Annotated in this window: 50 protein-coding genes (1 of these 50 cut by a window edge); 28 read left to right on the top strand and 22 right to left on the bottom strand. The window is 74.3% G+C overall.

Translation table 11 applies throughout. The features are described 5' to 3' along the window. Nucleotides 1-39: 39 nt before the first annotated feature. From AC1WTP_RS12570 to AC1WTP_RS12615, 10 genes are all read left to right on the top strand, one after another. Nucleotides 40-786 (top strand): pyrimidine reductase family protein, encoded by a 747-nt coding sequence (locus AC1WTP_RS12570; RefSeq protein ID WP_481649406.1) that lies wholly within the window; start codon nt 40-42, stop codon nt 784-786. 520 nt (nt 787-1306) lie between these two features. Continuing rightward, the gene (locus AC1WTP_RS12575; protein ID WP_481649407.1) at nt 1307-3058 is read left to right on the top strand and encodes an ATP-binding protein; all 1752 of its coding nucleotides are present in this window, start codon (nt 1307-1309) and stop codon (nt 3056-3058) included. Between the two features lie 12 nt (nt 3059-3070). Continuing rightward, complete coding sequence (locus tag AC1WTP_RS12580; RefSeq protein WP_447135402.1) at nt 3071-4219, top strand: exonuclease SbcCD subunit D; 1149 nt, start codon at nt 3071-3073, stop codon at nt 4217-4219. Continuing rightward, nucleotides 4219-6693: an AAA family ATPase gene (locus AC1WTP_RS12585; protein WP_481649408.1), complete on the top strand. Its 2475-nt coding sequence runs from the start codon at nt 4219-4221 to the stop codon at nt 6691-6693. Before AC1WTP_RS12580 ends, AC1WTP_RS12585 begins: the two co-directional genes overlap by 1 nt. Nucleotides 6694-6757: 64 nt before the next feature. Further along, nucleotides 6758-7723 (top strand): hypothetical protein, encoded by a 966-nt coding sequence (locus tag AC1WTP_RS12590; protein WP_447135404.1) that lies wholly within the window; start codon nt 6758-6760, stop codon nt 7721-7723. 64 nt (nt 7724-7787) lie between these two features. Continuing rightward, nucleotides 7788-8645: a spermidine synthase gene (locus tag AC1WTP_RS12595; protein ID WP_481649409.1), complete on the top strand. Its 858-nt coding sequence runs from the start codon at nt 7788-7790 to the stop codon at nt 8643-8645. A gap of 83 nt (nt 8646-8728) precedes the next feature. Further along, a complete protein-coding gene (locus AC1WTP_RS12600) occupies nt 8729-9421 on the top strand; it encodes a sigma-70 family RNA polymerase sigma factor (protein WP_481649410.1) in 693 nt (230 codons plus the stop codon). Then, complete coding sequence (locus AC1WTP_RS12605; protein WP_481649411.1) at nt 9418-10200, top strand: anti-sigma factor family protein; 783 nt, start codon at nt 9418-9420, stop codon at nt 10198-10200. The genes AC1WTP_RS12600 and AC1WTP_RS12605 overlap by 4 nt, the downstream gene beginning before the upstream one ends. Nucleotides 10201-10409: 209 nt before the next feature. Then, the gene (locus AC1WTP_RS12610) at nt 10410-11063 is read left to right on the top strand and encodes a COG4315 family predicted lipoprotein (RefSeq protein WP_481649412.1); all 654 of its coding nucleotides are present in this window, start codon (nt 10410-10412) and stop codon (nt 11061-11063) included. Nucleotides 11064-11401: 338 nt separating this feature from the next. After that, a complete protein-coding gene (locus AC1WTP_RS12615) occupies nt 11402-12388 on the top strand; it encodes an endonuclease/exonuclease/phosphatase family protein (RefSeq protein ID WP_481649413.1) in 987 nt (328 codons plus the stop codon). A gap of 105 nt (nt 12389-12493) precedes the next feature. Here the strand turns inward: AC1WTP_RS12615 and AC1WTP_RS12620 are convergent, their stop codons facing one another. Genes AC1WTP_RS12620 through AC1WTP_RS12630 form a run of 3 tightly spaced genes read right to left on the bottom strand, consistent with a single transcriptional unit; the run spans nt 12494 to nt 18924 of the window. After that, a complete protein-coding gene (locus tag AC1WTP_RS12620; protein WP_481649414.1) occupies nt 12494-14260 on the bottom strand; it encodes a stealth family protein in 1767 nt (588 codons plus the stop codon). Between the two features lie 58 nt (nt 14261-14318). Next, nucleotides 14319-17048 carry a bifunctional glycosyltransferase/CDP-glycerol:glycerophosphate glycerophosphotransferase gene (locus tag AC1WTP_RS12625; RefSeq protein ID WP_481649415.1) on the bottom strand — a complete coding sequence of 910 codons (2730 nt, stop codon included), beginning with the start codon at nt 17046-17048 and terminating at the stop codon, nt 14319-14321. Between the two features lie 58 nt (nt 17049-17106). Further along, nucleotides 17107-18924, bottom strand: a complete 1818-nt coding sequence (locus AC1WTP_RS12630) for a stealth family protein (protein ID WP_481649416.1) — start codon at nt 18922-18924, stop codon at nt 17107-17109. A gap of 508 nt (nt 18925-19432) precedes the next feature. Here AC1WTP_RS12630 and AC1WTP_RS12635 point away from each other — a divergent pair. Further along, on the top strand, nt 19433-20350 hold the full coding sequence (locus AC1WTP_RS12635; RefSeq protein ID WP_481649417.1) for a DNA-3-methyladenine glycosylase family protein: 918 nt from the start codon (nt 19433-19435) through the stop codon (nt 20348-20350). A gap of 67 nt (nt 20351-20417) precedes the next feature. Here the strand turns inward: AC1WTP_RS12635 and AC1WTP_RS12640 are convergent, their stop codons facing one another. Next, nucleotides 20418-20921, bottom strand: coding sequence for a DUF1990 family protein (locus AC1WTP_RS12640; RefSeq protein ID WP_481649418.1), 504 nt, complete (start codon nt 20919-20921; stop codon nt 20418-20420). Between the two features lie 121 nt (nt 20922-21042). Here AC1WTP_RS12640 and AC1WTP_RS12645 point away from each other — a divergent pair, with 121 nt between their 5' ends. Further along, entirely contained in the window at nt 21043-22656 is a 1614-nt protein-coding gene (locus AC1WTP_RS12645) for a hypothetical protein (RefSeq protein WP_481649419.1), read from the top strand. A 79-nt stretch (nt 22657-22735) separates the two neighbouring features. Here AC1WTP_RS12645 and AC1WTP_RS12650 read toward each other — a convergent pair whose 3' ends face one another. Next, the gene (locus AC1WTP_RS12650; RefSeq protein ID WP_447135412.1) at nt 22736-22948 is read right to left on the bottom strand and encodes a hypothetical protein; all 213 of its coding nucleotides are present in this window, start codon (nt 22946-22948) and stop codon (nt 22736-22738) included. Between the two features lie 136 nt (nt 22949-23084). Between AC1WTP_RS12650 and AC1WTP_RS12655 the strand changes: the two genes are divergently transcribed. Beyond that, a complete protein-coding gene (locus AC1WTP_RS12655) occupies nt 23085-24197 on the top strand; it encodes an ATP-dependent DNA ligase (RefSeq protein WP_481649420.1) in 1113 nt (370 codons plus the stop codon). 54 nt (nt 24198-24251) lie between these two features. Continuing rightward, the gene (locus tag AC1WTP_RS12660) at nt 24252-25814 is read left to right on the top strand and encodes an alpha/beta hydrolase (RefSeq protein ID WP_481649500.1); all 1563 of its coding nucleotides are present in this window, start codon (nt 24252-24254) and stop codon (nt 25812-25814) included. Here the strand turns inward: AC1WTP_RS12660 and AC1WTP_RS12665 are convergent. Beyond that, a complete protein-coding gene (locus tag AC1WTP_RS12665; protein WP_481649421.1) occupies nt 25741-26253 on the bottom strand; it encodes a potassium channel family protein in 513 nt (170 codons plus the stop codon). The genes AC1WTP_RS12660 and AC1WTP_RS12665 overlap by 74 nt on opposite strands. A 74-nt stretch (nt 26254-26327) precedes the next feature. Here AC1WTP_RS12665 and AC1WTP_RS12670 point away from each other — a divergent pair, with 74 nt between their 5' ends. Together AC1WTP_RS12670 and AC1WTP_RS12675 are read left to right on the top strand one after the other, a co-directional pair. Continuing rightward, nucleotides 26328-26780: an N-acetyltransferase family protein gene (locus AC1WTP_RS12670; RefSeq protein ID WP_481649422.1), complete on the top strand. Its 453-nt coding sequence runs from the start codon at nt 26328-26330 to the stop codon at nt 26778-26780. 241 nt (nt 26781-27021) lie between these two features. Beyond that, nucleotides 27022-27558, top strand: coding sequence for a hypothetical protein (locus AC1WTP_RS12675; protein WP_481649423.1), 537 nt, complete (start codon nt 27022-27024; stop codon nt 27556-27558). Between the two features lie 74 nt (nt 27559-27632). Here the strand turns inward: AC1WTP_RS12675 and AC1WTP_RS12680 are convergent, their stop codons facing one another. The 4 genes from AC1WTP_RS12680 to AC1WTP_RS12695 form a co-directional block, all read right to left on the bottom strand. Beyond that, nucleotides 27633-28367 carry an ABC transporter ATP-binding protein gene (locus AC1WTP_RS12680; RefSeq protein ID WP_481649424.1) on the bottom strand — a complete coding sequence of 245 codons (735 nt, stop codon included), beginning with the start codon at nt 28365-28367 and terminating at the stop codon, nt 27633-27635. Nucleotides 28368-28434: 67 nt separating this feature from the next. Next, complete coding sequence (locus AC1WTP_RS12685) at nt 28435-29433, bottom strand: ABC transporter ATP-binding protein (protein WP_481649425.1); 999 nt, start codon at nt 29431-29433, stop codon at nt 28435-28437. A 1-nt stretch (nt 29434) separates the two neighbouring features. Further along, entirely contained in the window at nt 29435-32209 is a 2775-nt protein-coding gene (locus AC1WTP_RS12690) for an FtsX-like permease family protein (RefSeq protein WP_481649426.1), read from the bottom strand. A gap of 43 nt (nt 32210-32252) precedes the next feature. Continuing rightward, a complete protein-coding gene (locus AC1WTP_RS12695) occupies nt 32253-35462 on the bottom strand; it encodes an FtsX-like permease family protein (protein ID WP_481649427.1) in 3210 nt (1069 codons plus the stop codon). Nucleotides 35463-35794: 332 nt separating this feature from the next. On the opposite strand from AC1WTP_RS12695, the gene AC1WTP_RS12700 reads away from it, so the two are divergent. Beyond that, a complete protein-coding gene (locus tag AC1WTP_RS12700; protein WP_481649428.1) occupies nt 35795-36088 on the top strand; it encodes a hypothetical protein in 294 nt (97 codons plus the stop codon). Between the two features lie 6 nt (nt 36089-36094). Here the strand turns inward: AC1WTP_RS12700 and AC1WTP_RS12705 are convergent, their stop codons facing one another. Further along, nucleotides 36095-36283 carry a helix-turn-helix transcriptional regulator gene (locus tag AC1WTP_RS12705; protein ID WP_481649429.1) on the bottom strand — a complete coding sequence of 63 codons (189 nt, stop codon included), beginning with the start codon at nt 36281-36283 and terminating at the stop codon, nt 36095-36097. 90 nt (nt 36284-36373) lie between these two features. On the opposite strand from AC1WTP_RS12705, the gene AC1WTP_RS12710 reads away from it, so the two are divergent. Continuing rightward, entirely contained in the window at nt 36374-36706 is a 333-nt protein-coding gene (locus AC1WTP_RS12710) for a hypothetical protein (RefSeq protein WP_481649430.1), read from the top strand. Between the two features lie 79 nt (nt 36707-36785). On the opposite strand, the gene ligD is transcribed toward AC1WTP_RS12710, so the two are convergent. Continuing rightward, on the bottom strand, nt 36786-37811 hold the full coding sequence (gene ligD / locus AC1WTP_RS12715) for a non-homologous end-joining DNA ligase (RefSeq protein ID WP_481649431.1): 1026 nt from the start codon (nt 37809-37811) through the stop codon (nt 36786-36788). A gap of 47 nt (nt 37812-37858) precedes the next feature. On the opposite strand from ligD, the gene msrB reads away from it, so the two are divergent. Further along, entirely contained in the window at nt 37859-38263 is a 405-nt protein-coding gene (msrB, locus tag AC1WTP_RS12720) for a peptide-methionine (R)-S-oxide reductase MsrB (protein ID WP_481649432.1), read from the top strand. 35 nt (nt 38264-38298) lie between these two features. Then, nucleotides 38299-38673, top strand: coding sequence for a hypothetical protein (locus tag AC1WTP_RS12725; protein ID WP_481649433.1), 375 nt, complete (start codon nt 38299-38301; stop codon nt 38671-38673). Nucleotides 38674-38837: 164 nt separating this feature from the next. Here AC1WTP_RS12725 and AC1WTP_RS12730 read toward each other — a convergent pair whose 3' ends face one another. The 3 genes from AC1WTP_RS12730 to AC1WTP_RS12740 all read right to left on the bottom strand — a co-directional run bounded on the left by AC1WTP_RS12730 (nt 38838) and on the right by AC1WTP_RS12740 (nt 40644). After that, on the bottom strand, nt 38838-39452 hold the full coding sequence (locus AC1WTP_RS12730; RefSeq protein WP_481649434.1) for a DUF305 domain-containing protein: 615 nt from the start codon (nt 39450-39452) through the stop codon (nt 38838-38840). 17 nt (nt 39453-39469) lie between these two features. Further along, complete coding sequence (locus tag AC1WTP_RS12735) at nt 39470-40219, bottom strand: lytic polysaccharide monooxygenase (protein ID WP_481649435.1); 750 nt, start codon at nt 40217-40219, stop codon at nt 39470-39472. 149 nt (nt 40220-40368) lie between these two features. Beyond that, nucleotides 40369-40644 (bottom strand): isoamylase early set domain-containing protein, encoded by a 276-nt coding sequence (locus tag AC1WTP_RS12740; protein ID WP_481649436.1) that lies wholly within the window; start codon nt 40642-40644, stop codon nt 40369-40371. Nucleotides 40645-40797: 153 nt separating this feature from the next. Here AC1WTP_RS12740 and AC1WTP_RS12745 point away from each other — a divergent pair, with 153 nt between their 5' ends. The 3 genes from AC1WTP_RS12745 (at nt 40798) to AC1WTP_RS12755 (ending at nt 42945) form a co-directional block, all read left to right on the top strand. After that, nucleotides 40798-41058 (top strand): Prokaryotic metallothionein, encoded by a 261-nt coding sequence (locus AC1WTP_RS12745; protein ID WP_481649437.1) that lies wholly within the window; start codon nt 40798-40800, stop codon nt 41056-41058. A 227-nt stretch (nt 41059-41285) separates the two neighbouring features. Then, a complete protein-coding gene (locus AC1WTP_RS12750; protein WP_481649438.1) occupies nt 41286-41741 on the top strand; it encodes a GNAT family N-acetyltransferase in 456 nt (151 codons plus the stop codon). A gap of 112 nt (nt 41742-41853) precedes the next feature. Beyond that, nucleotides 41854-42945 carry a lytic polysaccharide monooxygenase auxiliary activity family 9 protein gene (locus AC1WTP_RS12755; RefSeq protein ID WP_481649439.1) on the top strand — a complete coding sequence of 364 codons (1092 nt, stop codon included), beginning with the start codon at nt 41854-41856 and terminating at the stop codon, nt 42943-42945. A 113-nt stretch (nt 42946-43058) separates the two neighbouring features. Here the strand turns inward: AC1WTP_RS12755 and AC1WTP_RS12760 are convergent, their stop codons facing one another. The 4 genes from AC1WTP_RS12760 to hemE all read right to left on the bottom strand — a co-directional run bounded on the left by AC1WTP_RS12760 (nt 43059) and on the right by hemE (nt 47120). Then, nucleotides 43059-43775 (bottom strand): HAD family hydrolase, encoded by a 717-nt coding sequence (locus AC1WTP_RS12760; protein WP_481649440.1) that lies wholly within the window; start codon nt 43773-43775, stop codon nt 43059-43061. Nucleotides 43776-43901: 126 nt separating this feature from the next. Then, nucleotides 43902-44603, bottom strand: a complete 702-nt coding sequence (gene hemQ, locus AC1WTP_RS12765) for a hydrogen peroxide-dependent heme synthase (protein WP_481649441.1) — start codon at nt 44601-44603, stop codon at nt 43902-43904. Further along, entirely contained in the window at nt 44600-46009 is a 1410-nt protein-coding gene (hemG, locus tag AC1WTP_RS12770; protein WP_481649442.1) for a protoporphyrinogen oxidase, read from the bottom strand. The genes hemQ and hemG overlap by 4 nt, the downstream gene beginning before the upstream one ends. Before the next feature lie 4 nt (nt 46010-46013). Next, the gene (hemE, locus tag AC1WTP_RS12775; protein WP_481649443.1) at nt 46014-47120 is read right to left on the bottom strand and encodes a uroporphyrinogen decarboxylase; all 1107 of its coding nucleotides are present in this window, start codon (nt 47118-47120) and stop codon (nt 46014-46016) included. 135 nt (nt 47121-47255) lie between these two features. Between hemE and AC1WTP_RS12780 the strand changes: the two genes are divergently transcribed. Next, entirely contained in the window at nt 47256-47828 is a 573-nt protein-coding gene (locus tag AC1WTP_RS12780) for a DUF3000 domain-containing protein (RefSeq protein ID WP_447135435.1), read from the top strand. Nucleotides 47829-47919: 91 nt separating this feature from the next. Here the strand turns inward: AC1WTP_RS12780 and AC1WTP_RS12785 are convergent, their stop codons facing one another. Together AC1WTP_RS12785 and AC1WTP_RS12790 are read right to left on the bottom strand one after the other, a co-directional pair. Further along, nucleotides 47920-48702 (bottom strand): hypothetical protein, encoded by a 783-nt coding sequence (locus AC1WTP_RS12785; RefSeq protein WP_481649444.1) that lies wholly within the window; start codon nt 48700-48702, stop codon nt 47920-47922. Between the two features lie 84 nt (nt 48703-48786). Further along, on the bottom strand, nt 48787-50133 hold the full coding sequence (locus tag AC1WTP_RS12790; RefSeq protein ID WP_481649501.1) for a S1C family serine protease: 1347 nt from the start codon (nt 50131-50133) through the stop codon (nt 48787-48789). Between the two features lie 209 nt (nt 50134-50342). On the opposite strand from AC1WTP_RS12790, the gene AC1WTP_RS12795 reads away from it, so the two are divergent. From AC1WTP_RS12795 to AC1WTP_RS12810, 4 genes are all read left to right on the top strand, one after another. Next, the gene (locus tag AC1WTP_RS12795) at nt 50343-51671 is read left to right on the top strand and encodes a ribonuclease D (RefSeq protein WP_481649445.1); all 1329 of its coding nucleotides are present in this window, start codon (nt 50343-50345) and stop codon (nt 51669-51671) included. A gap of 250 nt (nt 51672-51921) precedes the next feature. Next, nucleotides 51922-53142, top strand: coding sequence for a thiolase family protein (locus AC1WTP_RS12800; protein ID WP_447135438.1), 1221 nt, complete (start codon nt 51922-51924; stop codon nt 53140-53142). Further along, complete coding sequence (locus tag AC1WTP_RS12805; protein ID WP_481649446.1) at nt 53139-55208, top strand: 3-hydroxyacyl-CoA dehydrogenase NAD-binding domain-containing protein; 2070 nt, start codon at nt 53139-53141, stop codon at nt 55206-55208. Before AC1WTP_RS12800 ends, AC1WTP_RS12805 begins: the two co-directional genes overlap by 4 nt. A gap of 112 nt (nt 55209-55320) precedes the next feature. Continuing rightward, on the top strand, nt 55321-56220 hold the full coding sequence (locus tag AC1WTP_RS12810) for a hypothetical protein (protein WP_481649447.1): 900 nt from the start codon (nt 55321-55323) through the stop codon (nt 56218-56220). Nucleotides 56221-56280: 60 nt separating this feature from the next. On the opposite strand, the gene AC1WTP_RS12815 is transcribed toward AC1WTP_RS12810, so the two are convergent. Continuing rightward, on the bottom strand, nt 56281-56671 hold the 3' portion of the coding sequence (locus AC1WTP_RS12815) for a VOC family protein (protein ID WP_481649448.1). Its footprint extends 41 nt past the window's final position; 391 of the gene's 432 nt are visible here — the last part of the coding sequence; its start codon lies off the right edge, out of view — the gene reads right to left on this strand; it ends in the stop codon at nt 56281-56283.

Below are 56671 nucleotides of genomic sequence, written 5' to 3' on the forward strand. Positions count from 1 at the left end.
CCCCCGACCCACCCCTCCGGTCACCGGTCCGGCCAGCGAATGAGCGTCGGAATCCCGATTTCCCGGCTCTGGCCCGACCCGCACCCGCAGCCCCTCGACGACGACGCGCTCGTCGCGCTCTACGCCCGCGGTGACCGCCCGCGCCTGCGGGTCAACTTCGTGGCCAGCGTCGACGGCGCGGTCAGCGTCGACGGCTACTCCGCCGGGCTCTCCGGCCAGCCGGACAAGCGGGTCTTCGGGCTGCTGCGGATGCTCTGCGACGCGCTCGTGGTGGCCGCCGGCACGCTGCGGCAGGAGGGCTACCGGGCGGTCCGGCTCAGCCCGGAGCGGCGGGCGTGGCGTCGCGCGCACGGGCTGGCCGAGTACCCGACGCTGGTGGTGGTCTCCGGCGCGCTGGACCTCGACCCGGCGCAGGCCGCGTTCGCCGACGCGCCGGTCCGCCCGGTGGTGCTCACCCATGCCGGCGCCACCGCGCCGCCGGGGTTGGCCGGGGTCGCCGACGTGGTGCCCTGCGGCGCCGACCGGGTCGACCTCGCCGCCGGCCTCGCCGAGCTGCGCCGCCGCGGGTTCGACCAGCTCCTCTGCGAGGGCGGACCGCGGCTGTTCGGCGCGCTCACCGCGGCCGACCTGGTGGACGAGGTCTGCCTCACGGTCGCCCCGCTGCTCGCCGGCCCCGGCCCCGGCCGGATCACCGCCGGCGACCCGAGCCCGGTGCGGCAGTTGCCGCTGCGGCACGTGCTCGCCGCCGACGACGGGGTGCTGCTGCTGCGTTACGCCCGGGACTGACCGCCACTGCGCCGGGCCGTACGACCGCCGGCGCAGGCTGCCCGACCGGCCGCCGGCGGGCGGGAGCGACCGGCACGGGAACGACGCGGCCGGCGCGGGCACGGCGCGACCGGCGCGGGACGCCGGCGTGGGCGCGGGCACGGCCGCCGCGGTCCGTGCCCGCACCCCGGGCCGGCCGGTGGCTCCGACCGTCCGGCGCCGCCGTCAGGGGAGGAGCGGCGACGCCACGGGCCCGCGGGCGGATCGAGACGGGCCCGCCGGTCCGGGAAACCTGCCACAGGCCCCGGACAGTGGAGGTGCTCGATGCCACCCGCTGCCCTGATGGCGTCGGGGAGCCTCCCGGCGTCACATCCACCCCGGGGCGGCGGCGGGCACGCTGCGTGCCGGGGCGGTCGCGCTGCGGCCGGCCGGCGCACCGACCGGCGTGGCGTCCGCCGCGTCGCGTGGCGACCTGTCGTACTCCTCGGGCAGGATGCAGGGCGTGCCTCCCCACCCCGATGACCAGCCGACCGGAGTTGCGATGACCGACGACGGCTTCGACGGCCCCGGCGAGGCGGTCGGCCGGGTGCTGGGCACCGCCGACGCCACTCCCCTGCAGTTCTGGACGGCGGTCTCCCCCGGCAGCTACCTGCAGCTCGACGACGTGGTGGTGACCCGGCGCGAGCTGCCCGACCGCGAGCCCGTGACCATCGCCGGGGTGGTGACCCAGGTGCGCGCCCGGCACGAGGGCGCCCAGTTCGACTCCGACGTCTTCGCCATCGCCGACGGCACCCTGCCGGCGCAGGTGCAGGAGGCGGCCGAGATCACCACCACCCGGGTCGACCCCGAGCTCTACGTGCCGCCGTCGCCGGGAGCGGTGGTGCACCGGGCCGAGGGTGACGCGCGGGCGCGGGCGCTGCACTTCGACCGGATGGAACGGCGCATCCCGATGGGCATGGGCCGCGACGGGGTGCCGGTCTACCTCAACGCCGACTTCCTCGACGGCACCCGCGGCGCGCACGTCTCCATCTCCGGCATCTCCGGGGTGGCCACCAAGACCAGCTTCGCCACCTTCCTGCTCTACTCGGTGTTCCGCTCCGGGGTGCTCGGCGGCGACGCGGTCAACGCCAAGGCGCTCATCTTCAACGTCAAGGGTGAGGACCTGCTCTTCCTCGACCACCCCAACACCCGCCTCGACGACACCACCCGCGCCGGCTACGCGCGACTCGGGTTGAGCGCCGGCGCCTTCCCCGACGTGCGGGTCTACGCCCCGCCCCGGGTCGGCGACTCCTCCGGCACCCCCGACGTGAGCAGCCGGCTCACCGGGGTGGACAGCTTCTACTGGACGCTGAGCGAGTTCTGCGCCGACCGGCTGCTGCCGTACGTCTTCGCCGACGCCGACGACGAACGCCAGCAGTACACGATGGTGGTGCACTCGGTCGCCGCCCACCTGGCCCGGCACGCCCAGCCCGCCGACGGCGGGGTGAGCCTCGACGGCGTCCGGCTGGGCAGCTACGCCGACCTGGTCGACCACATCGTCGAGCAGCTCAACGACGACGAGACCCGCGTCGACTGGGCCGGCAGCGCGGTCGGGCTGGGCACGGTCAACGCGTTCGCCCGGCGGCTGATCGGCAGCAAGAAGGACCTGTCCCGGCTGATCCGGGGCGACCTGGCCACCCGCCGCCCGCACAGCATCAACACCGCCGAGAGCGCCCAGGTCACCGTGGTCGACCTGCACAACCTGCCCGACCGCGCGCAGCGGTTCGTGGTCGGCGTGACGCTCAAGAGCGAGTTCGAGCGCAAGGAGAAGGCCGGCACCGCCAAGCCGCTGCTCTTCGTGGTGCTCGACGAGCTCAACAAGTACGCCCCCCGGGAGGGCTCCTCGCCGATCAAGGAGGTGCTGCTCGACATCGCCGAGCGGGGCCGCTCGCTCGGGGTGATCCTGATCGGCGCCCAGCAGACGGCGAGCGAGGTGGAGCGGCGGATCGTCACCAACTCGGCGATCCGGGTGGTCGGCCGGCTCGACCCGGCCGAGGCGTCCCGCCCCGAGTACGGCTTCCTGCCCCCCGCCCAGCGGCAGCGCGCGCTGCTGGCCAAGCCGGGCACGATGTTCGTCAACCAGCCCGACATCCCGGTGCCGCTCTGCCTGGAGTTTCCCTTCCCCGCCTGGGCGACCCGGGTCTCCGAGGCCGGCCGGGCCCCGTCCGAGACGCTGCGCTCGATCACCCAGTCCGCCGACCCGTTCGCGGTGGTGGGCTCGGGCGGCGGCACCGACGACGACATCCCGTTCTAGAGGGGCGGCACGGTGAAGATCCTGCACACCTCGGACTGGCACGTCGGCAAGGTCCTCAAGGGGCAGTCCCGGGCCGACGAGCACAAGGCGGTGCTGGCCGGGGTGATCGAGATCGCCCGGGCCGAGCGCCCCGACCTGGTCATCGTCGCCGGCGACCTCTACGACACCGCCGCCCCGACGCCGGAGGCCACCCGGCTGGTCACCCGGGCGCTGACCGCGCTGCGCCGCACCGGCGCCGACGTGGTCGCCATCGGCGGCAACCACGACAACGGCCAGGCCCTCGACGCGCTGCGGCCGTGGGCCGAGGCCGCCGGCATCACCCTGCGCGGGGGCGTGCGGGACAATCCCGACGAGCACGTCATCGACGGCACCACGGCGAGCGGGGAGCGGTGGCGGCTGGCCGCGCTGCCGTTCCTGTCCCAGCGCTACGCGATCCGCGCGGTGGAGATGTACGAGCTGACCGCGGCCGAGGCCACCCAGACGTACGCCGACCACCTCGGCCGGGTGCTGGGCCGGCTCACCGAGAGCTTCACCGAGCCCGACCGGGTGCACCTGGTCACCGCGCACCTGACCGTGGTCGGCGCGAGCACCGGCGGCGGCGAGCGGGACGCGCACACCGTGCTCGGCTACGCGGTGCCGGCGACGGTCTTTCCGGGCACCGCGCACTATGTGGCGCTCGGCCACCTGCACCGCTCCCAGCGGGTGCAGGGGCCGTGCCCGATCCGCTACAGCGGCAGCCCGCTCGCCGTGGACTTCGGCGAGCAGGAGAACGTCCCCGCGGTCACGCTGGTCGAGGTGACCGCGACCACGGCCGCGCAGATCCGTGAGGTGCCGGTCGCCGCGGCGACCCCGCTGCGGACGGTCCGCGGCACGCTGGCCCAGCTCGCCGAGATCGACGCGCCCGAGGGCTGGCTGCGGGTGTACGTCCGGGAGCAGCCGCGCGCCGGGCTGCGCGAGGAGGTGCAGGAGCTGCTCCCCCGGGCGCTGGAGATCCGGATCGACCCGGAGCTGGTGCCGGCGCCGGGCAGCGGCACCCGGGTGGCCCAGCGGGCCGGCCGCTCCCCGCGCGAGCTCTTCGCCGACTACCTGAGCAGCCGCGGGCACGTCGACGACGGGGTGCGGGAACTCTTCGACGAGCTCCTCGAGGAGGTCGATCACTGATGCGCCCGATGCGGCTGGACATGGCCGGCTTCACGGTCTTCCGCGACGAGACCACCGTCGACTTCACCGACGCCGACTTCTTCGCGCTGGTCGGCCCGACCGGCTCCGGCAAGTCGACGGTGCTGGACGCGATCTGCTTCGCCCTCTACGGCACGGTGCCCCGCTGGGGCGGCACCCGCGGCCTGGCCAACGCCCTCGCGCCGTCGGCCACCGAGGCCCGGGTCCGGCTGGTCTTCGAGTCCGGCGGCGCCCGCTACGTGGCCACCCGGGTGGTCCGCCGCGACGGCCGGGGCAACGTCAAGACGGCCAACGCCGGGTTGCAGCTGATGCCGCCCGGCTTCGACGTCACCAAACTGGACACCGGGCTCAGCCCGGATGACCTCGGTGAGGTGGTGGCCGGCACCCCGGCCGAGATGGACGTGGCGGTGCTGGAGGCGGTCGGGCTGCCGTACGAGCAGTTCACCAGCTGCGTGGTGCTGCCACAGGGGCAGTTCGCCGACTTCCTGCACGCCAAGCCGGCCACCCGCCAGCAGATCCTGGTCAATCTGCTCGGCCTCGGCGTCTACGAGGAGGTGCAGAAGCGGGCGACCGCACGGGCCGCGCAGGCCGAGGCGCGGTTGGAGACGGTCGACCAGCTGCTCGCCGGGCTGACCGACGTGGACGACGCCGCGCTGGCGGCGGCGACCGCCCAGGTCGACCGGCTGCGCGAGCTGGCCGGGGCGGTGGCGGCCGCCGTACCGGAACTCGACGCGGCCCGGGCCACGGCCCGGGAGGCGCAGGCGGCGCTGGCCGCCCTCGACGCCGACCTGGCCGTGCTCGGGGCGGTGCGGGCGCCGGACGGGGTGGCCGAGGTGGCCCGGGCGGTGAGCGCCGCGCGCGCCGGGGCCGACGCGGCCACCACCGCGGTGGCGCTGGCCGAGGAGCGCGAGGAGAAGCTCCGCGGCGAGCTGGCCGCGGCCGGTGACGAGAGCGCGCTGCGGCTGCTGCTGCGGGCGTACGCCGACCGGGAGAAGCTGGCCGGCGAGGCGGAGGCGGTGCGGACGGCGATGGCGGCGGCCGGCGCCGAGCACGACGCGGCCGTCCGGGCGCTGGCCGAGGCGCGGGCGGCGGCCGAGCGCGCCGAGGAGGAGTTGGCGGCGGCGTTCCGGGCGCACGAGGAGGCGAAGGCCACCGACCAGGCGGTGGCGCTGCGGGCGCACCTGGTCGACGGCGCGCCCTGCCCGGTCTGCGAGCAGGTGGTGTCCACGGTGCCGGCGATGCCCGCCGGTTCGGCGGTGGCCCGCGCGGTCGAGGCCGGCAAGGCCGCCCGGGCGGCGAGCGAGGCGGCCCGGCGGCTGGTGCAGGAGCGCGACACGGCCGCGCGCGACCTGGAGCGGGTGCTGGTGCAGGCGCGGGCCCGGCAGGATCAGCTGGACGCCCGGCTGGCCGAGCTGGACGGGCAACTCGCCGGGGCCGCCACGGCCGAGGCGCTGCGGGAGGGGCTGGCCGAGCACGCCCGGCTCCGGCGGGCGCTGGACGAGGCCGCCACGGCGGTACGGGCCGGCCGGGACGCCGCCCGGCGGGCCCGGGCCGGGGTGGACGGCGCCGAGGAGCGGTTGCGGGCGGCGTGGCGCGGCTTCGACGGCACCCGGGACACCCTGGCCCGGTTCGGCCCGCCGGCGGCCGACCGCGAGGACGTCGCGGCGGCCTGGGCCGCGCTGGCCGGCTGGGCGGCCGGGGAGGCGGACCGGCGGCGCGGCGAGCGGGCCGGCCGGGCGGCGGCGGTCGCCGAGGCCGAGACGCTGGCCGGCACGGTGGCGGAGCGGATCGCCGCTCTCTTCACCGCCGCCGGGCTGCCGGCCCCCGACGACCCGGTACGCGCCGCGGCGGTGGCCGTGGAGCGGGCCGAGGCCGACCGGCGCCAGCTGCTGCACCGGCGCGAGCAGGCGGCGGGGCTGCGCGACCAGCGCGCCGGGCACGAGCGCGAGGCGCAGGTGGCCCGGGCCCTGGCCGGGCACCTGCGGGCGAACAACTTCGAGCGGTGGCTGCTGGCCGAGGCGCTGGACCTGCTGGTCGACGGCGCCTCCGGGATCCTGCGGGACCTCTCCGGCGGCCAGTACGACCTGGTGCACGACAAGGGCGAGTTCTTCGTCGTCGACCACCACGACGCCGGGCTGCGCCGGGGCGTGCGCACCCTCTCCGGCGGCGAGACGTTCCAGGCCTCGCTGGCGCTCGCGCTGGCGCTCTCCGAGCAGCTGGCCGGGATGTCCACCACCGCGGCGAGCCTGGAGTCGATCGTGCTGGACGAGGGCTTCGGCACGCTCGACGCGGCCACCCTGGACACGGTGGCCGCCACCCTGGAGGGCCTGGCCGCCCGGGGTGACCGGATGGTCGGCGTGGTCACCCACGTGCCGGCGCTGGCCGAGCGCATCCCGGTCCGGTTCGAGGTCCGCAAGGACGCCCGCTCGGCGCGCGTCGAACGGACCGGGCGGTGACCGGCCGCGCGTTCCGGTACCGGGGGCCGGCGCGGCGGGGCGGCGCGCCGCGGAGGCGGGCCCGGTGAGCGCCCGGTTCTTCGTCGACGCGTGGGATCCCGCGTACGGCGCGTCGTTCGAGGCGTCGGCGGGCGGACCGGCCGCGCCGAGCAGCGCCCAGGTCGACCCGGACGCCGAACTGCCCGCGGTGGACTGGCGGGCCATCGACGTCCGCCCCGGCGTGCGCGCGCCGGACGTGGTGCTGCTGGTCGACGGGGTACGCCGGATCGACGCCAGCGTCTGGACGGCGGAGTCCGACGGCGGCTCCTTCCCCGGCCTGGCCGCCTCGTACGCGGCCGGGGTGGTCCGCTGCGACCTGCAGCGGGGCGCGGCCCAGCTGGCCGGCGCCCGGGTCGGCCGGGGCCTGTTCACCGCGAGCCCGTCGGCGGAGGACGTGGTGGCCGGGCAGGTCCGCTACCCGGTGCACCGGGTCAGCGGCACGGGCGAGCTGGCCAAGCTGCCCGCGGCCGTGCAGGGCCCGCTGACCGCGCTGGAGGTGGAGGTCTCCGGCGCCGCCCGGGTCGACGGTGACCTGCTCGTGGTGGACGGTCCGCTACGCAACCGGCGGCAGCTGCCACGCACCCTCGGCTACATCAAGACCCAGCACAGCCAGTACCTCGACGCCCGGCTCACCGCGGTGGTCACCGGGCTGGCGGCCGGCCAGCGCTCCCCGGTCTTCCGGCTCGGCACCGCCTGGGGCGGCTGGTCGTGGTACCTGCGGTTGCCGGTGGCCGCCGGGGCGCCCTGGGCGGGCATCGTCCGGATGGAGTGCTCGGCCGACCTGACCATCGACGAGGCGGTCGAGCTGGCCGACCTGTCGCTGGTCACCCTGCCCCGGTTCGCCTCCACGCCGTACAAGGACCCGCGGGCCCCGCAGAACCTCATCCCGATCGCCGGGCTGGAACGCCGGCTGCGGGCGCTGCTCGGCGACGCCCGGCTGCTGCACCGGGCGCTGACCGCCGCCGCCCGCCCCACCGCCCCTCGCCGCTGACCCCGCGCCCCCACAAGGCGGGGTTCCGGGCGGCCGGCGGCGGCGCGCCGGGATACTGGGCGGCATGGGGCGCAAGCGGGCCGGGGACCGGGTGGCCGAGCAGGTGGACACCGGGCTCGCCGAACTGGTGCCGGACCCGGACCGGGCGGGCTCCTGGACCCTGCTGCTGGACGGCGCGCCGCAGTCGCACGTCGACCTGGCCGACCCCACCCACCTGGAGTTCGAGTACGTCCGCCGGCTGGCCGCGGCGATCGACCTGGTCGCGCCGCCCGGCGCTCCGCTGCGGGTGCTGCACCTGGGCGGCGGCGCGCTGACCCTGCCCCGGTACGTCGGTGCCACCCGCCCGGGCTCCACCCAACGGGTGGTCGAGGTGGACGGCGCACTGGTGGACCTGGTCCGCCGGGTGCTGCCCTGGCGCGCCGATCCGCGGCTGCGGGTGCGGGTGGCCGACGCCCGGGCGGTGCTCGCCACCATCCGGGACGCCAGCTACGACGTGGTGGTCGCCGACGTCTTCGCCGGCGCGCGGACCCCGGCCCACCTGACCTCGGTCGAGTACGCCGCGGAGGTGGCCCGGGTGCTGGCCCCGGCGGGCTGGTACCTGGCCAACGTCGCCGACGGCCCGCCGCTGCGGTACGCCCGCGGTCAACTGGCCACGGTCCGCTCGGTGCTGCCCCGCGCCTGCCTGGTCGGCGACGCGGCCGTGCTGCGCGGGCGGCGCTACGGCAACCTGGTGCTGGTGGCCGGCCGCACCGAACCGCCGGTGCCGGAGCTGACCCGGCGGGCCACCGGGGACTGGTTCCCCGGCCGGGTGCTGGCCGGCACGGAACTGGACCGCTTCGTCGGCGGCGCCCCGGTGGTGCGGGACGCCGGCGCCACCGCCTCGACGCCGCCACCGCCCGGGATTTTTTCCGTCCGCCGTTGATCCGTTCGCTCCGGCGCTGCGTACCACCGGGCGGCCATGCCCGTGGGGGGACGGCCGATGTCATCGGACACCCGGAGGTCTGCATGCATGCGGTGGCGGTCGGCTGGCACGGCGACTCGGTGCGGGCGGACTGGATGTCGGCGCGGTCCCAGTCGCGTCAGACCCGGTCCGCACGCGGGGTCGACGCCCGCCCGGCGCCTCGCCAGAATGGTCCGGTGACGCCGCGACCGGCGCCGGGACGCCACCAGGCGGCGTCGTCCGAGGCCGCTCACTCCGACCAGCTGATCCGGTTGCTCTACGCCGAGCACGCCGGGCCGCTGCTGATGTTCGTCATGCGGCTGACCGGTGGGGACCGGCAGCGGGCCGAGGACATCGTGCAGGAGACCCTGCTGCGGGCCTGGCGCAACGCGCACCGGCTGGGGGCGCAGGGGCAGGGCTCGCTGCGGCCCTGGCTGGTCACCGTGGCCCGCCGGATCGCCATCGACGAGCACCGCAGCGAGCAGGCCCGGCCGGCCGAGACGTACGACCGGGACCTGACCGCGTTCGCCGAGGCGGACAGCACCGACCGGGTGCTGCGCACGATGACGGTGGCGGACGCGCTGCGTACGCTGAGCCAGTCGCACCGGGAGATCCTGGTGGCCACGTACTTCCGCGGCCGGACGGTGCCCGAGGCGGCGGAGGAGCTGGGGCTTCCGCTGGGCACCGCCAAGTCGCGGGTCTACTACGCGCTGCGCGCGCTGCGCACGGCTCTGCAGGAACGGGGGGTGACGGAATGAGCCGGGCGGACCACATGGACGTCGCGGCGTACGCGCTGGGCGTCCTGGACGAGCAGGACACCGAACGGTTCGAGGAGCACCTCGCCACCTGCTGGGCGTGCGCCGCGGAGCTGGAGACGATGGTGCCGGTGGTCGGCCTGCTCTCCGGCATCGACGGCGAGACGATGACCGCGCTGGAGCAGACGCAGACCGACCCCGCCCTGTTGGACCGCACCCTGGTCGCGGTCCGCGCCGACCGGCGGCGCACCCGCTTCCGGCAGCTGCTGGCCACCGCCGCCGCCGTGGTGGTGCTCGGCGGGCTCACCGGGATCGGCTTCGCCACCGTCGTCGAGCGGGACGCGCCACCGGACGTGGTCGCCGGACCGACCACCGGCGCGCCGCTCACCCCGCCGGCCGGGACGCGCTCCGCCGGTCCGAACGAACCGGGCATCGGCGGCAACGAGGAGGAGGGCGACCGGCACGACGTGGTGGACGCGAGCACCGGCGTGAAGACGACGTTCTTCGTGGTGTCGAAGGAGTTCGGCACCCGGGTCAACTTCAGCCTCTCCCGGCTGCCCGGGCCGCGTATCTGCCGGCTCGTGGTGGTGCGGAAGAACGCCACCACCGAGGTGATCTCCACCTGGTCGGTGCCGGGCGGCGGGTACGGCACCAACACCAACCCGCAACTGCTGGCCCTGTCGGCGGCCACGTCCACGCCGGTCGACGACATCAAGCAGTTCCAGGTGCAGTCGGTGGACGCGAACGGGGTGGCGAGCCCGCTGGTGACCGTACCGGTCTGACTCGTCGACCCCGATCGGCGCCGGCCAGCGACAATGGCCGGCGCCGATCGGTCGTTCCGTTCCCACAATGACCGTCGTCCATCTCGGCACACGCATCCCGGGTGCCGCCGGTTCAACGATTCTTTGTGAAATTGGCCACGGATCCGATTTCAACCTTGACAGCCCTCGTGCCGTACTACCCGGTGAACTGCCAAGCATGAGGAGGGCACGTGGCACAGATGAAGCGGACCGTCATCGTCGCGAGCGCGATGGTCGCACTTACGGCCTGCGCTCCCGCGGGTTACGACGGGGCGAACTCGAGCGCGGCCGAGCCGGTCGCCGTCGCCGCGGCCGAGCCCACCGCGACGGCTGAACCGGAGGCGTCGGCATCCGCGGAGGCCCCGGTGGCCGACGCGCCGCCTCCCGCCGACGTCGAACTCACCGACCGGCTCATCGGCAAGAAGGTCGCCCGGATGGGCAGCGTGGTCACCGACCAGGACGGCTGGATCCTGTACCGCTTCGACAAGGACACCAACGACCCGGCGGCATCCAACTGTGTCGACAAGTGCGCCGAGGTCTGGCCGCCGGCGCTGACCGACGGCAACCCGCAGCTCAACGGCGTCTCCGACGACAAGGTCGGCACCGTCACCCGGCAGGACGGCACCCGGCAGATCACCCTGGACGGTTGGCCGCTCTACCGCTACATCGGCGACAAGAAGCCCGGCCAGTGGAAGGGCCAGGGCGTCGGCGGCACCTGGTTCGTGGTGGCGCCGGACGGCAAGAAGAACCTCACCTGCCTGCCGACCGGCACCCCGAAGCCGGTGGCCCCGCCCTCGGACGACCAGGGTGGTTCGGACGCGGGCGGCTCCGGCTACTCGTACTGATCCCACGGACACGGTGGCCGGTCGCAGCCGGGGAGGGCGCGGCCGGCCACCGTCATGCCCAGGACGCTCGGGCACCGGCATCTCGCGTCCCAACCGTGGCGCCGACCCTCGGGGGCCGGCGCCACCGTTGTTGCCGCCGCCGCGCCTTCTTCCTGCACTGTGGCCCTCCGGCGTTCGCGACGGCCGGAGAGATCAATTAGTCTGGACGCACGGCGTCCGGGCCGGTCCGTCCTCCACCTGCCGGGCCGCCTCTGAGGGCCTGCCGCCGCGAGCGAACCCCGGGTGGCCGGAGGCAGCCGGCGTGGGGCGTCGCATTGCGCAACTGGAGAGGAACGGCGTTGAGTGCGAACCGGAGACGGTGGGGCCTGCCACTGATCCTCTTCGTGATCGGTGCCCTCCTCGGCGCGGGCGGCGCCGCGACAGCGCTTCACCCGTCGGTAAGCGACCGGCCTGCGACGGCGGCACCAGTTCCGGTCCCGACGCCGGTGCCGCCAAAGCCCAAACCGATTCCGCTGACAGTCGTCACCTGGAACGTCTGCGGGAACGCCACATCACACTGTCCCGCCAGCGACCACCACGACCTCCTCACCGCCGCCATCGTCCAGGTAGCGCGGACGCAACAGGCGGACGTGTTGTTGTTGCAGGAGATGTGCTCCCACATGCTGCCGGGGCTCAAGCTCGGCCTCGGCGCCGGCTGGACGGTGCACTTCCGGCAGGCGGCGATCGCGTCCGTCCTGCGAGGGGCGCAGGTAACCGCTCCGGCCACCTGCGAAGCCAAGCGAGGACTGTACGGCCAAGCCGTCGCGCTGCGGCCGCTCCGAGCGACGGGCGACACGGGCGACACGTCTGGCGGACAGCCCTGGCTGGTCCACCTCCCGTCGCCCAAGGCCACCGGCAAGGTCCGGATGGAGCAGCGGCTGGCTGTCTGCGTCCGGCTGCGGTCGCCGCACCTTCAGGTCTGTGGCGCGCACCTGTCGTCGCAGGACCCCGGTGGCGGGATCCGCGCGGCGCAGGTGGCGAGGCTCGCCGACGAGGCCCGGAAGGGCCGGCAACTCGGGTACGAAACGATCGTCGGCGGGGATCTCAACACCCCGGCGTCGGCCGCGAGTGGCCGCCGTAACCCCATCCTGGAGTCCCTTTACAAGGACAACGTCGAATGCGACCCGACCAACGCGCAGGCGACGTTCAGGGACTTGAAGATCGACTATCTCTTCTCCGGCCCCGGTCTGGTGCCGCTCGGTTGTGAGGCAATCCCGACGGAACTTTCCGACCACGCCATCCTCACGGCGCGCTACCACCTCGACCCGGCGGTCCACGGCGCCTGATTCGCTCGCACGCCCGGTCCGCCGGGCGGACCGACCACTACCGCGCGCGTCGACGGCGTTCGGGCCCGGCGCCGGTCCGGGAGCGGACCGGCACCGGGCCCTGTGTCAGGCCGTTTCCCATGGGCTGGGCACCGGGAAGTACGTGTCCAGGAAGGGAGTGAGAACCTTGATCTGGTTGGCCAGGTCCTCCTCGGTGGAGAACGCATCGTTCAGGCAGAAGACGTGGCGGTCCCGGCGGGCCAGCAGGTGCGCCAGCCGGGCGGGCGTGTCCGGATGCGACAGCTCCGCGATGGTGTATTCCAGGTCCCCCGGCACCGCCCGGCCGGTGTGAAACGCGTAGTAGTGGTGCAGCGACGAGGCGATCGAGATGTCCGTCATGCCGCGGAAGCGCTGCCCGGCGGTCCGCCGGTGCTCGACCGGGAACGTCGCCTCGATCTCGTACAGCACGCTGCGCCGCAAAGCGTGGGGCATGTGCTTCATCTTCTGGGTGAGCACGGTGCCGAAGCGCTCGGCGATCAGAACCCGGTTGTTCTTCCCGGCCGCCGACGAGGGAATGTCCTCGGCGCTGGGAAGCCCGGGCGGCACCAGCGCCGGCGACGGGAAGAACCGGGAGATGCCGTTGGCCAGGAAGAAGTCCCGGGGCAGGACCTCGGTGCCGAGGAAGACGTCGTCGTTGAAGTAGAGGAAGTGCTCGGAGAGCCCTTCGATGTGGTGCAGCTGGCTCTCGATGGCGTGCGAGTTGTAGGTCGGCAGCACCGACGGGTCGGCGAAGATCTCCCGGTGGCTCACCACCCGGATGCCGAGGGCGGACTGGTCCAGCCAGGGCGGCACCTGGTCGTCGGTCACCAGGTAGACGTGGCGCACCCAGGGCGCGAACAGGTGCAGCGACCGCAGCGAGTAGCGCAGCTCGTCGCGGCTGAGGAAGCGCGCGGCGCTCGCCGCCTCGGCGTGGTACGGAACTCCCGTCGCCGCGGCGCGCCGCCGCAGCCAGTCGGGGTCGGTGCCGTCCACCCAGGTGTAGACGACGTCGATCGGGAAATCGACGTCGTCCGGGCGCCGCCCGGCGAACTCCTGCCGGGTCCGGGCGGTCGGGGCGGCGGTGGCCGGCACCAGCCCGGTGAACAGCGATTCAGACGCGAGAACCGCCGGCGCCGACGCCTCGACCTCCTCCGCCACCGGGTTGCGCCGGGGCGCGAGCAGAGTCTCTCCCCGCCGGGTCCAGAACTCCACCTCGCACCCGTACGCCTGGCCCAGCACCAGACGATGCCGCGGATCCGTCCAGTACCAGGTCAGCCGGAGCACCGGGGCGTCCGCGAGGCGCTCCCAGACCTTCGGCTCGAACCCGGGGGCCGGGGGCCGCTCACCGCTGGCCCGCGGCACGGTGACGTAGCCCGGGGCCCGACCGCAGGCGGCGGTGAGCGCGGCGTACACCCGGTCGCGGTCCGCAGCGTCGACCGCGACCACGGAAGACCGTTGAGACCTGCCGCGGACGCGGAAGTACTCGACCCCGGCTTCCTCGAGCGCTGCCGTCACCGCCGCGAGGTTCTCGGTCCTGGCCCTCAGCGGCGTGACGTCTGCGGCGACCCGGGCGATTCGGGGAGCCCGGTCGACGGTGATCACCGCCCGGTCACCGCCGGCCAGCAGCTCCGGCTGCCGGCGGGCCAGCCGCTCGCCCCGACGGCCCCCCGGCTGGTTGTCCTGGGTCGTCCGGGCGATCCACTGCTTCAACTGGTGCCGGGTTCGTGGACTGACCTTCTTCGCGATGGCGCGGCGGGCCTGCGGGCTCAGCACCCGGCGGTAGACGTCGACGAGCGCCGACGGCTCCGCCAGGGCCCGCGATGTCTCGGACGAGGTCGGCTTCCCGTCAGTCATCCCAGTCCCACCGTCCGGCGCACGGCGGTCGGCCTGGCGCCGGAACGCCTCGCCCGACTCATCGCTGCGGCCCCGGCAGCGCCGCGATGGCGGCGGCCACCCGCTGGCAGTTGTTCCGGTCCTGCACGGCGAAGAAGTCGGCCGCCCGGCGCGAATACTCCTCCTCGCGGACGCACCCGTTCTCCAGGTAGCGGATGATCGCGTCGACCGTCTCCTCCGCGGTCTCGGCCACCGGACCGAATCCGTCCTCCCTCGCCTCGAAGTAACCCTTCTTGTAACCACCGATGGTGAAGAACTCCTCGGCGTCGAACTGGGTGTAGATCAGCGGCGTCCCGAGATACGCGACGTCGAACGCGGTGGAGGAGTAGTCGGTGATGAACAGGTCGCACTGGCGCAGGGCGTCCTGCACGGTCCGGGTCGTCTGGTCGGCCATGGCGAAGCAGTCGTCGGCCGGTACGACGTCGGTCAACAGCGAGCGCATCTCGTAGTGCGGAAGGAACTCCAGCACGTAACCGTGCGCGCGCAGGGCCTGCCGCAGCCGCTCACTGCCGAACAGCTCCGACAGGAAGACCTGGTAGGCGGATCCTTGGAAGGCGACCCGGGGTCGGGCCGCCTTGTTGTACGACGGGGTCACGAGATACGTGCGCCAGGTGGGCATGAACAGGATGCGCCGCCGACCCCGATCGGGGACCAGCGCGTCGAACCGTGGCATGCCCGTGGTCTTCACCATGTCGCCGTAGTCGAGATCCGTCGACACGTACTCCGCCTCACGGTGGGACGAGGCCACAAAGAGGTCGAAGGCACCCCGGCCACGGTGCAGGCCCGCGCTGACGTCCTTCTCGGTGACGCCGTGCTGGAGGAAGACTCGGGACGGGGCGATCCGCCAGTTCAGGTGCTTCAGGAAGGGCGAGCGCTCCCACTTCGTCGGCAGCATGTAGGCGTCGATGTCGTACGAGTTGATCAGCTTCGTGGCGTGCAGCATCAGGAACTTGTGCCGGAACGAGTCGTAGGTGACGACGTTGCCCAAGCCCCGCAGCCGCTGACGGTCCGGGCTGTCCTTCGCCAGCAGGTAGTAGACGTTCCACCGGCGCTCCACCTGCCGCAGGTGGCGGAACAGGTGAGCGGAGTTGTCTTGGGCAGTGTCCTTGCGTTCACCGATCAGCCAGATGTCCCGCCTGCCCATTAGCGGAGCGGTGGCCAGGCGGAGCAGGCGCTGCTTCCAGAATGGAGCCCGCGAGGCGATGTGCCGCAGGTCCTTGCGCACCATTTTCTTCCGCCAGGTACGCCGGCCGGCCCCCCCGGATTGACGCTGGACGAGCAGCGCCGCGTTCTCCCGTCCGGTGAAGGTGGGTAGGATCCGGGTGTCGCCGGCCAGCTTCATGGTCGCGTCGCGTAGGAAGGCTGCGGAGATCAGACACTGTCGGGACGCCTGGCCGGTCTCGGTCAGGAACACGAGTCGGAGGCTGTGTTGGCCGTTGCGCAGCTTGCTCACCGGGATCTCCGCGGAGAATCCGGCCCACTCACGGTTGTCGTCACCGGCCCTCAGGTCGGCCCGTCGTTCCTGATCGGCCGGCACCGTCAGGCCGCTGCCCCGCACCCGCAGCCCCATGGGTGTGCGCATCGGGCTGCGCATCGGCAGACCGTTGATCACGATGTGCCCGGAGATCTTGAGCGTGTCCCCCGAGGGCATGAGTCTCGTCTGTTCGATGCGGGCCCCCACACCGGTCACGCGAGTCAGCGGCAGCAGCGCCGGCGTAACCGGGTAGTCGAGGTACAGCTCACCACCGCAGGCGAGAACCCCCTGCAGGCGCTGCCAGGGCCGCGCGAACAACTCGAAGTCGTAGGACTTGAAGGCCAGGTACGCCACCCGGTGCCGGGTGTCCAGCGTCCACCGGGCGATGAAGGAGGGGTCGATGTCCTGGTAGATCCGGGTGCACTTCTCGAAGATCTTCCACAGGTCCGTCTCCTCGAACACCCCGTGCGCACGCATCGCGAAGCCCTGGTAGCTGCGGACCAGGAACCGCTCCAGTACCTCGCGGCGGAACACGTCCAGCTCGGGACGGAGATTCGCCAGGGTCTCGCAGAGGTCCAGGTGGTCCCAGAAGTTCTGCTCCCGGACGAACAGGTTGTCCATGATGGAGCTGGCCTCGTCCCGCTTGCGGTACTGGTAGACCACCTCGTCCACCAGAGCGATCCGCTCCGCCTTCAGCAGCATCGGGATCGCTAGGAAGGCGTCCTCGAAGTGGACCCCTTCCCGGAACCGCAGGCCATGTGCGCGAAGCTGGGCGAGGTCGTAGAGCTTGTGGCACGGCCCGGCGTCGAAGATGAGCTCCGGCGCATCGACCACTGTCTCCAGGAGCCGGTCCCCCTTGCCAAAGGGCTTCTTCCACAGGAAGGAGGTGGGCTTCGGGAAGGTGTCCATGTCGCCGACGGCGACACTCGCCTCGTGCTTCACGATCGCCTTGAGCAGCAGTTCGGTGGCGCGCGGCGGCAGGAGGTCGTCCGAGTCGACGAACGCCACGTACGGGGTGTCGGCCATGTCCAGTGCCCGGTTACGGGCGGCGCCCGGGCCGCTGTTCTCCTGCTGGATCGCGGTGACGTTCGGATGTTCCGCGGCGAACTGCTTGGCCAGCAGGTCGGAGCCGTCGGTGCTCCCGTCGTCAACGAGGATGACGTGGCACTGCGCAAAGACGGTCTGCGCGGCGATCGACGCGAGAGTCTCGGGCAGGTAATCCGCGACGTTGTAGACCGGGACGATGATCGTGACCTGGGGGGCAGGGCCTACCACAATGGCTCCACTGGGCGAGGGTACGGGGGATTCATGGGCTGTCCGGCGCGGGCGTCGCTCAGCCGTCCGACTGACGCAGCACGGCCTTGAAGTCGGTGACCGTGTTCAGCAGATTGTTCGGCAGGGTCGGCGCGTCGATGGGGGCGGCCCGGCGGGCGCCCGGAATGGGCCGGTAGGACCTGCGCCACAGGGCGGTGGCACCGAGCTTGCGGCGCTCCGCCACCACGTCGTCGGGCAACTCGAAGGGCGCGGGGAAGGGCAGATAGCGCGGCAGGAAGCCGGCGAGCATGCGCTCCTGCTCCGCCATCGAGCGCGGGTCCGAGTCGGTGTCGTTGAGGCAGAAGACGTCGCGGTGGCGTCGGGCCAGCAGTTCGGCGAGCCGGGCGGGGGTCGACGGATGACCGAGGTCGGCGTACTCGTACTCGATGTCACCCGGCACAGCCTGCCCGGTCAGGTACGCCCAGTACTGGTGCAGGGACGACGGGATGGACAGGTCGCCGTGGTGGCGGAACCGGTGCCGGGCGGTTTCCGTCACGTCCGCCTGCAGCACCGCCTCGATCTGGTGCATGATGCTACGTCGCAGCGCGAACGGGGTGTGCTTCATCTTCTGTGTGATGGTCACGCCGAAGTGCCGTTGAATGTGCCGGCGGTTGTTCTTGCCGGCGGCGTTCACCGGCAGGTCGCCGGGCTTCGCGTCGCCCAGCCCGAACTGGGCCGCCGAGGGGAAGAACTTGGCGATCCCGTTGGCGTGGAAGAAATGGGTCGGCAGCAGCGGCCGCCCCAGGAAGACGTCATCGTTCAGGTAGAGGAAGTGCTCGGCCAGGCCCTCGATGCGGTGCAACCGGGACTCGATGGCGTGCGAGTTGAACGACGACCGCCCGCCGAGGTCGGCGAAGAGCTCGGCGTGCGAGACGATGGTGACCATCGGGTGGTGCGGGTCGAGCCAGCTCGGGAGCTGACTGTCGGTGACCAGGAAGATACGCCGCAGCCACGGCGCGAAGCTGTGCAGCGACCGCATCGAGTACCGCAGCTCGTCGCGGTTGTGGTAGCGCGACGAGTTCGCCGCCACGGCGTGCAGCGAACCGTCGGCGCCGCTCAGCGCCGCTCCCTTCCGCTCGAGCCACTCCGGGTCCGACCCGTCCACCCAGGTGTAGACGGCGTCGATGGGGAAGCCCACCCGGTCGAAGGCCCGGACGGCGAGGTCGCGGCGGGTGCCGTAGGTGTGGTCGTCCGCCTCGGGCACGAAGTGGCTGAGCAGCGCCGCCGCGACGCGTACCGGCTCCGGCTCGACCGGCGTCTCGTCGATCACCGCGTTGTGCCGGGGCGCGCGGACGACGTCGCCGTCGCGCGTCCAGAACTCGATCTCGCAGGCGAACCGGGAACCCAGCACCACGCCCGCCCGGGCGTCGGTCACCGGGAACCACACCTGGAACACCTGGGTCGGAGCCAGGTCCGGCTGATGCCGACCCGGCTGCACCTCGACGGTGCGGACCTGGGCCCCCGACAGCGTCGGCGCCGACTGGAGCGAGCGACGGACAGCGTCACGCTGGTCGGCGACGACCGCAACCGTGCTGCGCAGGTGGTCGTCGTTGCGCAGGCAGTGGTACCGGATGCCGGCCGCGTCGAGGGCCGCCGTGACGGCCGTCAGGTTCCGGTGCCACATCTCCAGCGGCGTGGCCGCGGCGACCACCTCGGCGCGGGTACGCACGCCACCGTCGTCGACCGTCACCCGCGATCCGACGGGGTGCACCGTGTCACCGCCGGGCGGGCGGACGAAGGTGCGCACCAGGCCGATCCGCCGGTGCGCGGGGAGCAGTTGGACCAGCCGGCGCCGCACCGGGGGCGGGAGCAGGCGGTAGATCCGCAGGGCGATCACGCTTCCGGCCGTCCCGATCGGAGGGCCACTTCAGCGGTGCCCACGCTCAGCGCCGGTCGAACAGAGCCGACGGGACCGGACGCGACACTCGTCCACACGTCAAACGAGCAGGCTTCACTGATCGCCCTTCCTCCGTACATCCCCGTTGTCGCCACCCCGCGGACCACTCGGAGAGCGGGCTGCGACGTCACGGTGGACGGAGAGTCCCGACTCCGGCCCGGGCCGCGGCGCCGGAGGACGGAGCATCTCGATGAGGGGCGACGGTCGAGACCGTAGCAGGGCGTCCACCTGCGGACTATCGGTTGGCCACCGGAAAGCGCATTTGGCCGGCACCGATATACCATCGTTTATGGGTTTTAGTCCGCCTTGTTGAAAACATTCCACCAGTCCGACGGACCGAGGACTGCCAGTTCGGCTGATGGAGTTCGGCCTCAGCGCCGATGTCCGGCGGGTCACTCGCCGGGTCACCGTCCCCCTCGCGGGACAACCGTTCTGGCACAGTGACGGGATGACCGGGACCGAGCCGACCGCCCACCGGGAGCTACGCCCGCCGGCCGGCTACCGGCTGGCCGCGTCGGTGCGGGCGCTGACCTTCAGCCCGTACGATCCCTGCGCCCGGATCGCGGGCGGCGCCTTCTGGTGGGCCACCCGCACCCCGGCCGGACCGGCAACCCTGGCCCTGCGCCCGGCCGCCGGCGAACTGGTAGCCGAGGGGTACGGCCCGGGCGCCGACTGGGTGGTGGACCGCGCGGACGCGGTGGCCGGGCTGCGCGACGACCTCACCGGCTTCGCCGCGCTCGCCGCGAGCCACCCGGTGGTGGCCCGGCTGGCGGCGCAGCACCGGGGGCTGCGGATGCCGGCCACCGGCCTGGTCTTCCCCCGGCTGCTGCGGGCGGTCTTCGAGCAGAAGGTGACCGGCAAGGAGGCCTACCGGGCGTACGCGGCGACGGTGCGACACTTCGCCGAGGCCGCTCCGGGGCCGGTCCAGCTGCTGCTGCCGCCGGACCCGGCCGCCGTGGCGGCCACGCCGTACTGGGTGTTCCACCCGTTCGGGGTGGAGCAGCGCCGGGCCGAGACGCTCCGCCGGGCGGCGGCCGCCGCCGACCGGTTGCAGCGGTGCGCCGACGCCGCCGAGGCCACCCGCCGGCTGACCGCGATCGCCGGCATCGGCCCGTGGACCGCCGCCGAGGTGGTCCGGGTGGCGTACGGCGACCCGGACGCGGTCAGCGTCGGCGACTACCACATCCCCAACACGGTCGCCTGGGCGCTCGCCGGCGAGCCGCGCGCCGACGACGCCCGGATGCTGACCCTGCTGGAGCCGTTCCGCGGCCACCGGGGCCGGGTCTGCGTGCTGCTGGAGGCCGCCGGCGTCCAGGCACCGAAGTTCGGGCCGCGCGCCCCGATCCGCTCCTTCGCCCGGTTCTGAGCCTCGGGGCCGGCCGTGGCCGGGTGCGCGAGGCGGGGCAGGACACCGACCGGGCGGCCGGGCCGCGTCAGCGGCGGGCGCAGAGCCGGCGCAGGGTGCGGCCCAGCCACCAGGCGTACCCGTGCTGGAAGAGTCGGCCGGCCGGACCGGCCGCGCGCATGACCCACCGGGCGGGGCGGCTGAACGCCACCACCTCGAACCAGACCCGGCCGGCCGGGTCGCGGCTGACCACGAACGCCTCCTCGCCCCGCGCCGGGTGCCCGGGCAGCGTGCCGTACCCGAAACCGGCCCGGTGCCCGTCGTCGACCGCCCAGACCACCTGGCACGGCGCGGCCAGCCGCAGCGGGCCGACGCCCAGCCGGGAGACGACCCGCACCCCGGGCTCGGCCCGGGCGGCGGCGGTGTCCATCCGGATCCCGGCGGCCCGGTGCAGCCGCCAGCCGAGCACGGCCGCACCGGCGGCGGCGAAGCAGCCGTCCGGCAGGCGGACCCGGTGCCGGACGTGCCGCCAGCCGGGCGGCAGCTCGCCGTCGCGGGTGGCGCCGACGTGCGGGTAGGTCAGTGCCGGCACGGCGCACCCCCAGGCTCGACGGCAACACCGCCCAGGGTACGACCGGGTGCCCCGGCTCAGGTGCGGACCACCGGCGCGGCACGGGACAACCAGTTCGGTGCCCAGCTGCTATACAGCCTGCATGCCATCCTCATCGCTCGGCGTGCTGGCGCGTGCGGTCCTCGCGGTCGTCGCGTCGGTGGCCACCGTGGGCGTCGCCGCGACCCCGGCCACCGCCGCGTCCGGCTCGCTCCGCCTGCAGGCCCTCGAGTTCTCCCCCGGTCACGTCGACGCCTCCGGCGACGACGCGGTCGTGCCGCTGCGCTTCACCGTCCGGAACGACGACGAGGCCGCTCAGGACATGTCCGGCACGGTCCTGCTCCAGCAGGCCGGTGCCACCTCCGGCAGCTACGTCGGCCAGACGTACGAGATCGACTTCCGGTTCAACGAGACCTGGTACGCCAAGGCCCGCTGGGTGTCAGGTACCCCGCAGCGGTCGACGTACGTGTACGACTTCGTGGTGCCGCGCCACGCGGCCGGCACCTCCGCCCGCTGGCTGGTCACCCGCTTCGAGGCGCACGACGACCGTGGCGGCGCGGTGGCGCTCGACCGGGCGGCGCTGGAGGACGGGTACGACGGCAAGCTGAGCGCCAGGACGCTCGCGGACTCCACGCCGCCGTCGCTGAGCTACGCCTACCTGGAGCCGATCAGCGACTCCCGACCCTTTGCCTACGTGAAGGGCCACGAGGCGGTCCTCCGCTACGACGTCACGGTCGCCGACTGGGAGTCCGGCTTCTGGAAGGGCGGCATGACCCTCACCGGGCCCGGCGGCCAGACCGCCACCGGCGGGTTCGAGGCCGTCTTCCACCGCCCCGACCCGCGCTGCGGGTCGTATTCCGCTCACCACATCAACTCGCCCAGCTGCACGGTCGAGGTGCGCATCCCGGCCGGCGCGGCGTCCGGCACCTGGCGGGTGACCGAGCTGGCGCTGACCGACAACGCCGGCAACCGGGGCGTGGTGACCGGACACGGCCTGGAGCCGATCACCGTCACCTCGAACGACCAGCTCGCCGCGACCGATTTCGCGATCACCCCGAACCCGGTGAACAACTGGACCAGCACCGTCCAGGCCGAGCTCAGCATGACCGTCAGCGGTGCCCGGGACGGCGTGCGGGAGATCCTGGTGGACTTCGACACGTACGGCTGCGGGCAGACCTCGACCACCCCGGCGATCCGCGCCGACGGCTCGGTGACCGTGCCGGTGCGGGTGTACAGCCGCACCACGAAATGCACCGTCACCGGCATCGCGGTGAGTGACAACGCCGGCGCTCTCGCCCTCTACGGCAGCCGGTACGGCGCGCCGGACCCGAAGCTGACCATCAACCAGCTGGCCAACACCACCCCGCCGACGGCCAGCGACGTGACGCTCACCCCGACCACGGTGGCCAGCAGCGCGGCGCCGAGCACCACCCCGGTGATCACCATGACGGTCACCGCGCCGATCGCCCCGGTCAACGGCTACTCGCTGTACCTCTACGCGGCCGACGGCACCGTCGTCGCCCAGCAGTCCGGCGGCATCGGCGTGGGCCCGGACGGGCGGCTGACGATCCACGGGTACCTGCCGTGGGGCATCGCCCCCGGCGAGTACACCTACGGCTTCACGCTGGACGACGCCAGCAGGTTGCGCACCACCTACGGCCCGGGGGGCCAGCCCATGCCGGGCGGTCCGCTCACCCTCACGGTGACCGAGGGGTGATCGCCCGCCGGCCCCACCCCCTGCCCGGGGCGTGGGGCCGGCGCGATCAAGGCGCCGGCGCGGGTGATCCGGCGCGGGCTCAGGCGGCCTCGCGCAGGTCGGCCAGGTCGAGGGGGGTACGCCGGCGCAGCAGCTCCGCCAGCTCGGCCACCGAGCCGACCTCGCCCAGCACGTTCTTGCCACCGCCGAACTGCTCGGGGTAGCGGTGCACCAGCCGGTAGCGGTACCGGCCCCGGATCAGCTCGACGGTGACCCGCCAGCGCCCACAACACCCGCAGACCCACTCGGACACCCCGCGAAAGTAGCTCTGAGCTGCGGTTATCTGATCCGGCCGGCGGGGCGGAAGCGGGACGGCGGCGGACACGCCACCCACCGACCGGCGGTGATCCGCCTCACTGTTGTCGGTGCCGTCTGGTTGACTGGTCGCCGTGGAGCTGCCGATCAATCCGCCGGTCGAGCCGATGCTGGCCAAGAGCGTCCCGAAGATCCCCACCGCACCCGGCACGACCTACGAGCCGAAGTGGGACGGCTTCCGGTGCATCATCTTCCGCGACGGCGACGAGGTCGAGCTGGCCAGCCGGGGCGGCAAGATGATGACCCGCTACTTCCCCGAGGTGGTCGAGCAGGCCCGGCGGCAGCTGCCCGAGCGGTGCGCGGTCGACGGCGAGCTGATCGTGATCCGCCGCGACGGCCCGGGCGGGCAGGCCCGGCTCGACTTCGAGCTGCTGGCCCAGCGCATCCACCCGGCCGCGTCCCGGGTGAAGCTGCTGGCCGAGACCACGCCGGCCGACTTCGTCGCGTTCGACCTGCTGGCGATCGACGACGAGACGCTGCTCGACCAGCCCTACCCGCAGCGCCGGGCCCGGCTGGAGTCGGCGCTGGCCCGGGTGCGCCCGCCGGTGCACGTCACCCAGATCACCACCGACCCGGAGACCGCGCACCGCTGGTTCGACGTCTTCGAGGGCGCCGGGCTGGACGGGCTGATCGTCAAGCCGGCCGACCTGCCCTACGAGCCGGGCAAGCGGCTGATGTTCAAGGTCAAGCACGCCCGTACGGCCGACGTGGTGGTGGCCGGCTTCCGCTGGCACAAGTCCGGTCCGGTGGTCGGCTCGCTGCTGCTCGGCCTCTACGACGAGGCCGGTGTGCTGCACCACGTCGGGGTGTGCGCGTCGTTCACCATGGCCCGGCGGGCCGAGCTGCTGGACGAGCTGGCGCCCTACCGGGACGCCGGCGCCGAGCACCCGTGGGTGCACGGCGACCACGAGCGGGGTCAACGCATCCCGGGCGGGGTGAGCCGGTGGACCGGCACCAAGAACCTCGAGTGGGAGCCGCTGCGCCCCGAGCTGGTGGTCGAGGTGGGCTACGACGCGATGGAGGGCGACCGGTTCCGGCACACCGCCCAGTTCGCCCGCTGGCGGCCCGACCGCGACCCCCGCTCCTGCGGCTACGACCAGCTCGACCGCCCGGTCCGGTTCGACGTGGACCAGGTGCTCCGCGGTGACCCGGCGGCGACCGTCGGGCCCGCCACGGGGCCGGCGTAGCCTGGCCGTCGACCCGACCACGGAGGCCCGCTCGTGACCCGCACTTCCGACCGGATCCGCCGGTTCCGGCTCACCCTGGCCGGGCTGGCCGGCGCCGCGCTGATCGCCGCCGGCTGCACCCTCCCGGCGCTCGCGCCCCGGGCGGAGACCGACGGCGAGGCCGCCGCGCCGGGCGCCGCGCCGACCTGGCGGGCCTGCCCGGAGGTCGCCGAGGACCTGGTCGGCCGGGGCGCACCCGACATGCGCTACGAGTGCGCCCGGATCCAGGTGCCTCGCAACTGGGGCACCGGCGCCGGGGCCACCGCCGGGCCGGGCGCCGGCGAGACCTTCGAGATCGCGCTGCTGCGGGCCCGTTCCAGCAAGCAGCGCGACCGGATCGGCTCGCTGGTGATCAACCCGGGCGGGCCGGGCGGTTCCGGCGTGGACACCGCCGTCTACCTCTCCTTCGGCCCGGCGTTCGGCGGGCTGCCGGCCGCGGTGACCGACCGCTTCGACATCGTCGGCTTCGACCCGCGCGGGGTGTCCCGGTCCAGCCCGGTGAAGTGCATCTCCGACGCCGACCTGGACGCCAGCTTCGGCTACGACCCGGATCCGGAGAGCCAGCCGGCGTTCGACGGCTTCGTCGCGCTCAGCCAGCGGATCGGGCGCGGCTGCGGCGAACGCTACGGCGACCAGCTTCCGCTCTACGGCACCGAGCAGGCCGCCCGGGACATGGACGCGGTGCGCGCCGCGGTCGGCGACGACAAGCTCACCTACCTCGGCTATTCCTACGGCACCCTGCTCGGCGCCACGTACGCGCAGCTCTACCCGCAGCGGGTGCGCGCCCTGGTGCTGGACGGCGCGGTCGACCCGAAGATGGGCCTGATCGCCGGCTCGGAGAGCCAGGCCAAGGGCTTCGAGCGGGCCTTCGACAACTTCGCCCGGTGGTGCGCCGCCAACGCCGGCCGCTGCCCGATCGCCCCGGACGCCCGGGCCGCGGTCACCTCGGCGATCGACAAGGCCCGGGTCTCCCCGGTGCGCGGCGACGACGGCCGGGAGGCCACCCCGGGCTGGGTCTTCTACGCGGTCATCTCCTCGCTCTACACCGAGGCCGGGTGGCAGGAACTGGCCCGGGCGGTCGAGCGGCTGGAGGGCGGCGACCCGGAGCAGGTGTTCCGCCTCGCCGACGCGTACGCCGGCCGGGAGGAGGACGGGCACTACTCGAACCTCTTCGACGCCAACCTGGCGGTGAACTGCGCCGACGAGGAGGAGAAGCCGAGCCGGGAGCGGATCCGCCAGCTGCAGTCGCAGTGGCGGGAGAAGTATCCGCTGTTCGGTCCGGCGCTCGCCGTCGGCATGCTCTCCTGCACCGAGTGGCCGGGGGGCCGCGACCCCTACCCGACGGGCCGGGCCGACGGCGCCCCGCCGATCGTGGTGGTGGGCACCACCGGCGACCCGGCGACCCCGTACGAGCAGACCGGCGCGCTCGCCGCGATGCTCGGCGTGGGCCGGGTGCTGACCTGGGAGGGCGAGGGGCACACCGCCTATCCGCAGACCTCCTGCATCACCGATGCCGTCGACGCCTATCTGATCGACCTGACCGTTCCCAGGGTGGGGCTGCGCTGCCCGGCCCGCTGACCGGCCGCTCCGGCGGCAGGTCCGGCAGCTCGATGCCGTTGCGGATGGCGATCTCCTCCAGCAGCGCCTTCATCCGGCGGACGTCGGCCTTGAGCTGCTCCTGCTCGTCGTGCTCGAAAGCGTCGTCGTCGACGATGAGCCGGCTGGCGAAGTGCGCGGTGATCAGCGGGATGACCAGCAGCACCATGGTGGAGATGAGCAGCGCGGCGAGGGTGCGGCCGGCCCAGGTGGTGGGCGAGATGTCCCCGTACCCGACGGTGGAGGCGGTCACCACCGCCCACCAGACGGCGTCGGCGGGGCTGCGGTTCTCCACCTCGCCGTAGATGATCCCGGCCACCACGATCATCAGGAGGTACGAGGTGATCAGCGTCCGGGGTGAGTTGGCGAACCAGATCAGTCCCCGGTAGATCCACCGGAACGGCAGCAGCAGGACGTCCATGCCGCATCATGCTGCCCGGTGCCGGCAACCAGCGCCCGCACATCGGCCCGCGTCGCTGTGCCAGGCTGGCCGGCATGAGCGACGTGATCTTCCGTGAAGCGGTCCGGGCCGATCTGCCCGCGATCGTCGCCCTGCTCGCCGACGACGTGCTCGGCAAGGCGCGCGACCACGCCGAGGTGGACGCGGCGTACGAGAAGGCGTTCGCCGACATCACCGCCGACCCGCGCAACCAGCTGATCGTGGCCGACGCCGGCGGCGAGCTGCTCGGCTGCATGCAGCTCACCTACATTCCGGGGCTGGGCCGGCACGGCGCCGAGCGGCAGCTGATCGAGTCGGTGCGGGTCCGCTCGGACCAGCGGGGGCAGGGGCTCGGCCGGACGATGATGACCTGGGCCATCGACCAGGCGAAGCAGCGGGGCTGCGCGCTGGTGCAGCTCACCACGGACAAGACCCGCCACGACGCGCACCGGTTCTACCTGGGCCTGGGCTTCGTCGCCAGCCACGAGGGGATGAAGCTCCCGCTCTGATCCCGCGCTCCTCAGGATCCACGCGGCTTCCGGGAGGTGGTCCCCTGCCGCACCCGGCGAGGCGACCACCGCCGGCAGTTGCCGGATCTTGGCGAAGGTGGCGCGCGCATCGGCCTCTCCCCGGCCCGGCGATCCGGCGGGCGCGCTCCCCCGCGTCGGGGAGACGGTTCCCCCGCCGGCGGGGCGTCCGGCCCTCCTCGGCCGGCCAGGCTGGAACGGCAGCCGAGGAACGGAGTCCGTCATGAGCAGCGCAACCGCCGTCGCCCCCGCCGCGTCACGTCATTCCCGGGACGGGCGTCCGGCACCCCGGTGGGCGGTGCGGACCGCCCACCTGATCCCCCTGCTCACCCTCCCGTCGGGGCTGTGGCGCATCGCGCTGGTGGCCGGCGTCCCGCTCGGCACGGTCGGCGTCGACGGACCGATCCGGGGATGGCTGGCCGTTTACATCGTCTCGCTGAGCCTGGTCTCCGAGGCGCTGGCGCTGCTCTCGATCGGGCTGGTCCGGCCGTGGGGCGAGCTCTTCCCGCGCTGGCTGCCGCTGGTCGGCGGCCGGCGGGTGCCGCCGCCGTTCGCCGAGACCGCGGCCACCGCCGGCGCCGTCGGGCTCATCCTGATCTGGGGGTACGCCGCTGGCGGCCTGCTCTGGGGCGGCAACGACCTGGGCCTCACCCCGGGCGGTCTGGCGCTGCTGGTGGCCTGCTACGCGCCGCTGCTGCTCTGGGGGCCGCTGCTGCTCGCCCTCACCGCCGCCTACCACCGGCGCCGCTGCCGGGACTGAGCGTGGCCGGCCGAAACCGGTAGCCGTGCCCGGCCGGCGGGTCCGCACCGTGGTTCGGTGCGAACCCGCCGCGGTCAGTCGGTGACCAGGTGGCCGTCGCGCAGGGTCAGGACCCGGTCGGCCAGGTCGATCAACGCGGGGTCGTGGGTCGCGACCAGGGCGGTCATTCCCCGGGCGTGCACCACCGCGCGCAGCAGGTCCATGATCGACCGGCCGGTCTCCGAGTCGAGCTGGCCGGTCGGCTCGTCGGCGATCAGCAGGTCCGGCTCGTTGGCCAGGGCGCGGGCCACGGCCACCCGCTGCTGCTGACCGCCGGAGAGCTCGTACGGCCGCTGCGCCGCGTGCCCGCCGAGGCCGACCAGCTCCAGCAGCACCGCCACCCGCTCCTCCCGCTCCGCCGCCGGCACCCGGGCCAGCCGCAGCGGCACCCCGACGTTCTCCGCGGCGGAGAGGATCGGCACCAGCCCGAAGGTCTGGAAGACGAACCCGATGGTGCCCCGGCGCAGCTCCAGCAGCTCCCGCTCACCGGCGCTGGTCACCTCGTGCCCGGCCACCACCACCCGGCCGGCGTTCGGCCGGTCCAGCCCCCCGACCAGGTTCAGCAGGGTGGTCTTGCCCGCGCCGGAACGCCCCCGGACGGCGACCAGCTCGCCGCGCCCGGCCCGGAACGAGACGTCCCGGACGGCGTGCACGGCGTGCTCGCCGCGGCCGAAGGTCCGGCTCAGCCCCTCCACCCGGACCACCTCGTCGGTCACCACGGCGCTCCCGCCGGCGGCCCGACCCTCCACCACGACGTCCCGCTCACTCATGCCGGTCCTCCGCTCCGCTGCGTGCCCTCACGAGGCACCAGCGCACCGCGCCCGATGATCCGCTCGCTCATGCCCCCGCCTCCCGCTCGTCCCGGGCACGGTCGCCCGGGCGTACCTCCACGTGGTCCGGCTCCAGGTTGAGCCGGACCCGGTCCCGCAGCGACAGCGCGTCGACGAAGGACCCCGGCAGCTGCATCCGGCCGGACCGGTCGAGCACCGCGTACTCCTCGGCGACCACCTCGGTGCTGCCGTCGGCACCGACCCGCGCGGTCCGGCGTACCTCCGAGGCGGTCCGGCCGTCGCGGATCGCGACCGTCCGGCGGACCTGCTCGGCGACGGCGTGGTCGTGGGTGACCACCACGATGGTCACCCCCAGCTCGGCGTTGATGGTCCGGAGCGCGGCGAAGACCTCGGCGCCGGTGGCCTCGTCCAGCTCGCCGGTGGGCTCGTCGGCGAAGAGCACCTCGGGGTCGTTGGCCACCGCCACCGCCACCGCGCAGCGCTGCTGCTCGCCACCGCTCAGCTGGCCGGGCCGGCGGTCCGCGCAGTACCCGACACCCACCATGTCGAGCAGCTCGCGGGCCCGCTGCCGGCGCGCCCGGCGGCCGCCGCCCCGCCCCGCCAGCTGCATCGGCAGCTCGACGTTCTCCAGCGCGGTCAGGTACGGCAGCAGGTTGCGGCCGGTCTGCTGCCACACGAACCCGACCATCTCCCGGCGGTAGCTCAGCCGGCGGCGGGTGGACAGGTTGAGCAGGTCGTAGTCGGCCACCCGGGCGATGCCGGCGGTCGGCGTGTCCAGCCCGGAGAGGATGTTCAGCAGGGTGGACTTGCCGGAGCCGGACGCGCCCACGATCGCCACCAGCTCACCCCGGTCGATCACCAGGTCGAGCCCCTGCAGCGCGACCACCTCGACACCCTCGGTCTTGAAGATGCGCACCAGGCCGTCGCAGACGATGTGCCCGCGCAACCGGTCCCGGCCGCCGGCCCGCTCGGCCGCCCGCTCGGCGGCCCGCGCCTGCATCGCGGCCAGGTCCGGCACGACCGGGGTCTGGGCGGTAGCGGTCATCTCAGCTCTCCTCTCCGAGCCGGAGCACCTCACCGAGGCGCAGCCGGCGGTTGTTCAGGGCCTCGACGGCGACCGCGAAGCCGAGGGCGACCGCCCCGAGCGCGACGATCCCGGCGAGCAGGCCGGGCTCGAACGCCACCCGGACGGGGGCGCCGCTGGTGAAGGCCGACAGGCCGAGCACCGGGGTGAGCAGCAGCGGCAGCAACGTCCCGACCAGCGCGCCGGTGAGCACCGACGCGCCCACCAGCGGAGCCAGCTCCACCAGGAGCAGCCCCCGCCACTGCCGGCGGGACAGGCCGAGCGTGCGGAGTCGGGACAGCACCTGACCGCGCGCCCGCGCGCCGGCCAGCACGGTGAAGGCGATCGCGAGCAGGCCCAGCGCGGTGCCCCCGGCCGCGCCGGAGACGAAGCCGAAGACCAGTACGCCGTTCGCCCCGCCCTCGCCGAGCTGCCGGCGGGCGTCCGCCCAGGTGAGGACCTCCACGTCGAGCGGTCGCTCCGACCCGACGATCGTCCCGCCCTGCTGGAAGCGGGCCTGGCCCTCGTTGCCGACCCGGCGCAGCTGCTCGGGGTCGAGGGCGTCGCCGGCGACCAGGAAGCCGGTCGGTACGGCGGCGTAGTGGCGGCGGGGCAGGGACTGCCAGGGCAGGATCACGAACCGGGTGTCGTTCGCCCGGAGCATCGGAAAGCTCTCCGCCCGGTCGGCCACCCGGAACTCGTACCGCTGGCCCTGCACGGTGACGAAGGCGGAGCCGTCCAGGCCGGCGTCGGCCAGCTCCGTCGCGACGGTTGGGGAGACCACCGCGGGCACCGGCCCGGATCCGTCATCGCGGGTGAGCAGCGCCCCGGGCACCGTCACGTCGACGCCGGCCGCGTCGGTGACCCGGGCCAGGGCCGGCCCGTCGACCAGCACGACGCTGATCTCGCGCAGCCGGGCGTCGGTGCCGACAGCATCCTTCGCGAGCCGCTGCCCCGCCTCGTGCAGCACCGGACCGGCCGCCCGCACACCGGGGAGCCGTTCCAGCTCGGCGCCGGTCTCCGGGGCCAGCCGCTGGCCCCGGATCAGCGCGTCGGCGGGGACCTGCCGGCTGGCGGCCCCGTCCCGGCTGGCCTCGATGCCCGCGGCGACGACCGCGCAGAACGCCGCGGTCGCGATGGCCAGCACGACGACCACCAGCGGGGCGACGACCACCGCCCGGCCGGCCCGGGCGGTGCCGAGGAACGTCACGGTGCCCCGCGCCCGGGCGGCGAGCCGGCTGACCAGGCGCAGCGGCCACGGGTAGAGGCGCACCGCCAGCACGGCCGCGGCGACGGCGAGCAGCACCGGGACCGAGACGAGCAGCGGATCGACCTCGCCGAGGGTCAGGCCACGGCGGCGCAGCAGCACCACCGCGAGGACGGCGAGCACCAGCAGGCCGGCCTCCAGCGTCACCCGACGCGCGGAGGGACGCAGCCGGATCAGGTCGCGCCGCCCGGCGACACCGGTCGGCACGGCGAGCGTCGCCACCGGCAGCGCCAGCGTGAACAGGACGGCCGCGACGACGGCGATCAGCGCGGTGTCGCCGGCCGCCCCGGGCGCCAGGTTGCCGAGCGACCAGCCGAGCCCGGCGGCCGGGGGCACCACCAGGAGTGACTCGGCGAGGCTGCGGCGGGCCCCGCCGGTGGCCGTACCGCCCCGGGCGCGGATCAGGGTGAACTCGGCGCGTCGGCGGCGGACGGTCAGCCCGGTGGCCAGCAGGACCAGCCCGGCCAGGGTCGCCATGACGCCGGCCGCGATCACCGCGAGGACGGTGCGGGCGGCGTCCACCCCGAAGCTGAACTCCCGCAGCGGGATGTCCACGCCCTGGACGAAGGTGTGGCCCTGCGCCTGCCGGCTCATCTGTTGGATGCTGTCGAGGAGCCCGTCCAGCGCGCGAGCGTCGATGCCGTCGATGCCCAGCCGGTAGCGCCAACTGAACCGCAGGCCCCGGCCCTCATCCGCGAGGCGGTCCAGCATGGCGCCGTCGACGACGCCGAGGGCGACGAACGGCAGGCCGTCCCCCGGCGGCTCGACCACGCGCAGGATCTGCGGCAGGCCCTGCCAGATGCCGTCCGCGCGCTCGCGGGGCTCGAACACGCCCACCACGGAGATCGGGACGGGATCCGGGGGGTTCTCCGCCGCCTCACGGGTGTAGGGCCGGCCGCCGGCACCGGGGGGTGTGCTGGCGAGGATGAGCCGGCTGCCAACCCGCAGATTCAGCTTGCCGGCCACCTCGGCGGCCAGCGCCACCTGCACCGGCTGACCGGCCGGGGCCCCCTTGTCGGGCCAGCGCCCCTCGATCAGCCTGCCGGCCTCCGCGACCCCCGGCACGCTTCGCAGACCGAGGTCCACCAGGAGGTTCTTCGCCGCCAGATCCCGACCCCGGACCCGGCCCGGATCGGTCTCCGCGGTGAACCACCGCTGCTCGACCGTCCGGCGCACGTTCGGTGGCATCCCGGCTTCCAGCGTCTCCAGCTCGGCCTCGTACGTGGCCATCAACGACCTGCCGTCGCCCGCGCTGTAGACCGGCGCCGGGCAGGATTGGGAGTAGGGGGAGCACGGATCGGTCGAGTACGTCAGGTCCCGCCGCTCGGCCGGTTGGCCGGCCAGGAACGTCCGCAGGCCGTGGTCCACGTGCCAGTTCACCACCCGCGGCACCCCGCTGATCAGCATCGTGGCGACCAGCGTCAGCGCCGCCAGCAGCAGGAACTGCCCGCCGTACGCCCGGATCCGGCGAATGGCCGCGCCGATGCTCATCGCGTCGTCTCCCCGCGCTCGGTGGTCCGTCCGTTCCGCCCGGTCACCGCTCTCCCCCGATCCGCAACTGCGCCGCCGCCACCCGCTGCCGGATGCCGAGGGCGATGAACACGCTGAAGGCCAGCGCCGCCAGCAGGAGGCCGACCGCGGTCGCCCCGATCGGCGCCCAGGGCAGCGCGAACGCCGCCTCGGGCACCGGCCGGCCGGCGGCCGGCGTGAGGATGACCAGCGGAGCCATGGACGCGCCGACCACCGCGCCCAGCAGCAGACCGACGCCGACGCCGATCCCGGCCAGGAAGGTCTGCTCGGCCAGCAGCGCCCGGGCCAGCAGCCGGGGACTGGCGCCGAGCGTGTGCAGCACGGCGAACTCGGTCAGCCGGTGCCGCGCGGTGGCCCAGACGTCCACCACCAGCCCGACCAGCGCGAGCAGCACGGAGCCCAGCGCGGCGGCGAGCAGCCCGGTCCGGGCCCCCTGCCAGTACGGGTCCCGGGCGGCGTCCCCGGCGACGTCGCGCCGGTCGAGGACGGTGGTGCCGGCCAGTTCGGTGGCGGCCCGGGCCGCCGCGTCGTGCCCACCGGTTTCGGTGCTCACCCACCATTCCGGCACCGGCCGCACCACGCCCTGCGACCGGACCAGCCAGTCCATCGCGGCGGGCAGGTCCAGCAGCACCCCGGCCCCGGCGGCGGACGGCAGCGCGTCCACCTCGCCGACCAGGGTGACCGGCACGGAAACGCCGGAGAGCGCGAGGGTGTAGGTGTCCCCTTCGCGCAGGCTCAGCGCTTCCCGCGCGGCCGGGGTCATCAGCGCCGGCACCGGCGGGTTGTCGCCGTCGGGCACGACCGCGAACCGGGACGGCGGCTGGAAGGCGAACCGGCCACCCGCGCGGAAGTCGACCGCGTGGTCGGCGGTCAGCCCGCTCGGTGTCACCGGCACGGTGATGCGGTCCTTCGGCAGGCCGCTGGTCGCCACCCACCTGCCGCCGAGCTCCGCCGGGCGCGCCGCGCCGTCGGCCCCGACCAGCTTCAGGTCACCGACCGCCAGCCGGTACGACCGGCCCGCCGCGTCGCCGCCGTCGACCTCGAAGCCGGCCAGCCGCAGCCCGGCGCCGCCGGTCTCGGGCAGCTTGACGGCGAACGGGACGGCCCGGCCGTCGCTGTCCGCGGTGGCCACCGGCAGCCGGAAGGCCAACCCGTCAGGCTGGGTCAGCAGGACCGACACGGCGATCTGGTGCGGGCGTACCGCGTCCTGGACGGGGGTGCGGATGGTGCCGGTGAGCGAGCGGGTGCCGGCGGGCAACTCCACCCCGGCCGGGGCGGCACGCCTGCTCACCAGCCGGTCGTACAGCGCCGGCAGCGGAACGTCGGCGAGCCGCTCGTCGAACCGCACCACGTCGGCCGCGGCGGCCGCGTCCACGGTCACCACGGTCACCGGCAGGTCGTTCCGGCCGAGGCGCACCTCGTCCCGCCAGGCCGGCAGCGTCCGGTCGACGCCGGCCAGGGCGGCGAACTCCCCGGCGCGCTGCGCCACGCGCTCAGCCGATACCCCGCCGGCTCGTTCGACAACTCGCAGGTCGGCGCCGACCGTGTGGTCGGCCTGGTCGAGGTGGGACTGCTCGCCGGTGGCGACCAGCGACCAGGCGAGCGTGCTGCCGCCGACGGCGAGCGCGAGCAGCAGCACCGGCCCGGCGTGCGGGCGGCGGCCGGCCTGCCACATGCCGAGCATGGTCGCCGTCCACAGCTTGCGGTCGATGAACCGTTCGGCGAACCGGGTGGCCGGCGGGAGCAGCCGCAACGCCACCACCGCGCCGGCCAGCACGCCGAGCGTCGGCGCGGCGACCAGCAGCGGGTCGAGTCCGAGCCGGCCGGCGGCGCCGGCCAGCGGGGAGGAGTACTGGCGCAGCTGGGCCCAGGCCAGCACGGCGAGCGCGACCAGCGCCAGGTCGAGGCTGGCCCGCTGCACGGTGGCCGAGCGGCTGGGCCGGGACAGGGCCGCCATGTCGGCCACGTACGTCCCGGCGCCGCGCAGCGTCGGGGCGACCATGGCGACCAGGCACCCGGCGGCGGTGGCGGACGCCGCCGCCCAGACCAGCGTGCCGCCGCCACCGGTGGTGCTCAGCTCGACCGGGCCGCCGGTGCCCACCAGCCGCAGCGCCTCACCGGCCAGCAACGGCCCGAGCAGGGCGGCCGGGAGGACGACCAGGGTCGCCTCGCGGGCGGCGAGGCCGGCCAGCTGCCGCCGCGCCGCGCCGCGGGCCCGCAGCAGGGCGGTCTGGCCCCGCCGGTCCTCGTGCAACAGCGCGGCGACCAGCACCAGCGCGTACCCGCCGAGGACCACGATCAGCAGCAGCGGGGTGGCCAGCGCGGACCGGCCGACCAGGTCGGCCCGGGCGATCCGGTCGATCAGCCGCTCCATCGAGGTGACGGTGCGGGCGGAGGAGCCGAGGCCGGCCGCCTCGGGCACCTCGGCCACCGCCTCGGCCATCGACCGGCGCAGCTCGGGCAGGCGGCCGACGCCGGTCGCGACGAGGTCCGGCTCGACCACCCAGGACGCGGAGACCGAGCCCGGGAAGATCGCCTCGAAGTCGGCCCGGTCCAGCACGAACGGCCCGTACGAGGTGCCCGAGTCGGCGACGCTGCCGGCGCCCACCCCGGGGGCCAGCTGCCAGTACGGGTCGGTCGCGTCGCGCGGCCGCCAGGTGCCGGCGAGCACCACCTCGCTGGACCGTTCGCTGGCGCGGTCGCGCAGCGGCACCCGGGCGCCCGGGGTCAGCCCCAGGGCGCCGGCGACCTTCTCGGGGAGCGTCACCTGCGCCGGCACCGCCCCGGCGGTCGGCCAGGCGCCGCCGGTGAGTTCCGCGTGCGTGGGCAGGTCGTCCAGGGTGGCGAGGTTGGCGAAGATCGGATCGTCGTCCGTCCGCACCACCGGGCCCAGGTCGCCGGTGAGTTCCCGGCCGGTGCCGTAGCGGGCGCCGGTGACGGTGAGCGGTGCGCCACCGAGCTTGCCGGCGAAGCCGTCGCGGATCGCCCGGTCCCGGGTGGCGAACTCGGCCACGTCCCTGCCGGCGGAGCCGGTCACCAGCAGGCTGCGTTCCTCGACCGGCGCGCCGGCGAGCAGGGCGCGCTGCCCGGCCTCGACCGCCCGGCGGCTGTAGTCGGAGAGCCCGGTGACCAACGCGACCGCGACCAGTGCCGCCACCACGGCGGCGGCCAGCAGCCCCCGTGCCGCCCGGGCCCGCCTCCACACCAGCTTCATCCGACGCCCTCCCCTGGCCCCCGTCGGGCCGACGAACAGCTAAAGCGGTGACGGGTCGGGAAAGGTTCGCGCCCGTTACTTGATCGTTACCCGGTGACGCTCAGCCGGGCACGGGGCGCGGCGGTGCCTTGATCCACCCGAGGTGCGGCATCCCGGGCTGTCGCCGGCCCGGGACGCCCCGACCTGCCGCAACGCGAGTCGACCAACCGCCGATATCCGCACGGTGTCGCCGATCCGGCGGTATCGGCCCTGGGTGGATACCGCCACATCGCCGATGCGGAGCAGCCGAGGGCCATCCCGGGCACTGGCGCCGGAGTGCTTCGATCGGCGGCATGGAGACTCCGCTCACCGTCCTGCTGGTGGCCGTCGTCGCGCTGCTCATCGCACAGTTGCCCGGCATCGGCCAACAGGCCCGCACCGCCTACCGGCTCAACGAGATCGAGCGCCGGCTGAAGCTCGTCATGGACCACCTGGGGGTGGTCGATCCGAACCCGATGCCGGCGGAGGTCCGGGAGCACCTGGCCCGGGGCGACAAGATCAAGGCGATCGCCGCGTACCGGAAGGTGACCGGCGCCGACCTGCGCTCGGCCAAGGCGGCCGTCGAGAGCCTCACCGGCCGCCGCTGACGGCACTCAGTCGGTCGACAGCTCAGGCCGGTGCTGCCGGATCCACTTCTCGACGTCAGACTTCCGCCACACCTTGCCCATCGCCAACACCGCGATCGGTTCGGGGAAGTTCCGCTGATTGGCGATCACGCTCGCTCGCTGGCGCGACACGTTCCCGAGCATCTCCCGGATCTCTGCGACGCCCACAAGCTCCACAGGGTTGACGGTAGGCAGCGGCACAGACGTTGCGCTCCGACAACTACGGAGACTATTGACATAGACAACAGGTCGGGGCACCCTGGAGAGGTGATCGAGCCAGAGGCTTCCGCTGCTGGCAGGCAACCTCTGGGCAGCCTGCACCGGGTGCACCAACACCTGCCCATGCGTCCGCTCTGGCGGTGCCGCGTGTGCGCCGCCGCGTGGCCGTGCCCGGCTGCCCGCATGCTGCTGCGGCACGAGTTCCAGGCTGACCGGGTTGCGCTCTCCATCTACATGGCCAGCCAACTGTTCGACGCGACGGCTGACCTCCTCAGACTCAACCCCAACTCCTGCCGCAAACCGGCAGAGCTGTTCGAGCGGTTCCTCGCGTGGACCGTCCAGCGGCCGACCCAGGAACCATGGAATTCCTTGATCGGATGATGGTCAGCAGGTCGTGAAGCGGTGATCCGGCCTGCTCCCCATCAGACGATCATGAGTGGGCGCAGAGGCGGTCGCAGGGTCAGCGGGGACGGTCGCGGTCCTTGGAGGGCTGCACCCGCTTCGGCTCGCCGGGCATCTTCGGGTGGTCGGGCGGGTAGGGCAGGTCGCCCTGGCCGGCGGCGGCGTCCCGCTCGGCCCACTCCAGCAGCGGGCTGATGTCCCACGCCGCGTCGTCGATGCCGGCGTGCGGGTCGCCGCGTTCGGCGAGCCGGGCGGGCACGGTACGCAGGTCGAAGTCGTCCGGGTCGACGTCGGGCAGTTCGTCCCAGCCGACCGGGGTGGAGACGGTGGCCCGGGCGTTGGCCCGCAGCGAGTAGGCGCAGGCGATGGTGCGGTCCCGGGCCATCTGGTTGAAGTCGACGAAGACCCGGGTGCCGCGCTCCTCCTTCCACCACGCGGTGGTGACCAGTTCCGGCCGGCGGCGCTCCAGCTCCCGGGCCAGCGCGATGGTGGCCCGGCGCACCTCGACGAACGTCCAGCGCGGCTGGATCCGCAGGTAGACGTGCACGCCCCGGCCGCCGGAGGTCTTCGGCCAGCCGGTGGCGCCCAGCTCGCCGAGGAGGGCGCGCAGCTCGCCGGCGGCCGTGGCCGCGTCGGCGAAGTCGGTGCCGGGCTGGGGGTCGAGGTCGACCCGCAGCTCGTCGGGATGGTCGACGTCTGCCGCGCGGACCGGCCACGGGTGGAACACGACCGTGCCCATCTGCGCGGCCCAGGCCACGTGCGCCAGGTCGGCCGGGCAGAGTTCGGCCGCCTTCCGGCCGCTGGGGAAGCTGATCTCGGCGGTGGCCACCCACGGCGGCACGCCCCGGGTGGGCACCCGCTTCTGGAAGAACATCTCCCCCTCGATGCCCTCGGGGAAGCGCTGCAACGTGGTCGGGCGGTCGCGCAGGGCGCGCATGATCCCCTCGCCGACGCCGAGGTAGTAGTGGAAGACGTCCGCCTTGGTGAAGCCCCGCTGCGGGAAGATGACCCGGTCCGGGCTGCTGAGCCGTACGGTGTGCCCGGCCACCTCGATCTCTTCGGCCGCAGCCTTCGTGCCACCCATTGCGCGACCATATGCCACCGGTCCGACGTTCGACGTACGGTTGGGGGGTGAGTCTCGACGACACCGAACTGCCCCGCACCGAGGAAGAGTGGCGGGTCCGGCTCAGCCCCGAGGAGTTCCGGGTGCTGCGCGAGGCCGGCACCGAGCCCCCGGGCACCGGCGAGTACGTGGACACCAAGACGCCCGGCGTCTACCACTGCCGGGCCTGCGGGCTGGAGCTCTTCTCCAGTGACACCAAGTTCGACTCGCACTGCGGCTGGCCGAGCTTCGACGACGCCATCCCCGGCCGGGTCAAGGAGATCGAGGACCGCAGCCTCGGCATGAGCCGGACCGAGATCCGCTGTGCCCGCTGCGACAGCCATCTCGGGCACGTCTTCCACGGCGAGGGTTTCACCCCGAAGGACACCCGGCACTGCGTCAACTCGCTCTCCATCCGGCTGGAGCCGCGCTGACCGGGGGCTGGCACGGGTCGACTACCTGTTGACGGGTGACCCTCCTCGACGTACGCCGACTGGCGGCGGTTGACCTGCACGGCTCGGCCGGGTCCCCGCTCCGGCGCCGGGTGATCCTGGCCGAGTTCGTCCTCGGCACGATCGGCTGCCTGGCGCTGGGCGGACGGCTCCTCGCGGGCGCCGGTGGTCCGCTCGACGTCGTGCTCGGCGGATACCTCGCGGCGCTCGGCCTGAACTACCTCCCGCTCGCCCTGCACGCCGTGGCGCTGCGCCGGCCCGGCGCGCTGGCCCGCGAGCTGGCCGGGGTGGACATCCCCGGCGAGCTGCGCGGCTACACCCTCCGCCAGCTCTGGGTGCTGGTGCCGCTGCTGCCGGTCGTGCTCGCCCTGCGCCAGGCGCGTCGGCGGTGACCCGCCGGACGCCCACGCAGGGCGCGGCACCGTCGACCCGCGCGCCGGTGAGCACCGCCGCCGGTGCACCGCGCCGGCGGCGGGCGTGGCGACGGTGAGGGCCGGGGCCGGCGGGGCGGCCAGCCACTGAGCGGTTCCCCGCGGCAGGCCGGACAGCCCGCGGCTCACCCGCCAGCGGCCGGACGCCCCGCCATCAGCTGGACCTGGGCGGTGCGTGACTGTTCGACGCGCCGGGCGAGGTCGGCCACCGCCGGGTTGACCGCGGTCGCCAGATGTGCCCGGGCCAGGTCGGCGGCGGCCTGCTGGTGCGCGGTGAGCACCTCACGCAGCACCCGGTCGACGTCGGCCCCGGTGGCGGACCGCAGTCGGTCGAGGTCGGCGGCGTCGGCGTGCCCGGCATGGTCGTGCCGACCGGCGGTCGCGGCCGGGTCGGCGGCGCGCAGCCAGGCGCGCATGGTCGCCAGCTCGTCGGCCTCGGTCGTCTCGATCGCGGCGACCAGGGTGCGCAGCTCGCCGTCGGTCACCCGGTCCCGAGCCAGCCTCGTGATCTCCAGGGTCCGCTCGGTGTGGGCCACCATCATGGTCAGGAACACCACGTCGAGGCCGCGGATCGCGGCGCTCGCCGTGCCGGCGGGCGCGGGGGCGCCCGCCGGCGGCGGTGCGGGATCGGCGGCGCAGCCGGCCGCCAGCAGCAGGGTGAGCAGCGCGGCGACGGCGGGCCGGTGCCGCCGCCCGGTGGCCCGGACGCGACGCGGGACGGGTGCGGCGCGTGCCGGCACGGGCCGCACCCGTACGGTCAGACCTGACTCCACAGCGCCGGCACGTTCGGCGGCTCCCACCCGGCGATCGCGGTGTGCGCCTGCCGGCAGCGGTAGCTCAACCCGTTGTAGGTGACCTGGTCACCGACCTGGTAGGCGCGACCGGCGGTCCAGCTGCCGCCCGGGGCGGGCGGGCTGGTCGGAGCCGTCGGCGTCGGGGTGGGCGACGTGGTGCGGGTCGGGCTCGGCGTCGGGCTGGGCGTCGGTCCGCCGCCCCCGCCGCCGATCTGCAGGTCGACGCAGGAGTAGAACGCGTTGGCGGTGTCGGCGATGTTCCAGATGGCGAGGACCTTCTGCCGACCCGAGTAGCCGCCCAGGTTCACCGTGTGCGACACGGTGGAACCGGGCTGCTGCCCACCGCCGTTGAAGACGGCGACCCGGGTGCCGCCGATGTAGTACTCCCAGTTGCTGGTGGCGTGCCGGGCGGTGTTGACCCAGGTGAAGGTCACCGAGCTGCCGACCGAGGTGGCCGGCCAGCCCCGGCTGTCGTCGTTGAGGACGGCGAAGTGGGCGATGTTGGCGTGGCAGTTGCGCAGCCCCTTCGGGCCCTCGACGCTCTGCGGCTCGTACTTGATCTGGCCGCAGTCCGGGACCCGGTTCTGCGCGCAGAGCGCCTGGCGGCTGGGCGGCGACGAGACGTAGCCGTGCGCCTGCGCGGGGGCGGCGACGGCGAGCGAGGACACGACGGCGCCCGCCGCCACGAGCGGGACGGTGATTCTTCGACGCATGGTGGCAACTCCCTCGGCTCGGCCTGCGGTGGTGCCACCAAAGTAAATTAAACCTTGTTAACAGTAAAGACTCCTGTCGATAAAATCATCGACGTAGCTCAACTTCTCACGGGTCGTGGCGGGGTGGTTCCGCGGGGTGAGCGGCGAGGTCAGAGCCGCAGCAGGCCACCCCGCTCGTCGACCTCGTCGGCGGAGTCGTCGTCCAGCCACACCCCGCCGGTGGCGAGGTAGCGGAAGCGGTACTCCCCCGGGCCGAGCTTCACCGTCACCGTCCGGGTGCCGTCCCGGCGGGCCACCAGCTCGTGCCGGCCGGCCTGCCAGCCGTTGAAGCAGCCGACGACGCTCACCGTGCCGGGCGGGGTGTCCCGGGGAAGGCAGAAGGTGACCCGGGTCTGGTTGCCGAAGAGCCTGTTGCGCTTGATCACGTGTTCCTCCGGGGTCGGGCGGTCCAGCAGGTACAACGCCCGACACGCCGGGGGCGACACGCCGCCGGGCGGGGCCGGGTTGACCCGTTTCGTCCTCCCGGGCCGGACGCGTGCCGCAGGCTGGGGGAAACGTTCCGTTCGAAGGGATCTGTCGTGGCAACCTGCGAGGTCTGCGGTAACGACTACTGGATGACGTTCGAGGTGCGGACCGTCAGCGGCGACGTGCACACCTTCGACTCCTTCGAGTGCGCGGCGCACAAGCTGGCCCCGATCTGTGAGCACTGCCAAATCAAGATCATCGGGCACGGCGTGGAGGTCTCCGGCCGCTTCTTCTGCTGCGCGCACTGCGCCCGCGCGGTCGAGGGCGCCAAGGGCGCCGAGGTCCGCGACGCCGTCGGCGCCCGCCCCGCCTGACCGCCACCCACCACCCGGCCCGGCACCGGCACCGGCACCGGCACCCGTGATTGTTCGCTGAGCAGCAGGGCGACCCACCGGGACGGGCACCTGCCCACGATCAGACGATCGAGGACCGCCCCACCGAGGCCCCGGCGCGCCGCTCGCCGGGCAACCGGCGGCGGCCCCCGCCGGGAAGCCGGCGGGCGGGCGGGAGGAGTCGGTGCGGCGCGACCTAGGATCGCGGGATGCCGTCGCTGAGCACCGAGGTCCGGGTCGCCCGGTTCGCCGACCTGGACGCCCGCACCTTCCACGACCTGCTGAGGCTGCGCATCGACGTCTTCGTGGTCGAGCAGCGGTGCCCGTACCCGGAACTCGACGGTCGGGACGTCGAGCCCGGCACCCGGCATCTGTGGCTGGACCACGACGGCGCGCCGCTGGCGTACCTGCGGATCCTGGCCGACCCGGGCGGCGTGGCCCGGATCGGCCGGGTGGTGGTGGCGCCGGCGGGCCGGGGCGGCGGCCACGCCGGCCGGCTGATGGCCGCGGCGCTCGCCGAGGTCGGCGACCGGCCCTGCGTGCTGGAGGCGCAGACCTACCTGGTCGACTTCTACGCCCGGCACGGCTTCACGGTCAGCGGCCCCGAGTACGTCGAGGACGGCATCCCGCACACCCCGATGCGACGGGAGCCCATTGACGGATGACGATTGATGTGGCAGCCTGCCGGGCAGAGCCGCGGGAGCCACGCGAGCGCCGGGAGGGGCAACTCCCGGCCGTCCGGGCATCGTCGTCCGACCTCTGCCCTGGGGGCTCCCGTTGTCCACTCAGCTTCGAAGAACACCCGTCCTGTGGTTGCTCGCCGTCGCGGCGGCCGCCGTCCTGCTGCTGACCACCGCCCTGGCCAACCCGGTCTCCGCGCACGGATCCGTGGTCGACCCCGCCTCCCGCAACTACGGTTGCTGGCAGCGCTGGGGCAGCGACTTCCAGAATCCCCGGATGGCCACCGAGGATCCGATGTGCTGGCAGGCCTGGCAGGCCAACCCGAACGCCATGTGGAACTGGAACGGGCTGTTCCGCGAGGGCGTCGCCGGCAACCACCAGGCCGCCATCCCGAACGGCCAGCTCTGCAGCGCCGGCCACACCGAGGGCGGGCGGTACGACGCGCTCGACGCGGTCGGCGCCTGGAAGACCGCCCCGGTGGCGAACAGCTTCCGGGTCCGCCTGTACGACCAGGCCAGCCACGGCGCCGACTACATCCGGGTGTACGTGACCCGGCAGGGCTTCAACGCGCTGACCGAGCCGCTCGGCTGGGACGACCTGGAACTGGTCGGCCAGATCGGCAACACCCCGGCCTCGCAGTGGAAGCCGGAGACCAACGGCGTGTCCATCGAGATCCCGGCGAACGCGCCGGGTCGCACCGGCCGGCACATCGTGTACACCATCTGGCAGGCCAGCCACCTGGACCAGTCGTACTACCTCTGCAGCGACGTGGACTTCTCCGGTGGCGGGCCCACCACCCCGCCTCCGACCACGCCGCCGCCGACCACCCCGCCGCCCACCACGCCCCCGCCGACCACCCCGCCGCCGACGACTCCCCCGCCGGCGGGCGCGTGCACGGCGACGTACCGGGTCACCGGGCAGTGGGCCGGCGGCTTCCAGGCCGAGGTGCAGGTGACCAACGGCGGGTCACCGATCAGTGGCTGGTCGGTGAGCTGGACCTACGCCGACGGCCAACGGGTCAGCTCGGCGTGGAACGCCACGGTCAGCAGCAACGGGACGCTGGTCACCGCGCGCAACGCCGGCCACAACGGCAGCCTCGGCGCCGGCGCGAGCACCACGTTCGGCTTCCTCGGCACGTGGAACGGCAGCAACACCGCGCCGCGGCCGAGCTGCACGACGAGCAGGTGAGCCCCGGCCGGGGCCGCGGCCACTCCCTCCGGACGCGGCCCCGGCCGGCCCTCGTGGGTCGACCGACGCACCCGGCCCGGACCCGCGCCGGACAGCCGAGACAGCCGGCCCGGTCAGCCGGGCCGGCCGGCCAACCGCTCGGGCAGGTCGAACAGGGAGGTGAGCCGGCGTCCGGCGGGCACCGGGTGCCGGCCCGCCGGATCGATCAGGAACGACCGGATGCCCGCCGCCTGCGGCCCGGCGAAGTCGGCGGTGAAGGTGTCGCCGACGAAGACGGCGGCCGACGCCGGCACGCCGACCGCGTCGAGCGCCGCCGCGTAGATCGCCGGGTGGGGCTTGCGCCAGCCCACCTCGACGGAGGTGACCACCGCGTCCACCAGGTGCGCGACGCCGACGGCGGCCAGGTGGTCGGGGACCAGCTCCGCCCGGTGGGTGTTGGTGACCACGGCGAGCCGGTACCGGCCGGCGAGCCGGGCGAGCAGCTCGGCCATCCCGGCCGGGCAACGCACCCCGCTGTTCCACTCGGCCAGGTAGGTGCACACGAACGTCTCGACGTCGGCCGGGTCGGGCACGCCGCCGAGCGCCCGGCGCAGGAACTCGGTGCCGAGTTCGGTCATCGAGAACTCCCGGTCGTCGACGTCGCTACGCCGGTCGAACTCGGCGGAGACGGCCGAGAACGCGGCCAGGAACTCGCGGTAGCCCAGTGGGGACCCCCAGTCGGCCAGCAGCGCGTGGCTGCGGGCGTACCCCTGGTCGGTGCGGCTCGGCGAGTAGTCGACGACGGTGCCGAAGAAGTCGAGCAGCAGGTGGGTGCAGCCGGAGAACGCCATCGCCGAATCCTGCCAAGGTCAACGCCGGAGTCGCGCCCCGGGGCGCCGGGCGACCGCGGCGGCCGGCGGCCGGGCGACCGCGGCGGCCGGCGGCCGCGCCACGGGCGGGGCCGCCGACCCCAGGCGTCAGACCAGGCAGTTGACGATGTCGGCGATGGGTCGACGGCGACCGGTGAAGAACGGGATCTCCTCGCGGACGTGCCGGCGGGCGCCCGAGGCGCGCAAGTCGCGCATCAGGTCGACGATCCGGTGCAGCTCATCCGCCTCGAAGGCGAGCATCCACTCGTAGTCGCCGAGGGCGAACGAGGCGACCGTGTTGGCCCGCACGTCCGGGTAGCCGCGCGCCAACCGGCCGTGCTCGGCGAGCAGCTCGCGCCGCTCCGCGTCCGGCAGCAGGTACCACTCGTAGGAGCGGACGAACGGGTAGACGCAGAGGTAGGCCCGGGCGTCCTCGCCGGCCAGGAAGGCCGGGATGTGGCTCTTGTTGAACTCGGCCGGCCGGTGCAGCGCCATCTGCGACCAGACCGGGGTCAGCGTCCGGCCCAGGGCGGTACGGCGGAACCGCTGGTACGCGTCCTGGAGCGCGTCGCTGGACTCCGCGTGCCACCAGATCAACAGGTCCGCGTCGGCACGCAGGCCGGTGACGTCGTACGTGCCGCGGATCACCACGTCCTTGCCGGCCAGCTCCTCGAAGAGCGCCTCGACCTCGCCGGTGACGTTGTCCCGCAGCGAGGGCAGCGGGCTGCTGGCCCGGAACACCGACCACATGGTGTAGCGGACGGTCGCGTTCAACTCGCGCAGCCGGGCCGCGTTGGTCTGCTCGGTCATCTCGCCGTTCCTTCCAGTGCTGTGATGATCTCGTTGGCCGCCGTCGCGCCGGAGTGGACGCAGGCCGGGATGCCGACCCCGTCGTACGCCGCGCCGGCCAGGGCCAGGGTGGGGTGGCCCGCCCGCAGCACGGCGCGGGCGGCGGCCACCCGGTCGGCGTGGCCGGGGGTGTACTGCGGCAGCGCACCGCCCCACCGCTGCACGTGCCCGGCCACCGGGGTGGGCAGCGGGACGCCGAGCACCGCCGACAACTCCCGGTGCACGGTCGCCACCAGGTCCTCGTCCGGGCGCTGCAGCTGGGCCTCCTCGCCGTACCGGCCGACCGAGGCGCGGACCAGCGCCAGCCCGTCCGGCCGGCGCAGGTGCCCCCACTTGGTGGTGAAGAACGTCGACGCCTTGATCAGCAGACCCTCGGAACTCGGCACCAGGAAGCCGGACAGCTCCGGCAGCTCCGGCGCGGGCAGCGCCAGGGTGACCAGCGCGACGCTGGCGTAGTCCAGCCGGCCGACGGTGCCGGCCAGCTCCGGCGCGGGCCCGGCGAGCAGCCGGGCGGCCGGGCGCGCCGGCACGGCGAGCACCACGGCGTCGACCTCGACATGCTCCGGGTCCCGGGTCGGCCCGACGGTCAACCGCCAGCCGGCCGGTGTCGGGTGCAGTTCACGGACGGCCGCGTTCCGGCGGACCGTCGCGCCGCTGGCCCGCGCCGCCGCCTCGACCAGGGTGCCGAGCCCGCCGGCCAGGGTGCCGAAGACCGGGGCACCCGGGGCGCGCGGCGCGGCGGCCTGCGCGGCCCGCACGGCGCCGACCAGGGTGTGCTCCACCCGGGCCGCCCGGGCCAGCGCGGGCATCGTGGTGACCAGCGACAGGTCGTCGGCGCGACCGGCGTACACCCCGCCGAGCATCGGGTCGACCAGCCGGTCGACCACCTCGTCGCCGAACCGGGACCGGACCAGGGCCCCGACGCTGACGTCCTGGTCGGGGCCGAGCAGCGGGCGGCCCTCGTCGCGGTCGGCCGCCGCGTCCGGCCGGGCCACCGTCGCCACCCGGTCCAGATCTCCCGGTACGCCCACCAGCGTGCCGCCGGGGACCGGGCGCAACTCCCCGGCCACGGCGAGCGCGGCCTGCCCGACGGTCGGGTGGACGATCCGGTCGGCCAGCCCGAGCCGGCGGACCAGGGCGACCGCGGCCGACTGGCCGCCGGCCGGGTCGCGCATGAGGAAGGACTCGGCGCCGAACTCCACCGGCTGGCCGGCCAGCTCGCCGGTGCGCAGCTTCCCGCCGAGCGCGCCGGACTGCTCGTACACGGTGATCTCGGTGCCGTCCGGGGCGCGATCGTGCAGCTGGAGGGCGGCGGACAGCCCGGCGATCCCGCCGCCCACCACCGCCACCCGCCACGGCCGCGCCACGGCGTCAGCTCCGGTCGGCCGGGCGTGCGGACAGCTCGTGCACCAGCGCGACCACCCGGGTCAGCACCTCGGGGTCGGTCTCCGGCAGCACGCCGTGGCCGAGGTTGAACACGTGGCCGGGGGCGGCCCGGCCCTGCTCCAGCACCCGCCGCACCTCCGCCTCGACCACCGGCCAGGGGGAGAGCAGCACCGCCGGGTCGAGGTTGCCCTGCACGGCCCGGTCGGGGCCGATCCGCCCGGTCGCCACGTCCAGCGGCGTACGCCAGTCCACGCCGACGACGTCGGCGCCGGCCTCGCCCATGGCGGTGAGCAGTTCGGCGGTGCCCACCCCGAAATGGATCCGCGGCACGCCGGCGTCGGCCAGCCCGGAGAGCACGGCCGTCGAGTGCGGCAGCACGTAGCGGCGGTAGTCGGCCTCGGACAGCGCCCCCGCCCACGAGTCGAAGAGCTGCACCGCGGAGACCCCGGCGTCGACCTGGACCCGCAGGAAGGCGAGCGTCACCTCGGCCAGCCGGGCGCAGAGCGCGTGCCACAGCTCCGGGTCGCCGTACATCAGCGCCTTGGTCTTCGCGTGGGTGCGCGACGGTCCGCCCTCGACCAGGTAGCTGGCCAGGGTGAACGGCGCCCCGGCGAACCCGATCAGCGGGGTGTCGCCGAGCTCGGCGACGAGCAGCCGGACCGCCTCGTCCACGTAGGACACGTCGGCCCGGCTGATCGGGCGGATCCGCTCGACGTCGTCGGCGCCGCGCACCGGCTCGGCCACCACCGGCCCGGTGCCCGGCACGATGTCCAGGTCGACCCCGGCCGCGGCGACCGGCACCACGATGTCGCTGAACAGGATGGCGGCGTCCACCCCGTGCCGGCGCACCGGCTGGAGGGTGATCTCGGTCACCAGCTCGGGGCGGCGGCAGGATTCCAGCATCCCCACGTTGGCCCGGATCTCCCGGTACTCCGGCAGCGACCGGCCGGCCTGTCGCATGAACCAGACCGGGGTGTGCGGGCCGGGCCGGCGCCGGCAGGCGCGGACGAAGGGCGAATCGGCCGGCCCCCCGGGGCGGGGTGCCTCGTCTCGGGCGGCGGTGCCCGTGGTGTCGGTGGTCATCGCGGCCATCGTGCCACGGGGCGCGGTGGGCACAGCGGGCAGCGCCGCCTTTTGTGACCCGGATCAGCCGCGCGCCGGCCGCCCCCGGACGCCCCTCGGCGTGCCGTCCCGGTGGGGGGCCGGGCGCGGGCATAGGCTGCCGGCATGGCCCCCCCGATCGCGCTCCCGGAGACCTTCGCCCGCGCGGTCGCCGGGTTGCGGTCGGCGGCACCCCGGCCGGAGATCGTGCTGGAGGAGGTGGGCGCGCCGCAGCGGCTCGCCCCGTACGCCTTCGCGCTCTCCGCCGCCGTGCTGCGCGACGGCGACGAGGTGGCCACCGGGCGGCTGATCCTGCTGCACGACCCGGCCGGGCACGAGGCGTGGCAGGGGACCCTGCGGCTGGTCACCTACGTGACCGCCGAGCTGGAGGTCGACCTGGCCGCCGACCCGCTGCTGCCAGGAGTGGGCTGGACCTGGCTGACCGACGCCCTGGACGCCCAGGACGCCCGGCACCGGGCGATCGGCGGCACGGTCACCCAGACCATGTCGACCCGGTTCGGCGAGCTGGCCGGCCCGCCCGCGGCCGGCGACATCGAGATCCGCGCCTCCTGGACGCCGGTGGACGACGACCTGGCCCCGCACCTGCTCGCCTGGTGCGCGCTGCTCGCCTCGACCGCCGGCCTCCCCCCACCCGGCGTCACCGCGCTCCCCGACCGGCGCCCCGCCGGCGCCGCCTGACCCCGTCGGTCATGGCGTCGTGCCGGGCGGGTCGCCGCACGCCACGCGTGCGTGCGGCGACCCGGCTCGACGACCGACCGGTCGGGGTGGGTCAGAGGTAGTCCTCGGCCTCGTTGCAGACCTTGTCCAGGCCCTTGCTGGCCTTGTCGAACGCGCTGCGGTTGCCGGCGGCGGCCGCGTTCAGCGCGGTGGTGAGCTTGTCCAGGCAGGTGGCGATGACCTTCTTCTGCCGGGCCTGCTCGTCGCGGTCGTTGCGGGTGCCGGTCAGGTCCTGCTCGGTGTCGGCCAGCTTGTCCTGCACGCTCTGCAGGTCGGCCTTGAGCTTCTCGATCTCCCTGGCGTTCGCCGCGATGGTGCCGTCCCGCTCGCTGACCTGGCTGGCCATCTGCTTCTCGGTGCGGTCCAGCTCGCCGCTGGTGGTGACGAAGAGGCCGGTCATCACCCCGCCGAGGACGAAGAGCAGGCCGGCCACCACGGCCAGGATCAGCACGCTCCGCCCCTTGCCGGCGGCCGGCGCGACGCCGTACGGCGGCACCGAACCAGGCGGACCGGACATCGGCGGTCCGGACATCGGGGGCGCGGACATTGGCTGGCCGTATGCCGGGCCGGCGGTCGGCGGCGCGGGGGCCGGGCCGCCGTAGGGCGCGGCGCCGGCCGGGGCGTAGCCGGTCGGGAAGGGCGTGGTGGCGGACTCGGCGGGCGGTGCGGACTGCGGGACACCGGGAGCGGGCGGCTGTCCGCCCCCGTACTGCTGCGGCGCGGGCTGGGCGGCGCCGTACACGGTGCCGCCCGCGGGCGGCTGACCGGGCGCGGCCGGCGGCTGCGGCGGGTACGGCGGCGGGTAGCCGCCCGGCCCGGTCGGTGGCTGGGACATCTCTGCTCTTCCTCCAGGTGCGCGTGGTCCGGGGCAGGGTCGGCCCACCGGACCGGATCGGTACGGGTCAGCGGCTGACCGGGGTCAGCAGATCTTGAAGCCGTCGCAGGCGATCTTGATCGGCACGGCGAGACCGATCCCCTCGGCGTCGCGGGCCTTGGCGGTGGCGATGCCGACCACCTGCTTGCTGCCGTTGATCACCGGGCCGCCGGAGTTGCCGGGATTGATCGGCGCGTCGAACTGGATCGCCGGCGGGTCGCCGCCCTCGGCCTTGCGGAGGGCGCTGACCACGCCGGTGGTGACGCTGTCCTCCAGCCCGAGCGGAGCGCCCACCACGACGATCTGCTGCCCGGACTTCGCCGGGGCGGACGCGGCCACCAGCCCGGTGAACGTGCCGGTGGTGCGCAGGTGGGCGATGTCGTTGACCTCGTCGACCTTGACGATGGTGGCCGGGAACCGCTGGTCGGTGCGCTCCAGGAAGACCTCCCGGCCGCCGTTGTCCCAGACCGCCTCGACCACGTGGAAGTTGGTGAACAGGTTCGTACCGCCCCCGGCGGCCGGCTTGCCCACGGCGAACGCGGTGCCGGTGAACTGACCGGCCCGGACCCGGAAGACGCTGGGCAGCACGGCGCTGGCCACGGCCTCCGGGTTGAACGCGGCCCCGGCCTGCTTCTCCAGCGCCCCCGCCCGCTGCTCCAGCCCGTCGAGCCGGGCGCCGTCGGCGGCCTGGGCGGCGTCCAGCCGGCGGCCGGTGTCGTCGAGCCGGTCGGAGAGCAGGTGGATCTGGATCGCCTGCACGATGGTCGCCACGGCCAGCACGGCCACCAGCACCGCGCCGGCGACGGTGCGCCAGCGACCGCGGCGGGGCGCGGCCGGCGCCGGCACGGCTCCCGACCAGGAATCGCCGCCGGCCGGGACGCCCGACGACCCGGCCGGCGGGTAACCCGGCCCGGCGGCCGGCGGGTAACCCGGCCCGGCGACGGGCGGGTAGGCCGGTCCGGCGGCCGGCGGGCGGCCCGCCCCGGCGGGTGGATAGGTCGGCGCCGGCGGGTTGCCCGGGCCGGCCGGCGGCTGACCGGACGCGGCGGCCGGCGAGGTCCCGGTGCCCGTGGCCGGCGAAGTGCCGCCGGCCGGCGGGTAGCCGGCCGGGGTGCCGGGAACGGTGGCCGGCGGATGGCCGGGCGCGGCGGCCGGCGGGTAGGTCGGGCCGGCGGCCGGCGGCGCGGCGGCGGCCTGGCCCCACTGTCCCTGCTGCGGCGGGGACCACGCGGCCGGCTGGCCCGGCGGGTACGCCGCGGCGGGCGGTCGGGGCGGTTCGACCCGGGGCGGCAGTGGGCCGGGCCGGCCGTAGACCCCGTCCGGCGGTGCGCCGCCCGAGCCGTCGCCCGGCGGAGCCGCTCCGGTGCCCCCCGACCCGTAGCCCGCAGTCATGTTCGCCACGCCCTCCCCATAGACGCCCCCGGTGGCTGCCGCCCCGCCGCCGAACGTGCGCCGCGGGCCGGCCGGATGGACCGTACCTGCGCGATCGGGGTTTGTCTTCCCCGATGTCCGGCCCGTCGGGACACCTGCGGGTCACCCGACCGACACGCGTCGGACCCCGGCTGCACCCGTGGAATCCGGCGGCGCACTAGGGTTGTCAGGTGACCGACGAACCACCCCTGCGCCGTCGGGCCGCCGAAAGCCGTACGGGAGACGCACCGCACGACCCGCCGTCGGCCCGGCCGGAGCCGGCGGACGCGGGAGACGACGCGACCGCCGGCGGCCCCGTACCGCTGACCGCCCCGCGGGAGGGCACGCCCGAGCCGGTGGCCACGCCGAGCGAACTTGACGAGGTCGTGGCCCGTTTCGCGGCGGGCACCGGCCCGATCGCCCTGGACGCCGAGCGCGCCTCGGGCTACCGCTACAGCCAACGCGCCTACCTGGTCCAGCTGCGCCGTGCCGGCGCCGGCACGGCGCTGATCGATCCGTTGCCGCTGCCCGACCTGACCGCCCTCGACGAGGCCATCGGCGAGGCCGAGTGGGTGCTGCACGCGGCCAGCCAGGACCTGCCCTGCCTGGCCGAGCTCGGGTTGCGTCCGCGCCGGCTCTTCGACACGGAACTGGCCGCCCGGCTGGCCGGATTCGAGCGGGTCGGCCTGGCCGCGCTGACCGAGCAGCTACTCGGCTTCAGCCTTGAGAAGCATCATTCGGCAGCCGACTGGTCGACCCGGCCGCTGCCGGAGTCGTGGCTGACCTACGCCGCGCTCGACGTGGAGCTGCTGACCGACCTGCGGGACGCGCTCGACGAGGAGCTGACCCGGCAGGGCAAGAGCGAGTGGGCGGCGGAGGAGTTCGCCGCGCTGGTGCGGACGGGCGCCCGGCCGCCGCGGGTGCGGGCCGAGCCCTGGCGGCGCACCTCCGGCATCCACCGGGTACGCGGGGCGCGGGCGCAGGCCCGGGTCCGTTCGATGTGGTACGCCCGGGACCAGATCGCGGCCCGGCGGGACGCGGCCCCGGGCCGGGTGCTGCCGGACTCGGCGATCATCGCCGCCGCCGAACTGGACCCGAAGGACGAGCAGACCCTGCTCACCCTGCCCGGCTTCGGCGGCCGCTCGGTACGCCGGCTGGCCCGCACCTGGCTGGCGGCGCTGGACGACGCCCGCCAACTCCCGGACGACGCGTTGCCGGTGGCGCCGGCGGCCGAGGGGCCGCCGCCGCCGCACCGCTGGGCGGAACGGGACCCGGTGGCCGCGGCCCGGCTGGTCCGGTGCCGGGAGGTGGTGACCCGGATCGCCGGCGAGCACAACCTGCCGCCGGAGAACCTGATCGCCCCCGACTCGGTCCGCCGGCTGGCCTGGGTGCCGCCGGAGGAGGTCACCGAGCAAACGGTGGCGGACACGCTGCGCGGCTTCAACGCCCGCGAGTGGCAGCTCGGACTCCTGCTCCCCGCCCTGGCCGAAGCCCTCCAGGACCCGCCCCCCACCCCCTGACCCGGGCCCGGCTCGGTTGACCATGAGGTTGGCCGCGGTCATGGAGATCGACTTCGCCGTCAACCTCATGATCAACGAATGCCGGGGGGCGCGCGGCGGGAGTGTGGGGTGGGCCACACGGGGGGTGGTGTCGGGTTTGGTTACTGACGAGTAGCATCCGAGGAACCACGCCCGTGCCGGCGACCTTCATTCGGTCCGTGCTGCCGCCTGTCGGCGCGGAGGCCGAAGCATGGTCGAAAAGGAGGCTCAAGTGCCCCGTGAAGTTCGGGATGTCGTCTTCGTCGACGGCGTCCGCACCCCGTTCGGCAAGGCGGGTGGCATGTACGCCAACACCCGCGCCGACGACCTGGTGATCCGCTGCATCCGCGAGCTGCTGCGCCGCAACCCGCAGCTGCCGCCGGAGCGGGTCGAGGAGGTCGCGATCGCCGCCACCACCCAGATCGGCGACCAGGGCCTCACCATCGGCCGGACCGCGGCCCTGCTGGCCGGCCTGCCCAAGACCGTCCCCGGCTTCGCGATCGACCGGATGTGCGCCGGGGCGATGACCGCGGTGACCACCGTCGCCGGCGGTATCGCCATGGGCGCCTACGACATCGCCATCGCCGGCGGTGTGGAGCACATGGGCCGCCACCCGATGGGCGAGGGCGTCGACCCGAACCCGCGGATCATTGCCGAGAAGCTGGTCGACCCGTCCGCGCTGGTCATGGGCGCGACCGCGGAGAACCTGCACGACCGGGTCCCGCACATCACCAAGGAGCGGACCGACGCTTTCGCGCTCGCCTCGCAGCAGAAGACCGCGAAGGCGTACGCCAACGGCAAGCTCCAGGACGACCTGGTGCCGGTGGCGATCCGGGACGCCGACGGCGGCTGGGGTCTGGCCACCGTGGACGAGGCGCCGCGGGACACCTCGCTGGAGAAGCTCGCCACGCTGAAGACCCCGTTCCGCCCGCACGGCAAGGTGACCGCGGGCAACGCGGCCGGCCTGAACGACGGCGCCACCGCCAGCCTGCTGGCCGCCGAGGAGACCGCCCGCGAGCTGGGCCTGCCGGTCGCCATGCGGCTGGTGTCGTACGGCTTCGTCGGGGTGGAGCCCGAGGTGATGGGCGTCGGCCCGATCCCGTCGACGGAGAAGGCGCTGCGCATCGCCGGCCTGTCCATCGACGACATCGGCCTGTTCGAGCTGAACGAGGCGTTCGCCGTGCAGGTGCTCGCCTTCCTCGACCACTTCGGCATCGCCGACGACGACCCGCGGGTCAACCCGTGGGGCGGCGCGATCGCCATCGGCCACCCGCTGGCCTCCTCGGGCGTGCGGCTGATGACCCAGCTGGCCCGGCAGTTCGCCGAGCACCCCGAGGTCCGCTACGGCCTCACCGCCATGTGCATCGGCATCGGCATGGGCGGCACGGTCATCTGGGAGAACCCGCACTGGACGGAGTCCGGCAAGCCGGCTCAGGGGGAGGGGAACAAGTGAGCGCGCTCGCCGCACCGAACGAGGTGGTCACCAAGGCGCTGCTGCGCCAGGTGAACGTCCCCGGGCTGGACCGCCCGGCCGCCCTGATCACGCTGGACAACGGCTTCGACCACACCAAGCCGAACACCTTCGGCCCCGGCGGCCTGACCAGCCTGGACGAGGCGATCACGGCCGCCCTGGCGGCGAACCCGGCGTTCATCGCGGTCACCGGCAAGCCGTACGTCTTCTGCGTCGGCGCGGACATCACCGGCCTGCCGCAGCTCGCCGACCGCGCGCAGGCGCTGGAGATCGGCCGGCTCGGCCACCGGGTCTTCGCCCGGCTCAAGGACAGCGCGGTCCCGACCTTCGCGTTCGTCAACGGCGCGGCGATGGGCGGCGGCCTGGAGCTGGCCCTGCACTGCCACTACCGGACCCTCTCCGGCGGCGCCGCGGCGCTGGCCCTGCCCGAGGTCTCGCTCGGCCTGGTGCCCGGCTGGGGCGGCACCCAACTGCTGCCCAACCTGATCGGCATCCCGGCCGCCACCCAGGTGATCATCCAGAACCCGCTGATGCAGAACAAGATGCTCAAGCCGAAGCAGGCCGCCGAGCTGGGCATCGCCGACGTGCTGCTGGAGCCGGCGGACTTCCTGGAGCGGTCGCTGGAATGGGCCGCCGGCGTGGTGTGCGGCGAGATCACCGTGACCCGGCCCGAGGTCGACCGGGACATGTGGGCCGGGGTGCTCTACTTCGCCCGGCAGACCCTGGACCAGCGGCTGCACGGCGCGGTCCCGGCCGCGTACAAGGCGCTGGACCTGCTGGACACCGCCAAGGACGCGGACTTCGCCGCCGGCACCGCCGCCGAGGACGAGGCCCTCGCGGACCTCATCTTCAGCGAGGAGCTGCGCAGCGGGCTGTACGCGTTCGACCTGGTGCAGCGGCGGGCCAAGCGGCCGGCCGGCGCGCCGGACAAGGGCCTGGCCCGCCCGGTCACCAAGGTGGGCATCGTCGGCGCCGGCCTGATGGCCAGCCAGCTCGCCCTGCTCTTCGCCCGCCGGCTCCAGGTGCCGGTCGTGATGACCGACCTGGACCAGGCCCGGGTGGACAAGGGCGTCGGCTACGTGCACACCCAGATCGAGAAGGCCGTCAGCAAGGGCCGGATGGACAAGGGCACCGCCGCCAAGCTGTACGGCCTGGTCAGCGGCGCGGTCGACAAGTCCGTCTTCGCCGACGCCGACTTCGTCATCGAGGCCGTCTTCGAGGACCTCGACGTCAAGAAGCAGGTCTGGGCCGAGCTGGAGAAGATCGTCAAGCCGGAGGCGGTGCTGGCGACGAACACCTCGTCGCTGTCGGTCACCGCGATGGCCGCCGAGCTGGCGCACCCGGAGCGGGTGGTCGGCTTCCACTTCTTCAACCCGGTCGCGATGATGCCGCTGCTGGAGATCGTCCGGGGCGAGCGGACCGACGACGCCACCCTGGCCACCGCCTTCGCGGTCGGCAAGCAGCTGCGGAAGTCCTCGGTGCTGGTCAAGGACGCTCCGGCGTTCGTGGTCAACCGGCTGCTCACCCGCTTCCTCGGCACGGTCTTCGCGGCCGTCGACCAGGGCACCCCGCTGGACGTGGCGAACAGCGCGCTGGACCCGCTGGGCCTGCCGATGCGCCCGCTCGCCCTGCTCCAGCTGGTCGGCCCGGCGGTCGCGTACCACGTGGGCGGGACGCTGCACGCCGCGTTCCCGGACCGGTTCGGGGTCAGCGAGAACCTCAGGCGGATCGCCGACTCCGGCCAGCCGATCGTGGTCGACGACGAGGTCAACGCCGAGGTGGCGAAGCTGCTGGTGGTCGGCGACCAGCCGCTCAGCGCCGAGCAGGTACGGCAGAACGCGCTGGACGCGCTGGCGCAGGAGATCCGGCTGATGCTCGACGAGGGCGTGGTGGCCGAGGCGCAGGACATCGACCTGTGCATGATCCTCGGTGCCGGTTGGCCGTTCCACCTGGGCGGCGTGACGCCGTACCTGGACCGCACCGGCACCAGCGAGCGGGTCACCGGTCGGCGGTTCCTGCCGCGCGGGGCCGCCAGCCTGCCCGCCTGATCACCCCGCTCCACCGCGATTCGTTTCGCCGCCCCGGTCCGGTGCCGGGCAGCGCGTCTTGTCGTGCCTAACTAAGATCGCCAGGTCATCGACTTTCACCTGGAGCTGACTGATGTCCCAGCCGCCGGCCAATCCCTATCCGGACCACGGCTCGTACCCGCCGCCGCAGCGCCCCGGGGGCTACCCCGCGCCGCAGCAGCCCGGCGGTTACCCGCCCCCACAGCAACCCGGCGGTTACCCGCCGCAGCAGCAGTCCGGCGGTTACCCGCCCCCACAGCAACCCGGCGGTTACCCGCCGCAGCAGCAGTCCGGCGGTTACCCGCCGCCGCAGCAGCCCGGCGGCTACCCGCCGCAGCAGGGCGGCGGCTACCCGCCGCACCAGCCCGGTCAGCCGTACGGCGACCCGCACGTTCCCGCCGGTCCGCCGGCGAAGAAGTCCAGCGCCGGCAAGATCGTGCTGATCGTGCTGGCCGTGGTGCTGGTGCTCTGCCTCGGCGGTGCGGCGATCACCTGGTTCGCCGTCAAGGACGAGGTGGGCGACACCGTGGACGCCGCCAAGACCCGGGTGGTCGCCCCGGCCACCCTGGCCGGCCGCCCGCAGATCACCGACCCGGAACTCAAGTCGCTGGCCGACCAGATGGTCAACGAGATGAAGTCGACGGTGCAGAACGAGACCAGCGCCGTCGGTGCCTTCTACGGCGACCCGGCCAAGCAGGACCTGGTCATGATCGCCGCGGCGTCCGGGCTGATGGCCGACCCCAAGAAGGAGCTGGAGGACGCCGTCACCGGCCTCTCCACCGAGTTGGCCGTCAGCAACATGGGAGACGTCGACCCGGGCCCGCTCGGCGGCGACGCCCGCTGCGGTGACGGCAAGGCCGACGACGTGAAGCTCGGCGTCTGCGTCTGGGCCGACAAGGGCAGCGTCGGCATGGTGGTGATCTACTTCTCCTCGGCCGCCAAGGCGAAGGCCGAGTTCGTCACCATCCGGGGCCAGATCGAGCAGCGCTCCTGACCACGACGGGCCGGGCCCCCGCCACCTCGGTGACGGGGGCCCGGCCCGTGTCGCGCGGGGTCAGGCCGACGGGGCCTGGCCAGCCGGGGTGCCGGCGGCCTCCTGCGCCGCCGGCGCGGCGGCCCGCTCGGCGGCGCTGCGCAGGACGCAGAACTCGTTGCCCTCCGGGTCGGCGAGCACCACCCAGCCGGAGCCGTCCGCCCGGCGCTGGTCGGCCACCTGGACGGCGCCGATGCCGAGCAGCCGCTCGACCTCCTCGTCCCGGGTCCGGTCGGTCGGCTCCAGGTCGAGGTGCAAACGGTTCTTCACCGCCTTGTCCTCGGGTACGGCCAGGAAGAGGACCTCCGGCCCACCCGGCGGCAGCAGCATCGCCTCAGGGTCGCCGGGAAAGTCGTCGGGCTGGCGGGGGCACTCGAAGACCTGCGCCCAGAAGCCGGCCAGGGCGTAGGTG

Source organism: Micromonospora sp. R311 (assembly GCF_056780015.1).

What these genes read in the sequence shown, in the direction of transcription:
- hemE (WP_481649443.1), bottom strand. Translation starts at nt 47,120, where the DNA reads ATGGCCGCGATGACCACCGACACCACGGGCACCGCCGCCCGAGACGAG.
- AC1WTP_RS12695 (WP_481649427.1), bottom strand. Translation starts at nt 35,462, where the DNA reads ATGAAGCTGGTGTGGAGGCGGGCCCGGGCGGCACGGGGGCTGCTGGCC.
- AC1WTP_RS12645 (WP_481649419.1), top strand. Translation starts at nt 21,043, where the DNA reads ATGCCATCCTCATCGCTCGGCGTGCTGGCGCGTGCGGTCCTCGCGGTC.
- AC1WTP_RS12620 (WP_481649414.1), bottom strand. Translation starts at nt 14,260, where the DNA reads ATGACTGACGGGAAGCCGACCTCGTCCGAGACATCGCGGGCCCTGGCG.
- AC1WTP_RS12685 (WP_481649425.1), bottom strand. Translation starts at nt 29,433, where the DNA reads ATGACCGCTACCGCCCAGACCCCGGTCGTGCCGGACCTGGCCGCGATG.
- AC1WTP_RS12575 (WP_481649407.1), top strand. Translation starts at nt 1,307, where the DNA reads ATGACCGACGACGGCTTCGACGGCCCCGGCGAGGCGGTCGGCCGGGTG.
- AC1WTP_RS12700 (WP_481649428.1), top strand. Translation starts at nt 35,795, where the DNA reads ATGGAGACTCCGCTCACCGTCCTGCTGGTGGCCGTCGTCGCGCTGCTC.
- AC1WTP_RS12790 (WP_481649501.1), bottom strand. Translation starts at nt 50,133, where the DNA reads ATGACTGCGGGCTACGGGTCGGGGGGCACCGGAGCGGCTCCGCCGGGC.
- AC1WTP_RS12665 (WP_481649421.1), bottom strand. Translation starts at nt 26,253, where the DNA reads ATGGACGTCCTGCTGCTGCCGTTCCGGTGGATCTACCGGGGACTGATC.
- AC1WTP_RS12600 (WP_481649410.1), top strand. Translation starts at nt 8,729, where the DNA reads ATGCATGCGGTGGCGGTCGGCTGGCACGGCGACTCGGTGCGGGCGGAC.
- AC1WTP_RS12585 (WP_481649408.1), top strand. Translation starts at nt 4,219, where the DNA reads ATGCGCCCGATGCGGCTGGACATGGCCGGCTTCACGGTCTTCCGCGAC.
- hemQ (WP_481649441.1), bottom strand. Translation starts at nt 44,603, where the DNA reads ATGACCGAGCAGACCAACGCGGCCCGGCTGCGCGAGTTGAACGCGACC.
- ligD (WP_481649431.1), bottom strand. Translation starts at nt 37,811, where the DNA reads ATGGGTGGCACGAAGGCTGCGGCCGAAGAGATCGAGGTGGCCGGGCAC.
- AC1WTP_RS12785 (WP_481649444.1), bottom strand. Translation starts at nt 48,702, where the DNA reads ATGTCCCAGCCACCGACCGGGCCGGGCGGCTACCCGCCGCCGTACCCG.
- AC1WTP_RS12760 (WP_481649440.1), bottom strand. Translation starts at nt 43,775, where the DNA reads ATGGCGTTCTCCGGCTGCACCCACCTGCTGCTCGACTTCTTCGGCACC.
- AC1WTP_RS12735 (WP_481649435.1), bottom strand. Translation starts at nt 40,219, where the DNA reads ATGCGTCGAAGAATCACCGTCCCGCTCGTGGCGGCGGGCGCCGTCGTG.
- AC1WTP_RS12750 (WP_481649438.1), top strand. Translation starts at nt 41,286, where the DNA reads ATGCCGTCGCTGAGCACCGAGGTCCGGGTCGCCCGGTTCGCCGACCTG.
- AC1WTP_RS12680 (WP_481649424.1), bottom strand. Translation starts at nt 28,367, where the DNA reads ATGAGTGAGCGGGACGTCGTGGTGGAGGGTCGGGCCGCCGGCGGGAGC.
- AC1WTP_RS12690 (WP_481649426.1), bottom strand. Translation starts at nt 32,209, where the DNA reads ATGAGCATCGGCGCGGCCATTCGCCGGATCCGGGCGTACGGCGGGCAG.
- AC1WTP_RS12810 (WP_481649447.1), top strand. Translation starts at nt 55,321, where the DNA reads ATGTCCCAGCCGCCGGCCAATCCCTATCCGGACCACGGCTCGTACCCG.
- AC1WTP_RS12780 (WP_447135435.1), top strand. Translation starts at nt 47,256, where the DNA reads ATGGCCCCCCCGATCGCGCTCCCGGAGACCTTCGCCCGCGCGGTCGCC.
- AC1WTP_RS12605 (WP_481649411.1), top strand. Translation starts at nt 9,418, where the DNA reads ATGAGCCGGGCGGACCACATGGACGTCGCGGCGTACGCGCTGGGCGTC.
- AC1WTP_RS12635 (WP_481649417.1), top strand. Translation starts at nt 19,433, where the DNA reads ATGACCGGGACCGAGCCGACCGCCCACCGGGAGCTACGCCCGCCGGCC.
- AC1WTP_RS12595 (WP_481649409.1), top strand. Translation starts at nt 7,788, where the DNA reads ATGGGGCGCAAGCGGGCCGGGGACCGGGTGGCCGAGCAGGTGGACACC.
- AC1WTP_RS12570 (WP_481649406.1), top strand. Translation starts at nt 40, where the DNA reads ATGAGCGTCGGAATCCCGATTTCCCGGCTCTGGCCCGACCCGCACCCG.
- AC1WTP_RS12675 (WP_481649423.1), top strand. Translation starts at nt 27,022, where the DNA reads ATGAGCAGCGCAACCGCCGTCGCCCCCGCCGCGTCACGTCATTCCCGG.
- AC1WTP_RS12670 (WP_481649422.1), top strand. Translation starts at nt 26,328, where the DNA reads ATGAGCGACGTGATCTTCCGTGAAGCGGTCCGGGCCGATCTGCCCGCG.